The organism is Burkholderia sp. AU45251, assembly GCF_030482905.1.
In the GTDB taxonomy this organism is placed as follows: domain Bacteria; phylum Pseudomonadota; class Gammaproteobacteria; order Burkholderiales; family Burkholderiaceae; genus Burkholderia; species Burkholderia aenigmatica.
The window spans coordinates 57,003-114,673 of record NZ_JAUJQH010000001.1 but is presented as its reverse complement, the minus strand read 5'-3'; the positions used below and the strand labels follow the sequence as shown (position 1 = coordinate 114,673).

The 57,671-nt window shown below is 67.7% G+C and carries 49 protein-coding genes (2 of these 49 cut by a window edge); 25 read left to right on the top strand and 24 right to left on the bottom strand.

Going from position 1 to position 57,671, the window contains the following annotated elements; translation table 11 throughout:
• The 4 genes from QZM67_RS00500 to gtdA all read right to left on the bottom strand — a co-directional run.
• Positions 1–103, bottom strand: the start of a protein-coding gene (locus tag QZM67_RS00500) for a 3-hydroxybenzoate 6-monooxygenase (RefSeq protein WP_175022255.1). The gene continues 1,106 nt to the left of window position 1, outside the view; 103 of the gene's 1,209 nt are visible here — the first part of the coding sequence; its start codon is at positions 101–103; the stop codon falls past the left edge of the window.
• 19 nt (positions 104–122) lie between these two features.
• The gene (gene maiA / locus QZM67_RS00495; protein ID WP_301800209.1) at positions 123–764 is read right to left on the bottom strand and encodes a maleylacetoacetate isomerase; all 642 of its coding nucleotides are present in this window, start codon (positions 762–764) and stop codon (positions 123–125) included.
• Positions 765–789: 25 nt separating this feature from the next.
• On the bottom strand, positions 790–1,488 hold the full coding sequence (locus tag QZM67_RS00490; protein WP_301800208.1) for a fumarylacetoacetate hydrolase family protein: 699 nt from the start codon (positions 1,486–1,488) through the stop codon (positions 790–792).
• Positions 1,489–1,585: 97 nt separating this feature from the next.
• A complete protein-coding gene (gtdA, locus tag QZM67_RS00485; RefSeq protein ID WP_301800207.1) occupies positions 1,586–2,629 on the bottom strand; it encodes a gentisate 1,2-dioxygenase in 1,044 nt (347 codons plus the stop codon).
• A gap of 164 nt (positions 2,630–2,793) precedes the next feature.
• Between gtdA and QZM67_RS00480 the strand changes: the two genes are divergently transcribed.
• A complete protein-coding gene (locus tag QZM67_RS00480) occupies positions 2,794–3,738 on the top strand; it encodes a LysR family transcriptional regulator (RefSeq protein ID WP_301800206.1) in 945 nt (314 codons plus the stop codon).
• A gap of 56 nt (positions 3,739–3,794) precedes the next feature.
• Here the strand turns inward: QZM67_RS00480 and QZM67_RS00475 are convergent, their stop codons facing one another.
• The 4 genes from QZM67_RS00475 to QZM67_RS00460 form a co-directional block, all read right to left on the bottom strand.
• Positions 3,795–5,063, bottom strand: a complete 1,269-nt coding sequence (locus tag QZM67_RS00475; protein ID WP_301800205.1) for an FAD/NAD(P)-binding oxidoreductase — start codon at positions 5,061–5,063, stop codon at positions 3,795–3,797.
• Complete coding sequence (locus QZM67_RS00470) at positions 5,060–5,293, bottom strand: 2Fe-2S iron-sulfur cluster-binding protein (protein ID WP_012338331.1); 234 nt, start codon at positions 5,291–5,293, stop codon at positions 5,060–5,062. Before QZM67_RS00470 ends, QZM67_RS00475 begins: the two co-directional genes overlap by 4 nt.
• 127 nt (positions 5,294–5,420) lie before the next feature.
• Complete coding sequence (locus QZM67_RS00465; protein WP_301800204.1) at positions 5,421–6,548, bottom strand: FAD-binding oxidoreductase; 1,128 nt, start codon at positions 6,546–6,548, stop codon at positions 5,421–5,423.
• Entirely contained in the window at positions 6,545–7,477 is a 933-nt protein-coding gene (locus QZM67_RS00460; RefSeq protein WP_301801385.1) for a 4-hydroxyproline epimerase, read from the bottom strand. Before QZM67_RS00460 ends, QZM67_RS00465 begins: the two co-directional genes overlap by 4 nt.
• Before the next feature lie 251 nt (positions 7,478–7,728).
• Here QZM67_RS00460 and QZM67_RS00455 point away from each other — a divergent pair, with 251 nt between their 5' ends.
• The 5 genes from QZM67_RS00455 to ilvD all read left to right on the top strand — a co-directional run bounded on the left by QZM67_RS00455 (position 7,729) and on the right by ilvD (position 15,333).
• A complete protein-coding gene (locus QZM67_RS00455; RefSeq protein WP_006484863.1) occupies positions 7,729–8,649 on the top strand; it encodes a dihydrodipicolinate synthase family protein in 921 nt (306 codons plus the stop codon).
• A 232-nt stretch (positions 8,650–8,881) separates the two neighbouring features.
• Positions 8,882–10,507 (top strand): APC family permease, encoded by a 1,626-nt coding sequence (locus QZM67_RS00450; protein ID WP_301800203.1) that lies wholly within the window; start codon positions 8,882–8,884, stop codon positions 10,505–10,507.
• Between the two features lie 75 nt (positions 10,508–10,582).
• Positions 10,583–12,166, top strand: coding sequence for an aldehyde dehydrogenase (NADP(+)) (locus QZM67_RS00445; RefSeq protein ID WP_301800202.1), 1,584 nt, complete (start codon positions 10,583–10,585; stop codon positions 12,164–12,166).
• A 1-nt stretch (position 12,167) separates the two neighbouring features.
• Positions 12,168–13,190, top strand: coding sequence for an Ldh family oxidoreductase (locus QZM67_RS00440; protein WP_301800201.1), 1,023 nt, complete (start codon positions 12,168–12,170; stop codon positions 13,188–13,190).
• Positions 13,191–13,473: 283 nt separating this feature from the next.
• Positions 13,474–15,333: a dihydroxy-acid dehydratase gene (ilvD, locus tag QZM67_RS00435; RefSeq protein ID WP_301800200.1), complete on the top strand. Its 1,860-nt coding sequence runs from the start codon at positions 13,474–13,476 to the stop codon at positions 15,331–15,333.
• A gap of 138 nt (positions 15,334–15,471) precedes the next feature.
• Here ilvD and QZM67_RS00430 read toward each other — a convergent pair whose 3' ends face one another.
• Positions 15,472–16,308, bottom strand: a complete 837-nt coding sequence (locus QZM67_RS00430; RefSeq protein ID WP_301800199.1) for an SH3 domain-containing protein — start codon at positions 16,306–16,308, stop codon at positions 15,472–15,474.
• A gap of 33 nt (positions 16,309–16,341) precedes the next feature.
• On the bottom strand, positions 16,342–16,779 hold the full coding sequence (locus QZM67_RS00425) for a hypothetical protein (protein WP_175022267.1): 438 nt from the start codon (positions 16,777–16,779) through the stop codon (positions 16,342–16,344).
• A 298-nt stretch (positions 16,780–17,077) separates the two neighbouring features.
• On the opposite strand from QZM67_RS00425, the gene QZM67_RS00420 reads away from it, so the two are divergent.
• Together QZM67_RS00420 and QZM67_RS00415 are read left to right on the top strand one after the other, a co-directional pair.
• Complete coding sequence (locus QZM67_RS00420) at positions 17,078–18,613, top strand: sigma-70 family RNA polymerase sigma factor (protein WP_301800198.1); 1,536 nt, start codon at positions 17,078–17,080, stop codon at positions 18,611–18,613.
• A 181-nt stretch (positions 18,614–18,794) separates the two neighbouring features.
• The gene (locus QZM67_RS00415) at positions 18,795–19,697 is read left to right on the top strand and encodes a helix-hairpin-helix domain-containing protein (RefSeq protein WP_301800197.1); all 903 of its coding nucleotides are present in this window, start codon (positions 18,795–18,797) and stop codon (positions 19,695–19,697) included.
• Position 19,698: 1 nt separating this feature from the next.
• Here QZM67_RS00415 and QZM67_RS00410 read toward each other — a convergent pair whose 3' ends face one another.
• Positions 19,699–20,385, bottom strand: a complete 687-nt coding sequence (locus tag QZM67_RS00410; RefSeq protein WP_301800196.1) for a hypothetical protein — start codon at positions 20,383–20,385, stop codon at positions 19,699–19,701.
• 218 nt (positions 20,386–20,603) lie between these two features.
• Positions 20,604–21,029 carry a helix-turn-helix domain-containing protein gene (locus tag QZM67_RS00405; RefSeq protein ID WP_175022271.1) on the bottom strand — a complete coding sequence of 142 codons (426 nt, stop codon included), beginning with the start codon at positions 21,027–21,029 and terminating at the stop codon, positions 20,604–20,606.
• A 140-nt stretch (positions 21,030–21,169) separates the two neighbouring features.
• Between QZM67_RS00405 and QZM67_RS00400 the strand changes: the two genes are divergently transcribed.
• A complete protein-coding gene (locus QZM67_RS00400) occupies positions 21,170–21,667 on the top strand; it encodes a DUF2938 domain-containing protein (RefSeq protein ID WP_301800194.1) in 498 nt (165 codons plus the stop codon).
• Between the two features lie 253 nt (positions 21,668–21,920).
• On the opposite strand, the gene QZM67_RS00395 is transcribed toward QZM67_RS00400, so the two are convergent.
• A complete protein-coding gene (locus QZM67_RS00395; RefSeq protein WP_089453207.1) occupies positions 21,921–22,361 on the bottom strand; it encodes a MarR family winged helix-turn-helix transcriptional regulator in 441 nt (146 codons plus the stop codon).
• Between the two features lie 135 nt (positions 22,362–22,496).
• Between QZM67_RS00395 and QZM67_RS00390 the strand changes: the two genes are divergently transcribed.
• A complete protein-coding gene (locus QZM67_RS00390; RefSeq protein WP_301800192.1) occupies positions 22,497–24,026 on the top strand; it encodes a DHA2 family efflux MFS transporter permease subunit in 1,530 nt (509 codons plus the stop codon).
• Between the two features lie 85 nt (positions 24,027–24,111).
• On the opposite strand, the gene QZM67_RS00385 is transcribed toward QZM67_RS00390, so the two are convergent.
• On the bottom strand, positions 24,112–25,626 hold the full coding sequence (locus tag QZM67_RS00385) for an acetyl-CoA hydrolase/transferase family protein (RefSeq protein WP_089453209.1): 1,515 nt from the start codon (positions 25,624–25,626) through the stop codon (positions 24,112–24,114).
• A 653-nt stretch (positions 25,627–26,279) separates the two neighbouring features.
• Here QZM67_RS00385 and QZM67_RS00380 point away from each other — a divergent pair.
• From QZM67_RS00380 to QZM67_RS00350, 7 genes are read left to right on the top strand one after another with little or no spacing between them, the layout of a single operon-like run.
• Positions 26,280–26,960, top strand: a complete 681-nt coding sequence (locus tag QZM67_RS00380) for a CDP-alcohol phosphatidyltransferase family protein (RefSeq protein WP_089453210.1) — start codon at positions 26,280–26,282, stop codon at positions 26,958–26,960.
• Complete coding sequence (locus tag QZM67_RS00375) at positions 26,957–27,760, top strand: 2OG-Fe(II) oxygenase (RefSeq protein ID WP_043183307.1); 804 nt, start codon at positions 26,957–26,959, stop codon at positions 27,758–27,760. Before QZM67_RS00380 ends, QZM67_RS00375 begins: the two co-directional genes overlap by 4 nt.
• Positions 27,757–28,758, top strand: coding sequence for an HpnL family protein (locus tag QZM67_RS00370; protein WP_301800191.1), 1,002 nt, complete (start codon positions 27,757–27,759; stop codon positions 28,756–28,758). The genes QZM67_RS00375 and QZM67_RS00370 overlap by 4 nt, the downstream gene beginning before the upstream one ends.
• Positions 28,759–28,794: 36 nt before the next feature.
• Positions 28,795–29,562 carry a phosphocholine cytidylyltransferase family protein gene (locus tag QZM67_RS00365; protein ID WP_301800190.1) on the top strand — a complete coding sequence of 256 codons (768 nt, stop codon included), beginning with the start codon at positions 28,795–28,797 and terminating at the stop codon, positions 29,560–29,562.
• The gene (gene aepX / locus QZM67_RS00360) at positions 29,559–31,247 is read left to right on the top strand and encodes a phosphoenolpyruvate mutase (RefSeq protein ID WP_301800189.1); all 1,689 of its coding nucleotides are present in this window, start codon (positions 29,559–29,561) and stop codon (positions 31,245–31,247) included. The genes QZM67_RS00365 and aepX overlap by 4 nt, the downstream gene beginning before the upstream one ends.
• Positions 31,244–32,425 carry a phosphonopyruvate decarboxylase gene (gene aepY, locus QZM67_RS00355; RefSeq protein ID WP_301800188.1) on the top strand — a complete coding sequence of 394 codons (1,182 nt, stop codon included), beginning with the start codon at positions 31,244–31,246 and terminating at the stop codon, positions 32,423–32,425. Before aepX ends, aepY begins: the two co-directional genes overlap by 4 nt.
• A complete protein-coding gene (locus tag QZM67_RS00350; protein ID WP_301800187.1) occupies positions 32,425–33,489 on the top strand; it encodes a 2-aminoethylphosphonate aminotransferase in 1,065 nt (354 codons plus the stop codon). Before aepY ends, QZM67_RS00350 begins: the two co-directional genes overlap by 1 nt.
• A 127-nt stretch (positions 33,490–33,616) precedes the next feature.
• Here QZM67_RS00350 and QZM67_RS00345 read toward each other — a convergent pair whose 3' ends face one another.
• The gene (locus tag QZM67_RS00345; protein ID WP_301800186.1) at positions 33,617–34,372 is read right to left on the bottom strand and encodes a carbon-nitrogen hydrolase family protein; all 756 of its coding nucleotides are present in this window, start codon (positions 34,370–34,372) and stop codon (positions 33,617–33,619) included.
• Between the two features lie 98 nt (positions 34,373–34,470).
• Between QZM67_RS00345 and QZM67_RS00340 the strand changes: the two genes are divergently transcribed.
• Entirely contained in the window at positions 34,471–35,409 is a 939-nt protein-coding gene (locus QZM67_RS00340) for a LysR substrate-binding domain-containing protein (protein ID WP_301800185.1), read from the top strand.
• Between the two features lie 84 nt (positions 35,410–35,493).
• Complete coding sequence (locus tag QZM67_RS00335) at positions 35,494–36,288, top strand: multidrug ABC transporter ATPase (RefSeq protein ID WP_301800184.1); 795 nt, start codon at positions 35,494–35,496, stop codon at positions 36,286–36,288.
• A gap of 9 nt (positions 36,289–36,297) precedes the next feature.
• Here QZM67_RS00335 and QZM67_RS00330 read toward each other — a convergent pair whose 3' ends face one another.
• Complete coding sequence (locus QZM67_RS00330; protein ID WP_041490973.1) at positions 36,298–36,642, bottom strand: carboxymuconolactone decarboxylase family protein; 345 nt, start codon at positions 36,640–36,642, stop codon at positions 36,298–36,300.
• A gap of 151 nt (positions 36,643–36,793) precedes the next feature.
• The gene (locus QZM67_RS00325; protein WP_301800183.1) at positions 36,794–37,948 is read right to left on the bottom strand and encodes an acyltransferase; all 1,155 of its coding nucleotides are present in this window, start codon (positions 37,946–37,948) and stop codon (positions 36,794–36,796) included.
• A 324-nt stretch (positions 37,949–38,272) separates the two neighbouring features.
• Between QZM67_RS00325 and pip the strand changes: the two genes are divergently transcribed.
• Both pip and QZM67_RS00315 read left to right on the top strand, forming a co-directional pair.
• Complete coding sequence (gene pip / locus QZM67_RS00320; protein ID WP_301766663.1) at positions 38,273–39,211, top strand: prolyl aminopeptidase; 939 nt, start codon at positions 38,273–38,275, stop codon at positions 39,209–39,211.
• 138 nt (positions 39,212–39,349) lie between these two features.
• The gene (locus QZM67_RS00315) at positions 39,350–40,282 is read left to right on the top strand and encodes an alpha/beta fold hydrolase (protein WP_301800182.1); all 933 of its coding nucleotides are present in this window, start codon (positions 39,350–39,352) and stop codon (positions 40,280–40,282) included.
• A 129-nt stretch (positions 40,283–40,411) separates the two neighbouring features.
• Here the strand turns inward: QZM67_RS00315 and QZM67_RS00310 are convergent, their stop codons facing one another.
• The 7 genes from QZM67_RS00310 to QZM67_RS00280 all read right to left on the bottom strand — a co-directional run bounded on the left by QZM67_RS00310 (position 40,412) and on the right by QZM67_RS00280 (position 51,655).
• Positions 40,412–40,684, bottom strand: coding sequence for a hypothetical protein (locus QZM67_RS00310; protein ID WP_205823210.1), 273 nt, complete (start codon positions 40,682–40,684; stop codon positions 40,412–40,414).
• Positions 40,685–40,869: 185 nt separating this feature from the next.
• A complete protein-coding gene (locus tag QZM67_RS00305) occupies positions 40,870–41,907 on the bottom strand; it encodes a transglutaminase family protein (protein WP_301800181.1) in 1,038 nt (345 codons plus the stop codon).
• A complete protein-coding gene (locus QZM67_RS00300; RefSeq protein ID WP_301801382.1) occupies positions 41,901–44,507 on the bottom strand; it encodes a circularly permuted type 2 ATP-grasp protein in 2,607 nt (868 codons plus the stop codon). The genes QZM67_RS00305 and QZM67_RS00300 overlap by 7 nt, the downstream gene beginning before the upstream one ends.
• Before the next feature lie 221 nt (positions 44,508–44,728).
• Entirely contained in the window at positions 44,729–48,142 is a 3,414-nt protein-coding gene (locus tag QZM67_RS00295) for a DUF2126 domain-containing protein (protein WP_301800179.1), read from the bottom strand.
• A gap of 96 nt (positions 48,143–48,238) precedes the next feature.
• Positions 48,239–49,225, bottom strand: coding sequence for a transglutaminase family protein (locus QZM67_RS00290; protein WP_301800178.1), 987 nt, complete (start codon positions 49,223–49,225; stop codon positions 48,239–48,241).
• An 8-nt stretch (positions 49,226–49,233) separates the two neighbouring features.
• The gene (locus QZM67_RS00285; protein WP_301800177.1) at positions 49,234–50,175 is read right to left on the bottom strand and encodes an alpha-E domain-containing protein; all 942 of its coding nucleotides are present in this window, start codon (positions 50,173–50,175) and stop codon (positions 49,234–49,236) included.
• 64 nt (positions 50,176–50,239) lie between these two features.
• On the bottom strand, positions 50,240–51,655 hold the full coding sequence (locus QZM67_RS00280; protein WP_043183281.1) for a circularly permuted type 2 ATP-grasp protein: 1,416 nt from the start codon (positions 51,653–51,655) through the stop codon (positions 50,240–50,242).
• Positions 51,656–52,256: 601 nt separating this feature from the next.
• On the opposite strand from QZM67_RS00280, the gene QZM67_RS00275 reads away from it, so the two are divergent.
• The 4 genes from QZM67_RS00275 to pgaA form a co-directional block, all read left to right on the top strand.
• Positions 52,257–53,255, top strand: coding sequence for a LysR substrate-binding domain-containing protein (locus QZM67_RS00275; protein WP_301800176.1), 999 nt, complete (start codon positions 52,257–52,259; stop codon positions 53,253–53,255).
• A gap of 713 nt (positions 53,256–53,968) precedes the next feature.
• The gene (locus QZM67_RS00270; RefSeq protein WP_301800175.1) at positions 53,969–54,412 is read left to right on the top strand and encodes a hypothetical protein; all 444 of its coding nucleotides are present in this window, start codon (positions 53,969–53,971) and stop codon (positions 54,410–54,412) included.
• Positions 54,413–54,475: 63 nt separating this feature from the next.
• Entirely contained in the window at positions 54,476–55,288 is an 813-nt protein-coding gene (locus QZM67_RS00265; RefSeq protein WP_301800174.1) for a hypothetical protein, read from the top strand.
• 94 nt (positions 55,289–55,382) lie between these two features.
• Positions 55,383–57,671, top strand: the 5' portion of a protein-coding gene (gene pgaA, locus QZM67_RS00260; protein ID WP_301800173.1) for a poly-beta-1,6 N-acetyl-D-glucosamine export porin PgaA. The gene runs 411 nt beyond the window's last position; only the first 2,289 of its 2,700 coding nucleotides appear in the window; its start codon is at positions 55,383–55,385; its stop codon lies beyond the right edge, outside the window.

Genomic DNA, 57,671 nt, shown 5'->3' with positions numbered 1-57,671 from the left:
TCACGCGAATGCCCTGGCGCGCGAGCGCGAGCGCCGTCGCGAGCCCGCCGATGCCGCCGCCGATCACCAGCACGCGCCGGCCGTTGTGTTGTGTCTCGCCCATGTCTGTCTCCTGCTTCGTGTTACGCGACGTAATCCGGTTGCCGCCGCGGCTGTGCGGCCTCGAAAGCCGGCTCGCGCCGCGCGTGCTCGAAAACCGCGAGGCTGCGCGGATACGCGCTCAAGTCGCAATCCATCCGCAACGCGTTCGCGACCTGCGGCACGAGGCACACGTCGGCCAGCGTCGGCGTGTCGCCGAAGCACCACGGGCCCGTATCCGCGCGGGCGAGCAGCCGCTCCACGCCGGCCATCCCTTCCGCGATCCAGTGCCGGTACCACGCGGTCTTCTGCTGCGGCGTGACCTTCAGTTCGGTGTCGAGATAGCGCAGCACGCGCAGGTTGTTGAGCGGATGGATGTCGCAAGCGATCAGCGTCGCGAGCTCCAGCACGCGGGCGCGGTGCTGCGGTTCCAGCGGAATCAGCCGGGGTTCCGGATGCAACTGGTCGAGGTAATCGAGGATCGCGAGCGACTGCCCGAGCCGGAAATCCCCATCGACCAGCGCCGGCACCGCCGCCGACGGGTTCACGTCCGCGACGTAGGCCGCGTCGCGATGCTCGCCGGTGCGGATGTTCACCGGCAGCGTGTCGTACGGCAGCCCTTTCAGCGCGAGCGCGATACGCACCCGGTAGGATGTCGAACTGTTGAAGAAGCTATGCAGTTGCACGATGTCGCCTTTCGAGGAAGATGCGTCAGACCACGCGCACGGTCAGTTCGCCGAGCCGTTCGACGCCGACCTTCATCACGTCGCCCGCGACCACCGCGCCGACGCCTTCGGGCGTGCCGGTGAAGATCACGTCGCCCGGTTCCAGGCGGAAGAACTTCGACAGGTCGGCCACCGTTTCCGCGACCGACCAGATCAGGTGCGACACGTCGCTCTTCTGCTTCGTCGCGCCGTTGACGGTCAGCCACAGGCCGCCCTGCTCGAAATGACCGACGTCGCTTGCCGGATGCACGGGCCCGATCGGTGCCGAGCGGTCGAACGCCTTGCCGATTTCCCACGGCCGGCCCATTTCGCGCATCTTCATCTGCAGGTCGCGGCGCGTCATGTCGAGGCCGACCGCGTAGCCCCACACGTGTTCGAGCGCGCGCTCGAGCGGAATGTCGGAACCGCCCTTGCCGATCACCGCGACGAGTTCGGCTTCGTAGTGATAGTTCTGCGTCTGCGACGGGTACGCGAGATCGAGCGTTTCGTCGTATGCGACCGGCACGATCGAATCGGCCGGCTTGCAGAAGAAGAACGGCGGCTCGCGATCGGGATCGAAGCCCATTTCGCGTGCATGGGCCGCGTAGTTGCGGCCGACGCAATAGACGCGGCGAACCGCGAACTGCGCATCGCTGCCGGCTACGGGGAGCGCCACGGGCGCTTCGGGCGGGAAAACGAAAGTCATGAATGGCTCCAGCGTAAATACGAATGAAGGGAGCGCGACGCCGCAGCGACGCACAGGAAACAGGAATCGGGAAACGAATCGTCGAAACCGACCGGCGTCAGTCGCGCGCTTCGCGCAGCAGGTTCAGCGCGGACAGCACGGGCCGGTCGGAGTAGCTGAACAGCACGCTGTCGGACGACGCCGACAGCCGCACGGGCGCCCACGACGGCGCGACGAAGATGTCGCGCGGCTCGAATTCGAATGCGTTGCCGCCGATGTGCGCGGCGCCGCTGCCTTCGACGACGCAGTAGATCGTCGCGTCGGTGCTGCGATACGTGCGGCCGTCGAAACCGGCGGGCAGGAACTGCATGAAGGTGGCGATCGTCGGCATCGGCCAGCCGCCCGTCGCGGGGTTCACATAGCGCAGCTTCACGCCGTCCCACGCGTCGAGCTCGCCGTTCCGGTACAGCGCGTCGAGCGCCTCGCGGGTGCGCGCATACGGATAGCTGAAGATCGGCGACGTCGGATCGCTCGCGCGATGCCGCACCGGCACCATGTTGTGACCGAAGCGCGCGAAGCTGTCGCCTTCCGGGCGGCTGATCGGCTGCACGGCTTCCGGGTAGTTCTCCGCGAAGCCCGCGTCGAGGTTTGCGAGCAGCGGAATGTCGAGCCCGTCGAGCCATACGACCGGTTCGCCGCCCGCTTCCTCCGACGGGTTGCCGTGGTCGTGCCACGCCCACGACGGCGTGATGATGAAGTCGCCCGGATGCATCGTCGTGCGTTCGCCGTTCACGGCCGTCCATGCGCCGCGCCCTTCGACGATGAAACGCAGCGCCGACTGCGTATGCCGGTGGCTCGGCGCGATCTCGCCCGGCAAGATCAGCTGCAGCCCCGCGTACAGGGTCGGCGTCATGCTCGACTTGCCGGGCAGCCCCGGGTTCTCCAGCACCAGCACGCGGCGCACGGCCTCCTCCGCGCTGATCACGCTGCCGGCCTGCATCACGAGGTCACGCACCTGCGCGTACTTCCAGATCGCGGCCTGCGCGGCCGGCTGCGGGGATTTCGGCACGAGGTTGTGCAGCGATTCCCACAGCGGCGCCAGGCGCTGCTCGGCGATCCGTGCGTAGTAGGCGGCGCGCGACGCGTCCGGATGAGTCGTCATGATGTCTCCTTGGAGTCGGCCGATCGGCGTCGGCGCTATGTCGGGGCGGGGACCGTGCTGCAGTCCGTTAGCAGAGTTATATTCGACCCAGACATACCCGGTAAAATGGTCAAATCATCTGATCCATATACTTTCGGATATACCTACTCGCGACGAGGCATGCGATGGACTGGACCCACCGGCTGCGACTGCGGCATCTGCAGGTACTGTTGAGCCTTGCCGGCACCGGCAATCTGAGCCAGTCGGCGGTGGCGCTCGCGACCACGCAGCCCGCGCTGTCGAAATGGCTGAAGGAACTGGAAGAGGATGTCGGGCTGCCGCTGTTCGAGCGGCATGCGCGCGGCCTGCGGCCGACGCCCTACGGCGAAGCGCTGATCGAGCATGCGCGCCGCGTCGAGGCGCAGCTCGACGTCGCGCGCGACGACATGGCCGCGCTGCGGGAAGGCGGCAGCGGTCTCGTGACGATCGGCACGTCGGGCGTCGCGGCGGCCGATACGGTGCCGCTCGCGGTATCGCAACTGCTGAAACGCATGCCGCGCGCACAGGTTCGGATGACCGAAAGCACGATGAACCAGCTGATGCCGCAGCTCGCGCGCAGCGAACTGGATATCGTCGTGGGCCGTTCGGGGTCGACATCCGTCGATCCGCTGCTTCACGCCGAAGCGCTGTATGTCGATCCTGTCGTGTTCGTCGCACGGCCCGACCATGCGCTCACCGGCGCGGCGTCGGTCGGCTGGGACGACGTGCTCGCCTATTCGTGGATCGTGTGGCCGTCGGGCACGCCGGTGCACAACGCGCTGGAGGCCGCGCTGACGGCCGCCGGCCGCGTGCGGCCGCCGCACTGCGTCGAATCGAATTCGTCGATCCTCAACCTCACGCTGCTGAACAACACCGACCTGCTCGGTGTGGCGTCGCATCGTGCCGCGCAGCGCTTCGCGCAATTGAACGCGATCCGGATCCTGCCGATGCAGCTCGAAGGCCAGGGCGCGGTGTCGATGTACTGGCACCCCGATAGTGCGAATCGCGCGGCCGTGGCCGCGACGATCGAGTGCCTGCGCGCCTGCGCGGCGCCGCAGGTCGGTGGGTGGGAAAAAGTGAAGGTGGAATGAATGGCGCGGCCCGGCGTCACCCGGGCCGCGTTGCCGCGACGACGCGAAGCGTCACGTCACGCGCCGTCGCAGGATGCCGTGCCGTCCAGCATCAGCGTGCCAACCCGCGCGGGCACGAGCGGCGTGCGCGGCACCGGCGGGGTCCAGCCGAACAGTGCCTGCGCGGCCGCGCCGCACACGCGGCCCTGACACGCGCCCATCCCGCAACGGGACTGCAGTTTCGCCGCCGTCCAGCCCGGCGCTTGCGCGACCGCATCGAAACGCACGTCTTCGCAGCGACACAGCAGCGTATCGGGCCGCGCAAGCCGGCGGATCGGCTCGCGGATCGCAAAGCGCTCGCGCACGGCATCGGCAAACGCCTGCCAGTGTGCTCGCTGCGTCACCAGCGCAGCCAACGGCGCCGTCTGCCCGGTCGCCGCCAAACCGGCGATTTCGCCTTCGACCATCGCCAGTTCGCTGCCGCCGACGCCCGTACACTCACCAGCCGCGAAAACCCCGTCGCGGCTCGTGCGCTGATGCGCATCGACCGCCACCGCGCCATTGTCGATCCGGCAGCCGAGATGGCTCGGCAGCACGGTATTCGGCACGAGGCCGAAGCCGCACGCGAGCCGGTCGCAATCGACGTCGAACTCGCGATCGCCCTGACGAATCCGCACGCGTTCGAGCCGCTTGTCGCCGAACGCTTCGACGACGTGCGCATCCGGCCGATAAGCGGCCGTGACGAGCTTCGCCGCCTGCGCGAGCTTCGACGGCCAGCGCCACAGCCCCGCCCCGAAACCGGCAACGCTGCCCCATGCGGCCTGTTCGAGCACATGCGACACGCGCGCGCCGGCCTGACGGGCCGTCGCGGCGCTCGCCAGCAGCAGCGGCCCGCTGCCCGCGATCACCGTGCGCTGCCCGCGCACGTCGAGGCCATACTTGATCAGCGCCTGCAAGCCGCCCGCACCGGTGACACCCGGCAACGTCCAGCCCGGAAACGGCAGCAGCAGCTCGCGTGCGCCGCAGCAGAGAATCAGCGTCCGGAAATCGAGCAGCAGCCCGCGCTCGTCGTCTTCGAGCAGCAGCGTGCCCGGCTGCGTTTCGGCGACGATGCGCGTTGCCGCGAGATGCGTGACGTTCGGCTGCCGCAATACGGCGAGCCGCTCGGCGGCCGCCGGCGCCGGCGTCGCCGCTGCGCCTTGCCGCCAGATCTGCCCACCCGCGCGCGGGTTATCGTCGACGATCGCAACCGTCGCACCGCTTCGCGCGGCGGCCCGTGCAGCCGACAGCCCGGCCGGGCCGGCGCCGACGATCGCGACGTCGACGCTCAGTCGTTCCTGTTTCATCGGGTGCGCTCCACCTGCATTCCGTCGCGGCACAGCGTCTGGCAAGCCAGCCGGCGGCGGCCGTCGATCGTCATCCTGCACTCCTGGCAGATGCCCATCCCGCAAAACGGCGCACGCGCCGCACCCGTGCACGACACGCGCGTCGTGTCGTCGCCGCTCGCCGCGACGGCGGCCGCGACGGTCGCGCCGTCGGCCACCGTCAGTGCGCGACCGTCCAGATGAATGATCATGTCAGCCTCCGCCGGGCCGCCCCAAGGAGGCTGACTGCCCCCGCGGGGGGCACCGTGCATGGGACCGGAGTAAGCACGGAAGCGCCAACGCCGGTCGCCAGCGTACGAAGTGAGCGAGGGGGTCGTTTCATGTCAGCGCTCCAGCTACGAGGGACGCGCTCAGGAAGCGTCCCGGCCAATACGGTTCGATATCGATGGGCGGCCGTTCGCCGGCCATCAGCGCAGCGACGAGCCGCGCGCTGCCCGGCGCGGTCGTCACGCCGAGCCCTTCATGCCCGACCGCGAGCCACACACCCGGCCGCGCCGGATGCTCGCCGAGCAGCGGCAGCCCGTCGGGGCTCGCGGAACGGAACCCCGTCCATGAGCGGATGCCGTTCAGGTCGGCCAGGTCGGGCAGATAGCCCGCCGCTCGGCGCAGCATGCGCGCCAGCACGGGCGGCTCGACTTGCGCGTCCTCGGTGTCGAACTGGCGCGACGAACCGATCAGCAACTGGCCGGTCGGCCGCGGCTGCACGTTGAACGCGACCGACGTGCCGTCGCTCGCGTGTGCGCTCGCCGCATAGCCCAGCTCGACGAGCTGGTGCGACACCTGGCCCGGATAGCGGTCGGTAATCAGCAGATGGCCCTTTTTCGGGCGCAGCGGCAGCTCGGGCAGCAGCAAGCGCGCGGCAACGCCGTTCGCGACAAGCACCCGCTCCGCGCGCAGCGTGTCGCCGCTCGCGAGCGTCACGCTCGGGCCATCGACCGCGACGGCCCTGTCGCGCCGCAACGTGATGCGCGGCGCGCGCTGCAGCAGCCAGTTCGCGGTGACGGGCGCATAGAGGATCGCGTCGCCGGGAATCTTCAACGCCCCGCCAAGGCCCGGGCGCAGCATCGGCTCCAGTTGCGCGAGCGTCGCCGCGTCGATCAGTTCACCCGCCACACCATGCGCGGCGAGCGTCGCCTGCTTCGCGCGCGCCAGATCCATTTCGTGCGCATCGGCCGCGAGCCACAGCGTGCCGCAGTTGCGGTACGCGCATCCGTCGGGCATCTCGCCGCTCAACGCGCGCCACAGTTCGATCGAGTAATGGCTGAGCGCGAGTTCGGCCGCGTTGTCGTCCATCGCGACGAGGTGCCCCATGCCCGCGCCGGTTGCACCGCCGCTCGCGTCGTCGACGACGAGCACGCTCAGCCCGCGCTGCGCGAGTTCGTGCGCACACGCCGCGCCGACGATACCGGCGCCGATCACGACGACATCCGTCCTCGCATCGCTCACGGCGCAATGCCCCAGCCAAACGGATCGTCTTCCTCGATCAGCAGCGTCGCTTCCGCACTCAGGTGCGCGCTGCCGCGGATCGTCGGCACGATACCGCCTTCGACCTGCTCGTAGCTCGCGTGGAACACGCTGCCGATCACGCTCGCCTGCCGCCATACAGCGCCCGGCGCGAGCTTGCCGTCGGCCGCGAGGCACGCGAGCTTCGCACTCGTGCCGGTGCCGCACGGCGAACGGTCGTACGCGAGGCCCGGGCACAGCACGAAGCTGCGGCTGTCGTGTTCGGGATCGTCGGCGAACAGCTCGATATGGTCGATCTCGCCGCCGTTCGCGCCGGTGATGCCCGCGCGTTCGAGCCCTTCGCGCACGGCCGACGCATACGCGGTGAGCGCCGCGACGTTGTCGCCGGCGACGCGCTGCCCGTGGTCGCTGATCAGGAAGAACCAGTTGCCGCCCCACGCGATGTCGCCCTTCACGGGGCCGTAACCCGGCACGTCGAGCGCGACGCCCTTCGCATGGCGATACGCGGGCACGTTGCGCACGCTGACCGACAGGTCGTCGTGCAGCGTCGCCTCGACGGTGCCGACGGGCGTTTCGATCCGGTGCATGCCGGGCGCGATGCGCCCCATATGGTGCAGCGTGCGCACGACGCCGATCGTGCCGTGTCCGCACATCCCGAGATAGCCGCTATTGTTGAAGAAGATCACGCCGGCCGCCGCATCGGGCGACACGGGTTCGCACAGCAGCGCGCCGACCAGCACGTCGCTGCCGCGCGGTTCGAGAATGCATGCGGCGCGGTAGCGGTCGTGCTCGCGCGCGAGCACGTCGCGGCGCTCGGCCATCGTGCCGCTGCCGAGCGCGGGGAAACCGGACACGACGAGCCGAGTGGGTTCGCCGCCCGTGTGCGAATCGATGATCTGGATGCGCTTCATCATGAGCCGTCCGAAGTGGGGAAAGGAGCATAGCTTCCTCCGTCGCGCGTCCGTCCGCTTGTGGCTTTTCGATGAGGACGACGACGAAATCGGCATAGTGCGAAGCGCCCTTCCCGCACCGTCCGGCCGCTGTGCCGATTTCGTCATTTTGCTCCGCGATACGACTCAAGCGTGATGGGCATTTGCGCGGCGATACTGGTTGCACACCGACACCACGTCGGCCGACCGATACAAACACGTAGGAGATTGAAGTGAGCCGAAACGCCATTCAGTGGACCGGGGTTTTCCCGGCCGTCAGCACCCAGTTCAAGCCGGACTTTTCCCTCGACATCGACGCCACGCACCGCGTGGTCAAGAACCTGGTGAACGACGGCGTGTCGGGCCTCGTGGTCTGCGGCACGGTCGGCGAAAACACGTCGCTGTCCACGAGCGAGAAGCTCCAGGTGATCGAGGCCGCACGCGACGCAGCCGGCGGCAAGATCCCGGTGATCGCCGGCATCGCCGAATTCACGACCGAATTCGCACGCAACACCGTGCGTGAAGCCCAGCGCGTCGGCGTCGACGGCGTGATGGTGATGCCCGCGCTGGTCTACTCGGCGAAGCCGCATGAAACCGCCGCGCACTTCCGCGCGGTCGCGACGAGCACCGACCTGCCGGTGATGGTCTACAACAACCCGCCGATCTACAAGAACGACGTGACGCCCGACGTGCTGATCGCGCTGCAGGATTGCGAGAACATCGTCTGCTTCAAGGATTCGTCGGGTGATACGCGTCGCTTCATCGACCTGCGCAACGCGGTCGGCGATCGCTTCGTGCTGTTCGCGGGCCTCGACGACGTCGTGGTCGAGAGCATTGCCGTCGGTGCCGAAGGCTGGGTGTCGGGCATGTCGAACGCGTTCCCGAAGGAAGGCGAGACGCTGTTCCGCCTCGCGAAGCAGAAGCGTTTCGACGAAGCGCTCGCGCTGTATCGCTGGTTCATGCCGCTGCTGCACCTCGACGCACGCCCCGACCTCGTGCAGTGCATCAAGCTGTGCGAAGAGCTGGTCGGCCGCGGCAGCGCAATCACGCGTCCGCCGCGCCTCGCGCTGCAGGGCGACACGCTCGCGGAAGTGAAGGCCATCGTCGCGAAGGCGCTCGAAACGCGCCCGGCGCTGCCCGACGTCGGTCTCTGATCGACTCCCCCTGCGGCGGTGCGCGGGCTTTCCGCCTGCGCGCCGCCGTCTCCGGTCCGGCATGGCCCGCGGGCCCGTTCGCACCGGCGCCAGCCCGCGCCGCGCATGAACGCCCCGCAGCCCGCCCCGGTCGTTCGAACCGGGCGATGCCGGCCGGCAGGCAGGCGCCGCTGCTCCGTCGGAGCGCGGCGCACCTCAAGCCGGTGCCGATATTCCCCTAGGAGACAAGCCCATGCCAGGTCAAGGCAACGCTCAACCGTCTGTCCCGCTTTCCCGTTCCGCGCACCCCGACGCGGGTCACGGCAAGTTCAAGAAACAGCTGTCGCTGACCGATCTCACGTTCATCGGTCTCGGCGCCATTTTCGGTTCGGGGTGGCTGTTCGCCGCGAGTCACGTTTCGACGATCGCGGGCCCGGCCGGCATCTTCTCGTGGCTGCTCGGCGGCTTCGCGGTGCTGCTGCTCGGCATCGTCTACTGCGAACTCGGCGCCGCGCTGCCGCGCGCGGGCGGCGTGGTCCGCTACCCGGTGTTCTCGCACGGCCCGCTGCTCGGCTACCTGATGGGCTTCATCACGCTGATCGCCTTTTCGAGCCTGATCGCGATCGAAGTCGTCGCCGCGCGCCAGTATGCGGCCGCGTGGTTTCCCGGCCTGACCGTCGAAGGATCGAGCGACCCGACCACGCTCGGCTGGCTCGTGCAGGCCGCGCTGCTCTGCTTCTTCTTTTACCTGAACTATTCGAGCGTGAAGACGTTCGCGAAGGCGAACAACATCATCAGCATCTTCAAGTTCATCGTGCCGCTGTCGGTGATCGCGGTGCTGTTCACGTTCTTCAAGCCCGCGAACCTGACCCTGCACGGCTTCGCGCCGTTCGGCATGCCGGGCATCGAGATGGCGGTGTCGGCGGGCGGCATCATCTTCGCGTATCTCGGGCTCACGCCGATCGTGTCGGTCGCGAGCGAAGTACGCAATCCGCAGCGCACGATCCCGATCGCGCTGATCCTGTCGATCCTGCTGTCGACGCTGATCTACGTGCTGCTGCAACTCGCGTTCATCGGCAGCATCCCCACCGACATGCTCGCCGCCGGCTGGCACGACGTGAGCAAGGCGTTCTCGCTGCCGTACCGCGACATCGCGCTGGCGCTCGGCGTCGGCTGGCTCGCGGTGATGGTCGTCGCCGACGCGATGATCTCGCCGAGCGGCTGCGGCAACATCTACATGAACGCGACGCCGCGCGTCGTCTACGGCTGGGCGAAGACGGGCACCTTCTTCAAGGTGTTCACGCGCGTCGACGAAGCGTCGGGCATCCCGCGCGCGGGCCTGTGGCTCACGTTCGGCCTCTCGATCTTCTGGACGCTGCCGTTCCCGTCGTGGGAAGCGCTGATCAACATCGTGTCGGCCGCGCTGGTGCTCAGCTACGCGGTCGCGCCGGTGTCGGTCGCCGCGCTGCGCCGCACCGCGCCCGACCTGCCGCGGCCGTTCCGCGCGGTCGCGTTCGGCGTCACCGGCCCCGCGTCGTTCGCGATCGCCGCGCTGATCGTCTACTGGTCGGGCTGGAGCACGGTGTCCTGGCTGCTCGGCCTGCAGATCGTGATGTTCGTGATCTATCTCGCGTGCCGCCGCTGGGTGCCGACCGCGCACCTGAGCCTCGCCGAACAAGTGCGCTCGTCCGCGTGGCTGATCGCGTTCTATGCCGCGATGATCGTGCTGTCGTATCTCGGCGGCTTCGGCGGCACCGGCCAGCTTGCGCATCCGTACGACACGGTCGTCGTCGCGGCCGTCGCGCTCGTCATCTACTACTGGGGTGCGAATACCGGCGTGCGCGCCGACAAGCTGCAACTCGACGACGACGAGGACTGACGCATCCGCGCCCTTTCCCATGATCCCTTCGGCCGGGCGCCCTACGCCCGGCCCCTGCTTTTTCCGAGGAAAACCATGCAACTCACAGGTCAACTCCTGATCGGCCAGTCCGCCGTTGCCGGACAGAACGGCACCCTTCACGCGATCGCCGCCGCAACCGGCGAACGGCTCGAACCCGCCTTCGGCGGCGCGAGCCTGCACGACCTGGAGACGGCCTGCGCGCTCGCCGACGACGCATTCGACACGTATCGCGAAACGTCGCTCGAAGCCCGCGCCGCGTTTCTCGACGCGATCGGCCGCCACATCATGGCGCTCGGCGACGACCTGATCGAGCGCTGCGTGATCGAAACGGGCCTGCCGCGCGCCCGTATCGAAGGCGAGCGCGGCCGCACGGTCGGCCAGCTCGCGCTGTTCGCGTCGCTCGTGCGCGACGGCGGCTTTCTCGACGCGCGGATCGACCCTGCGCGCCCCGAGCGCAAGCCGCTGCCGCGCGTCGACCTGCGCCTGCGCAATGTCGCGGTCGGGCCCGTCGCCGTGTTCGGCGCGTCGAACTTCCCGCTCGCGTTCTCGGTCGCCGGCGGCGATACGGCTTCGGCGCTCGCGGCCGGCTGCCCGGTGATCGTCAAGGCGCATTCGGCGCACCCGGGCACGTCGGAACTCGTCGGCCGCGCGATCCAGCAGGCCGCGCGCGAATGCGGGATGCCGGCCGGCGTGTTCTCGCTGCTGTTCGACGCGTCGCGCGAGATCGGCCAGGCACTCGTCGCCGATCCACGCATCAAGGCCGTCGGCTTCACCGGCTCGCGCCGTGGCGGCGTCGCGCTGATGCACATCGCGGCCGCGCGCCCCGAGCCGATTCCCGTCTATGCGGAAATGAGCTCGATCAATCCGGTACTGCTGTTTCCCGCCGCGCTCGACGCGCGGCACGACGCGATCGCCCCGCAGTTCGTTGCATCGCTCACGCTCGGCGCCGGCCAGTTCTGCACGAACCCGGGCCTCGTGCTCGCGGTCGACGGCCCCGCGCTGCGCGCATTCGAGGAAACGGCCGCCACCGCGGTTCGCGCAGCACCCGCGCAAACCATGCTGACGCCGCACATCCACGCCAGCTACGAACAAGGCGTCGCGACGCTGCGCGATCACGCGGCCGTCGAGCTGCTCGCACAAGGCGCCGAAGGCAACCGCCTGCAGGCCCGCGCGGCACTGCTCGCAACCTCGGCCGACGCTTTCATCGCGCATCCCGAGTTGCGCGACGAAGTGTTCGGCCCCGCGTCGCTGATCGTGCGTTGCCCGGACGCCGACACGCTGCATCGCGTGCTGAAGTCGCTCGAAGGCCAGCTGACGATCGCCGCGCATCTCGCCGACGGCGACGCACCGCTGTTCGCCGCGCTGCGACCGACGCTCGAGCGCAAGGCCGGCCGCATTCTCGTCAACGGCTTCGGCACGGGCGTCGAGGTCGGTCATGCGATGGTGCACGGCGGCCCGTTCCCGGCCACCTCCGACACGCGCACGACGTCGGTCGGCGCGCGCGCGATCGAACGCTTCCTGCGCCCCGTGTCGTATCAGGACCTGCCGGACGCGCTGCTGCCGGACGCGATCCGCAACGGCAATCCGCTGAACGTGCCGCAACGCATCGACGGCGTGCCCGCGCCGCGGGAGGCGTGACATGTCCACATCCCCCGACGAAATCGTCCTGTCGCTCGATGAAGTCCACGCGCTCGCGCTGCGCGTGCTGACGCACAACGGCATGTCCGACGCGCATGCGCGGGCCATCGCCAACGTGATTACCCAGGGCCAGCGCGACGAATGCCATTCGCACGGCGTGTACCGGCTGCTCGTCTGCGTGCGTTCGTTGAAGAAGGGCAAGGTCGATCCGCAGGCCGTGCCGACGCTGCGGCGGCTGTCGTCGTCGATCGTCGCGGTCGACGCGCATCGCGGCTTCTCGCTGCTGAGCTTCGAAACGGGCCTGCCCGTGCTCGTCGAGATGGCGAAGCAGCACGGCATCGCCGCGATGATGATCAACCACTGCTATCACTTCTCCGCGCTGTGGCCCGAGGTCGAGGCGATCGCGGCCGAAGGGCTGGTCGGCATCGCGATGAACCCGAGCCACAGCTGGGTCGCGTCGGAAGGCGGCAAGGAACCGGTGTTCGGCACCAACCCGATCGCGTTTGCGTGGCCGCGGCCGGGCGGCGTGCCGTTCGTGTTCGATTTCGCGACGAGCGCGATCGCGCGCGGCGACATCGAGCTGCACGCGAAGCAAGGCAAGGCGATTCCGCCAGAATGGGCGATCGACGCCGACGGCCGGCCCACCACCGACCCGAAGGCCGCGCTGCAGGGCGCGATGCGCACGTTCGGCGGCCACAAGGGTTCAGCGCTCGCGGCGATGGTCGAACTGCTCGGCGGTGCGCTGATCGGCGACATGACGAGCCGCGAGTCGATGGACTTCGACGAAGGCGTCGGCGCGACGCCGTGCCACGGCGAACTCGTGATCGCGTTCGACCCGAAGGTGTTCCTCGGCGATGACCTCGACACGGGGCTCGCGCGCGGCGAACGGATGTTCGAGTCGATCGTCGCGCAGGGCGCGCGGCTGCCGTCGCAACGACGCTTCGACGCCCGCGCGCGCAGCATCGCGAACGGCGTGCGGATTCCGAAGCCGCTGTACGACGAGATCCTGACGCTGCTCGACTGATCGCCAGGCGCGGGGCCGGATCGCGCATTCATTGGCGTGCAACGTGCGATCCGGCCTTCTCCCGGGCCGCTCGCACGGGTGTACCGTAACCGCCCGGACGTTCCGCACCGGGCACGCCGCCCGCGCGGGTTGCCGGCCCCACGAGCGCCACGCCCGCGGCGGCTGTGGGATAATCGTCCGGTTTGCCCAGGGCGCAGCTCAAGAGGTTGTTCGCACGGGCGCGAGAGAGGCCTTTATTCCCGTGCCTCCACCCTTTTCCCGCGATATTTCTTCAGCAACGACAATGCCCATCTACCGTTCCAAAACCTCCACCGCCGGCCGCAACATGGCAGGTGCGCGCTCGCTCTGGCGTGCCACCGGCATGAAAGACGACGATTTCTCGAAGCCGATCATCGCGGTCGTCAACTCGTTCACCCAGTTCGTACCCGGGCACGTGCACCTGAAGGATCTCGGCCAGCTCGTCGCGCGCGAGATCGAGGCTGCCGGCGGCGTTGCGAAGGAATTCAACACGATCGCGGTCGACGACGGCATCGCGATGGGCCACGACGGCATGCTGTATTCGCTGCCGAGCCGCGACATCATCGCCGACTCGGTCGAATACATGGTGAACGCGCACTGCGCGGACGCAATGGTGTGCATCTCGAACTGCGACAAGATCACGCCCGGGATGCTGATGGCCGCGATGCGCCTCAACATCCCGGTGATCTTCGTGTCGGGCGGCCCGATGGAAGCGGGCAAGACGCGCCTCGCGAACCCGGTCACCAAGGCGATCGAAGTGAAGAAGCTCGACCTCGTCGACGCGATGGTGATCGCGGTCGACCCGTCGTATTCCGACGCCGAAGTCGCCGAAGTCGAGCGCTCGGCCTGCCCGACCTGCGGTTCGTGCTCGGGCATGTTCACCGCGAACTCGATGAACTGCCTGACCGAAGCGCTCGGCCTGTCGCTGCCCGGCAACGGCACGGTGGTGGCCACGCACGCCGATCGCGAGCAACTGTTCAAGCGCGCCGGCCACCGCATCGTCGAACTGGCCCGCCAGTACTACGAGCAGGACGACGAACGCGTGCTGCCGCGCTCGGTGGGCTTCAAGGCGTTCGAGAACGCGATGACGCTCGACATCGCGATGGGCGGTTCGACCAACACGATCCTGCACCTGCTCGCGATCGCGCAGGAAGCCGGCATCGACTTCACGATGACGGACATCGACCGCCTGTCGCGCGTCGTGCCGCAGCTGTGCAAGGTCGCGCCGAACACGAACAAGTACCACATCGAGGACGTGCACCGCGCAGGCGGCATCATGGCGATCCTCGGTGAGCTCGAGCGCGCCGGCAAGCTGCACACCGACGTGCCGACCGTGCACGCGCCGTCGCTGAAGGATGCGCTCGACCAGTGGGATATCGTCCGCACGCAGGACGAAGCGGTCCGCACGTTCTACCTGGCCGGCCCGGCCGGCGTCCCGACGCAGGTCGCGTTCAGCCAGGACACGCGCTGGCCGAGCCTCGACGTCGATCGCGCCGAAGGCTGCATCCGCTCGTACGAGCATGCGTTCTCGAAGGAAGGCGGCCTCGCCGTGCTGACGGGAAACATCGCGGTCGACGGCTGCGTGGTGAAGACGGCTGGCGTCGACGAAAGCATCCTCGTGTTCGAAGGCACGGCGCACGTGACCGAATCGCAGGATGAAGCGGTCGAAAACATCCTGAACGACAAGGTCAAGGCCGGCGACGTGGTGATCGTGCGCTACGAAGGCCCGAAGGGCGGCCCCGGCATGCAGGAAATGCTCTACCCGACCAGCTACATCAAGTCGAAGGGGCTCGGCAAGGCATGCGCGCTGCTGACGGACGGCCGTTTCTCGGGCGGTACGTCGGGGCTGTCGATTGGCCACTGCTCGCCGGAAGCGGCAGCGGGTGGTGCGATCGGCCTCGTGCGCGACGGCGACAAGATCCGCATCGACATCCCGAACCGCACGATCGACGTGCTGGTGTCGGACGAGGAACTGGCGCGCCGCCGCGAAGAGCAGAACGCGAAGGGCTGGAAGCCGGCGCAGCCGCGTCCGCGCAAGGTGTCCGCTGCGCTGAAGGCCTACGCGAAGCTGGTCATGTCGGCCGACAAGGGTGCCGTGCGTGACCTGTCGCTGCTCGACGACTGACAGGGGTAGCACGGCCGGCTGCTTGTAACACGTAGCCGGTCAGGCCGCGGGCCGTACGACCGTCCGCTTGCCCGACCCAGAAGCCGCTCTCCGGAGCGGCTTTTTTTCGTTCTGCTTCGGCAGAAAGCGCCGGCAACGTCAGTGACGGAATTCTTCCGGGCCGCCGCCTCCGCCGCCACCGCCCCCACCGTGGCTTCCGCCTCCGTTCCCGCCGCCTTGCGGCCGCGCGCCGCCGTAACCACCGCCACCACCACCCGGGTGCACCGGTGCCGGCATCGAGCGGCCCTCACCTCCCGGCGCGGGCGGCGGACGCATGACAGCGGCCGGTGGCGGACGCATCACGGCGGCCGGCGGCGGCGCTGCCGGTCGTTCACGGACGGCAGCACCCGGCATCGGCGCAGGCGCAGCCGGTGGCGGCGTGCGGATCGCGCCATTCCAGCCGCCACGCGCAGCCGACGGCCGTGTGTCATGCACGGGCGGCGGACCGCCCGGTGCGACCTGCATCGCGCCGCCCGGTTGCGGGCGTCCCTGTCCCGGCGGTACGCCGCCCGGGCCGAGCCGCGGTTCCGCGCGGTGTTCCCACCGATCGCGGTCATGGAACCACGGCCGGTGACGGTAGTAGCGATCCCAGTACGCGCCGATCGCGAACCCCGTGATCGGCACGCCGATGATCGCGCCATATTCGAGCAGCGGCGCGTAACCGCCCTGGTACGGATAGTCGATCAGTTGCGCGTCGATCCAGCCGCGCACGCCCGGCAGCGCGACGTCGCACCACGAGTAGTCGCTCAGGCAGCCGAACACGTCCAGCGCGGTGCCCGGCGGAATCTGCGCGACGACCGGATAGTCGGGCGCCGGCCCGGCGAACAGTTCGGCCGGCGCGTTCGTGTAGCCGGTGCTCTGCGCCTGCGCCATGCCCGGCGCGACCGCGAGGCCAAGCAGGACGACGCACAGACTTCGGACAATCGTGTTCCTCATGATGCTCTCCCGCGCGGTGCCGCCGCGCGCCGGTCAATGCCGATGCCCGCCCCAGCCGCCACCCCAGTGGCCGCCGCCCCACGGACGATGCCCGTACCCGCCGCGGCCACGCCAGCCGCCGCCCCAGCCGCCCCAGAAGCCGACCGAGATGGCCGGCGCGCCCCAGCCATACCAGCCCGGGTAATACGCGGGTGCATAGTATGGATAAGGATAGGGATACGGCGGCGGATAGGCCGGCGCGACGTAGACAGGCGCCGAATCGGCCTCGGGCGGCGCAACCGCCGCCGACGTCGGGCCCGGTGGAGCGGTGCCCGGCGCAGCCGGCGTGACGGGTAGCTCGCGCTGCGTCAGCGTGGCCGGTGCCGGCGCGTAATACGGAGCATAGCCATACGGGCTCGTGTAATAACAGCCGCCGAGGGTCAGCGTCGTCAATGCGAATACCGCACACCTCGCGGCAGGAATCGGGGTCATGTCTTGCTCCGGCAGAATCCACGCGCCGCCGCCGGGCGCGCGCCTGACTCTAGCTTACGTCCCCTGCAGATTTCCGCTCGGTATGATCGGTTACTTTTTGTTTCCTGTGCCGGACGATCGCGTGGGCATGCCGCGTGCTGGCACGTCTGCCGCGCCCGCGTTGAAGTTCGCGCAAATGCCCTCAACTTGAACGATGTCAGGCTGGCCGGCGCGGACAGGGGTTCGCGAGCAACCGGCGGCCCGAAACCGGCGGACTTCGGCCCGCCCAGACAGGAACGCGGCTCACGCCGCCATCGACATGACTACGCCACGCCCCACTCCCCGGGCGGACACGCCGCTCGATCCGATCATCCAGTTGCTGGCGCTCGCCGGCGAACAGGGTTATCTGACCCACGCCGACCTCGTCGACGCGCTGCCGCCCGAAAGCGACAGCCCCGACGCGCTCGACGTCGTGCGCGCCGCGCTCGCCGACATCGGCATCGCAGTGCTCGACGGGCCGGCCGCGCCCGCGCCGTTCGCCGGCACGGTGCCTGTCGACGTCGATCGCGATGCGCTCGACGAAGGCCGCGCGATGCTCGGCGACCTCGCACGCGGCACGAGCGCGTCGACCGATCCGCTCGCGCTCTACCTGCGGCGCATGCAGGCCGTGCCGCTGCTCACGCGCGAAGGCGAGATCGTACTTGCTCGCGAGATCGAAACGGGCCGCCACCAGATCCTGCACGCGCTCGCCGGCTGTCCGGCCGCCGTCGACGCGCTGCTGGCGCGTCACCGCGCAACGGCGACGACCGGCGCAGCCGGATCGTCCGATGACGACCCCGCAGACACGCCCGCGCCCGTCAGCGACGACGCGCTGCAGGCGGCCGTCGCGGCCTTGCGCGGCGCGTTGCACGCGCATGGCTTCCGTTCGGACGAATACCGTGACGCGCGCAACCGCGTGGCCGCCCTGCTCGGCGCGATCCCGTGGGTCGCACCGGCCGTCGACGACGCGAGCCGCGTCGTACGCACGCTCGCGTCTGCGCCGCGTGGCACCGCCGCGGGCGACGCCGCCTGCTTCGACACGGTCGCGCGACGGGCACTCGCAGCCGCGCTCACCGACGGCCAGCAGAAAGTGCGCGACGCCACGCGCGCGATGCTCGAAGCGAACCTGCGGCTCGTGCTGTCGATCGCGCGCAAGTACATGAACCGCGGTGTCGACCTGCCCGATCTCGTGCAGGACGGCAGCCTGGGCCTGATGCGCGCGATCGAGAAATTCGAATACCGGCGCGGGTTCAAGTTCTCGACCTATGCGACCTGGTGGATCCGCCAGGCGATCGCGCGCGCGGTCGCGGATCGCGCACGCACGATCCGCGTGCCCGTGCACGTCGGCGACCAGTACCAGCGTGTGCAGCGGCATGCGCTGCGGTTTCGTCAGCGCACGGGCCGTCGCGCGACGCCGGCCGAACTCGCGGCCGAAACCGGCCTCGACGAGGACAAGCTGCGCGCGGTGCTCGCGCTGCCAGCCGAGCCCGTATCGCTCGACGCGCCGCTGCCCGACGCGGACACCGGCCTGGTGGAGCTGATCGAGGACCAGGCGTCGGCCAGCCCGTTCGAGCAACTGGCCGACACGCGCATGCGCGAGTGCGTGAGGTCGCTGCTCCGGTCGGTCACGCCGGCCGAGGCCGACGTGCTGCGCCGGCGGTTCGGCCTCGGCGGCGCCGAGCCCGATACCTACGACGCGATCGCGCAGGACGCGGGTATGTCGCGCGAACGCGTGCGGCAGATCGAGAAACGGGCGCTCGCCGCGTTGCGCACGGCCGCCGAGGCCGAGAACGCGCAATCGTTCCTCGACGCGTGACCGCGTCACGCGACGCACGGTCGTGCCGCTATCCGGCACGACCGTGTGCTTCGCACCTGTGCTACGTTTGCCATTGACGTGCGTCAAGTTTTCTTCATCGCGTATCGCGACAATGGTAAAAAGCCGACCGGCGCACCGCTAGCCGTGTCCATTCCGTTTGTGCTTCCCCGGGTCCCTCGCCATGCAGACGACCGCCAGCCAAACGTACGAGGAAAACCGCCATATCGCGATCTGCCTGCGCGAGGCGGCGCAGCGGCTGGCTGACCAGGGCGCGAATCCGTATCGGGTCGCCGCGTACCGCGCGTCGGCCGAGACGGTCGATGCGCTCGACCTCGATATCCGCGCAGTGTTCGAGTCCGGCGGCGTCGATGCGCTCGGCACGCTGCCCGAGATCGGCACGGGCGTCGCGCAGGCGATTGCCGAGCTGCTGGTGACGGGGCGCTGGCGCCAGCTCGACCGGCTGTGCGGCGACGCCGAACGCACGTCCGCGTTCGAGGCGGTGCCGGGTATCGGCCACGCGCTCGCGCTGCGCATTCACGACCTGCTGCATATCGATACGCTCGAGGAGCTCGAACGCGCGGCCCGCAACGGCCAGCTCGAGACGATCTCGGGCGTCGGCCCGCGGCGCGCGGCCGGCATCCGCACCGCGCTCGACGACGTGCTGAGCCGCCGCCGGCGCTGGCAGGGCCGCGTGCAGGACGCCGGCCCCGGCACAGAGCCGCCTGTCGAACTGCTGCTCTACATCGACCGTCTGTATCGCAACAAGGCCGCCGCCGGCGCGTTGCCGACGCCTGGCGTTGTGCAACGCGCAACCGTGCATCGGCGCCTGAACGCGGACGGCTACGTGCCGTTGCCCGTGATGCACATGACCAAGGGCGGCTGGCATTTCACCGCGCTGTGCCTCCATGCCGCGATGCGCACGCCGGAGGCCTCCCGCCCGACCGACTGGGTCTCGCTCTATTTCTACGACGCCCTGCAATGCGAGCATCAGCGCACCGTCTTCACCGAAACGTACGGCTCGCTCGTCGGCAAGCGCATCGTGCGCGGGCGCGAGCAGGAATGTCGTGTGTATTACGCGGGATGACTCAGTCGTCGCCAACCTCGTCGACGTCGAACGCGACGTCGAGCACCGACGCGATTTCACGACAGGCATGGGTGAGCGTGCGTGAACGGTGGCCGGCACGGTCCACCCCGATATCGAACCCGGTCAAATACGCGTTGTAATCGGTAGTGCGCTCCCGCTTCGGCACGTCGAACCAGAACGTCACCATGTAGTCGCCATTCCAGCGAACCGGCATCACATGCGTGAACCGCAATCTCGTGATTGCGCCGTGGCGGAACCGGAAGCTGTCGTCGCCGACGCGGAACCCCGACCACGCGCCGTCGTTCGACACGAATACCGTCAGCGTTTCGTCCGGTGGTGCGGCGGGCAGGCTGTCTTCCGTGGCCAGATCGGCCGTCGATACCATCGCCGCCCCCGAACCGTCGCGCCCCGCCTCGACTTCCACGTACGCTTCGATCGCCCGCTTCGCCTTATCGTAGAAACGGCGCGTAACCTCGGGCCGTGCGGCGTCGGCAATCAGGACCAGTTGCTTGAATCGGGCATGCTCGCCATATCGAAGCGGCACATCGGGCGTGTCGTCGGGCTCATCGGCCGGTTCGTCATCCAGACTATCGGCCGGTACGGGCGTTGCGCTCGTCTCAGGCGGCCCAACGGACCCACGCCGCCGTTTCAACAGGGCAGTCCCCCACGTCAGCAACGCGGTCTGCATCGCCAGCACGGCGGCCAGTGTCGCGCACCCGGCGAGAAACCCGTAATGCGGCCCGACCTTCGATGCCGCATACGCGGCAGGAAGCACGTAAAGCACAAGTAAAAACCACACGCGGCAACCCCGTTGTTCCTGTTTGCAATGTCCGTCGGCCATGAATGGCGACGTGCCGCCGAATCGCCACTGCCCCCCAATGCCTGCGCATCGCGCGGGCCGAGCGCCTACGCGGCTTCCGTCTTCGTGCGGCGCGCCGGATGGCGATGCGCGGCGATCCGAAGCAGCTTCTGGAACGACGGGCATTCGAGATGGTTCGATGCCGGGCACACGGCCGCATGCCGCAACGCGTCGCGCACGGCGCCGAGACGGCGGATCGTGCGGTCGAGTTCGTCGGCCTTGCCGTCGAGCTTCGCGCGATCGATCGCAGGCAGGCCGTCCGTGCCGACCATCGCGAGGATGTCGTCGAGCGAAAAACCGGCCTCGCGGCCCAGTGCGATCAGCGCCAGGCGCTCCAGCACCGACTCGTCGTATTGCCGCCGCAGCCCGTGGCGGCCGGTCGGGACGATCAGCCCCTTTTCCTCGTAGTAACGCAGCGTCGACGCGGGCAATCCCGAGCGTCGCGCCACATCTGCAATGTCCAGCCGGCTCATGCTTGACCTCAAGTGAACTTGAAGTTGCAAGATAGTCGCTCGACTCCATAAAGACAAGCCCGGACTGCCATGAAACCGCTGAAACCACGCTGTATTCCGCTGCACCGCGCAGCCTTTTCCGTTCTTCGCGGAGGGTCGCGATGAGCGCGCCCGACGTCCTGCTCAACCTGTTGCTGATCGGCGCGGGCGCGACGCTCGTGATGGATCTGTGGACGCTGTTCCGGCGGCGAGCCTTCGGCATTCCGTCGCTCGACTATGCGCTGGTCGGCCGCTGGATCGGTCACATGATGCAAGGCCGGTTCCGGCACGTGTCGATCGGCGCCGCGGCGCCCGTGCCGGGCGAACGCGCGCTCGGCTGGATCGCGCATTACGCGATCGGCATCGCGTTCGCGGCGCTGCCCGTCGCGATCGCGGGCACCGAATGGATCGGCACGCCGACCCCGCTCCCCGCGCTCCTCGCCGGCCTCGCCAGCGTGATCGCGCCGTTCTTCGTGATGCAGCCCGCGTTCGGCTTCGGCGTCGCCGCGTCGCGCACGCCGAACCCGGGCGTCGCGCGCCGGCGCAGTCTCATCACGCATCTGTCGTACGGTGTGGGGCTTTATCTGGCGGCGGTTACGCTCGCGGCGCTGGCCCGTTGAGCACACGGCCTTCGTCAAAGCGATAACAGGTAGCGTCGCCGACGCCCACGCTCCCCTCTGTCGAGCGTGACTAGCGCATCACCCTGCGCGCGCCGGACGAAGGCCGCGCCGGGTATCGGCACCGGCACCGGCGCCACGGCGATGAGGATGCCCACGCCGGAATTCGGGCCGGCTCGGCGTGCTTGCGCGCCGCCTTCCGGTGTTCCCGCTGTTTTCAAGCCGTTCATCCGGCCTGCCCGGATCGCGGCACCCATCACTCCCCGCCGCAGTCGATCAGGTTGTGACGCATGCGCCCGAGCAACCGCACCAGCGTATCGCGCTCGTCGGGCGTGAAGCCGCGCAGCCCGTCGTCGGCGACGGTGTCACCCACTTCGAGCATCTGCGGAAAGATCTCGCGCGACTTGTCGGTCAGCCGGATCACGAATGCGCGGCGATCGTCGTCGTTCGCGACGCGCTCGATCCAGCCATAGCTTTCCATCCGGTCGAGCAGCCGCGTCAGCGTGATCGGCGCGATCTCGAGCCATTCGGCCAGCCGCGCCTGATTCATCTCGCCCTTCCATGTCAGGTACGCGAGCACGCGGCTTTGCGCGCGCGTCAGCCCGATGCGCTTCGCGCGCCGGTCGAAGAGACGCCCGTTCAGGCGCGCCACATCGGCGATCAGGTAACCGATCCGGTTCTCGTAGGTCTTGTCCATGCGGCGATTATAGGGTCGAGCCGGCAACTGCCTCCCGCTCGAGACGCAGCCATAAGCGGAGATATAATACGCATGCTTATAATTTGCGTCATACCGGATCGCCGCCCACGGCGACCGCTCCACGGAGACACCCGCTTGAACCCCGCCGCCGACGCCCCCGCCTCGCCCGCCCTGAACCGGCCGATGCTGACCCTGTCGATCATGCTCGCCACGCTGATCCAGACCCTCGACAGCACCATCGCGAACGTCGCGCTGCCGCACATGCAGGGCACGCTGTCCGCGTCGCAGGACGAGATCACGTGGGTGCTGACCTCCTATATCGTCGCCGCGGCGATCGCGACGCCGCTCACCGGTTGGTTGTCCGACCGGCTCAGCGTGAAGCGGCTGCTGATCGTGTCGATCGCCGGCTTCACGGTCGCGTCGGCGCTGTGCGGGCTGTCCGAGACGCTCGTGCAGATCGTCGGCGCGCGTCTGCTGCAGGGCGTGTTCGGCGCCGCGCTGGTGCCGCTGTCGCAGTCGATCCTGCTCGACATCAACCCGCGCGAGAAACAAGGCCAGGCGATGGCGATCTGGGGAATGGGCGTGATGGTCGGCCCGATCCTCGGCCCGACGCTCGGCGGCTGGCTCACCGACAGCTACAACTGGCGCTGGGTGTTCTTCATCAACGTGCCGATCGGCGCGTTCGCGCTCGCCGGCGTGATGACCTTCCTGCCCGCGCGCGCGCCGCGCCCGCACGTGAAGTTCGACGCATTCGGCTTCGCGACGCTGGCGCTCGCGATCGGCGCATTCCAGGCGATGCTCGACCGCGGCGAACAGCTCGACTGGTTCGGCTCATACGAGATCCGCATCGAGGCGCTCGTCGCGGCGCTCAGCTTCGCGTTCTTTCTCGCACATACCGCGACCGTCGGCAAGGCGTCGTTCTTCAAGTCGGAACTGTTGCGCGACCCCAACTTCGCGACGGGCACGCTGTTCATCTTCGTGGTCGGCGCGGTGCTGTACGCGACACGCGCGCTGCTGCCGCCGATGCTGCAGAACCTGATGGGCTACCCGGTCGCGACGACGGGCCTCGTCACTGCGCCAAGCGGCGCCGGCACGATGATCGCGATGCTGTTCGTCGGAAGACTGCTGAAATACGTGGATGCGCGGATGCTGCTGCTCGCGGGGCTGTCGATTTCCGCGCTCGCGCTATGGCAGATGATGCAGTACACGATCGTGCTGTCCGAAGCGGACATCGTGTGGCCCGGCGTGGTGCAGGGCTTCGGGCTGGGGCTCGTGTTCGTGCCGCTGAGCGCGCTGTCGTTCTCGACGCTGCCGCCCGACCTGCGCGCGGACGGCACGGCCACCTACAGCCTGATGCGCAACATCGGCAGCAGTATCGGCATCTCGATCGTCCAGACGCTGATGACGCGCAACACGCAAGTCGCGCATGCCGACCTCGCGACCCACATCACGCCGTTCAACCCGGCCGTGCAGGCCATGGCCGGCAGCCGCCTCGACATTGCGCTGCTCGACCGCACGATCAACCAGCAGGCGTCGATGATCGCGTACCTGAACGACTTCAAGCTGATGTTCGTCGCGACGCTGCTGATGATCCCGCTGTTGCTGCTGATCCGCCCGCCGCAGAAGGCGGCGAGCGTCGACGTCGCGCATGCGGCGATGGACTGACGATCCGGCCGATCGACGGACGGATACGCGCACCGCATCGCGCGCCGCCTGCCCCGCGATTCTCACGCGCGGCAGGCGTGCAGCGTCAGGCCTTCATCGTGCCCGTGCGGACGTAACGCTCGTGCCACGACAGCGCCTCGGCGAGCAGGTGCGGCGTGTGCTTGCCGAAGCTTTCGCGCGACGCGCGCTCGAAGTAATCCTCGAGCATCGGCCGATAGTCCGGATGCGCGCAGGTCGCGATGACCTTGCGGGCACGCTGCTTCGGCGACAGGCCGCGCAGGTCCGCGAGGCCCTGCTCGGTGACGACCACCGCGACGTCGTGCTCGGTATGGTCGACGTGGCTCGCCATCGGCACGATCCGCGAGATCGCGCCGCCCTTCGCGGTACTCGCCGACATGAAGCACGACAGGTAGCCGTTGCGCGCGAAGTCGCCCGAGCCGCCGATGCCGTTCTGGATCTTCGTGCCCATCACGTGGGTCGAGTTCACGTTGCCGTAGATGTCGGCCTCGATCATCCCGTTCATCGCGATGCAGCCGAGACGGCGCACGAGCTCCGGATGGTTGCTGATCTCCTGCGGGCGCAGCACGATCTTCTCGCGGAACGTCGCGATTTCATCGGCGAAGCGCTGCACGGCAGCCGGGCTCAGCGACAGCGCGGTGGCCGACGCGAAGCCCAGCGTGCCGTCCTGGAGCAGGTCGAGCATGCCGTCCTGGATCACTTCGGTGTACGCGGTCAGGTTCGAGAAGCCGGCCGAGCTGAGCTCCGCGAGCACCGCGTTCGTGATGTTGCCGACGCCCGACTGCAGCGGCAGCAGGTTTTCCGGCAGGCGGCCACGCTTCACTTCATGGCGCAGGAAGTCGATCAGTTGCAGCGCGATCTGCTTCGACGTCGCGTCCGGTGCGGAGAACGCATTGCTGCGGTCCGGCGCATCGGTCTCGACGATCGCGACGATCTTGTCGGCCGGGCAACGCAGGTACGGCTCGCCGATCCGGTCGTCGCTCTTCGTCAGCGGAATCGGCTTGCGGTGCGGCGGCAGCGCGGTGCCGTAATAAACGTCGTGCATCCCGTCGAGGCCGAGCGGCTGGCGCGAGTTAACCTCGAGGATCACGTGCTTCGCGCGTTCGAGCCAGGTCTTGTTGTTGCCGATCGACGCGGACGGAATCAGCAGCCCGTCCTCGCGGATGCCCGCGACTTCGACGATCGCGACATCGAGATCGCCGTACAGGCCGAACCATGCGTACTGCGCGACGTGGCTCAGGTGGACGTCCTGGTAATCGACTTCGCCGCCGTTGATCTTGTCGCGCAGCGTCGGGTCGGACTGATACGGCAAGCGCATCGAGATGCCGTTGGTGCGGGCGAGCGCGCCGTCGAGTTCCGGCGCGGTCGACGCGCCCGTCAGCACGTTGATCCGGAAGTCCTCGCCGCGCGAGTGCGCCGCGTCGATGTGGGCGGCAAGCGCGGCCGGCACGGCCTTCGGATAGCCCGAGCCCGTGAAGCCGCTCATGGCGACGGTCATGCCGGGACGGATCAGCGCGGCGGCTTCGTCGGCGGTGCGGACGAGCGAACGCAGGGCGGGAGCGAGGATGCGTGAAGATGACATGGCTGGTTTCTGACGCTTTGGTCTGTCGTTGACGTCGCGGGGGGTGTCTCCTGAGCGACATGAAGCCCTTGGGGCCGCGAGGGGCGGCCGGCACCACAGGCACGGTCGGAGTATCGCAGAGGCAATCGCCGCGAAATGTCCGCTGAATGAAAAAGATCCTTGTCGAATTTGCCGGGTATCGAACGACCGTTCTGTGACAGGCGCTCCGTTTGAAGCGGATGCACGCGTAAGGTGCACGAAAGTATCGGGCAGGAAAACGCGTCGCCGATCGCCCACTCTCGCGCGTCAATCGGCGGATTTTGACGGCCATTTACCGCCTTTCCATCGACAATGAACGACGCCCGTCCGGCGCGGCCAATTGTCACCCGATGCGGCTCATTCCGACCTGACGCATATCAAGCTCGCACGCACCGCGCGACGCGCGCGGCAAAGCGCGAAAAGTACCGCCGCACCGGCCTGAGAGGCCCGTCCGTCCTTGACAGCCGCCCGATGCGAACCACACTGGAATCTGGATCGCGCGGCCCCGTTTGGCCGCCCTTTCGCGCACGCGCTTTTCGGCCGGCCAATCGCCGCAAGACGCGGTAACACTCCCTCATGTCAGGACATTGATCGAATAAAAAGCACCAAATTACAATTCCGTATATATTTCGCCGATGGACCAAAGAAAAACCGCCACACGTTCCGAACCGCCCCTGCCACGCACCTGGGATGCGCGGCTGGCGCGCTCGCTTGTCCGACCGCTCGTCGACACGCCTGTCACCCCGAATCACCTCACCACCGTTCGTCTGCTGATCGGCCTCGCCGGCGCCTGGTGCCTCGCGCACGGCGGCTTCGGCTGGAGCAATGCGGGCGCGTTCCTGATCGTACTGTCGAACTTCGTCGACCACACCGATGGCGAGCTCGCGCGCATCAGCGGCAAGACGAGCAAGATCGGTCATTTTTACGACCTCGCGGCAGACGCCCTCGTCACGGTCGCGCTGTTCGTCAGCATGGGCCTCGGCATCGTCGCCCAGGGCGGCCAGATGGCCGCATCGCCGGTGCTGCTCGGCGCGGTGGCCGGCGCCGCCGTTGCGCTGATCTTCTTCCTGCGCATGCGCATCGAATCGTTCGCCGGCAAGGCCGGCACCAAGCAGGCATTCGCCGGCGGCTTCGAAACCGAAGACGTGCTGTACCTGCTGCCGCTCGTGACGCTGTTCGACGGCGTCGAGCCGTTCCTGCTCGCGGCGTCGATCGGCGCCCCGCTGTTCGCCGCGTGGGTCGTGATCGACTGGTGGCGCATCGTCCGGCGCGGCAATGTTCCGCAGAATTCCACTGAAATCCAGGCTTCCAAATGACTAGCACGCGCGACGACTCCGTGCTGAGCCCGGCACGCCCCGCGCCCGTGCGCGCCGCGTCCGACCCCGATCGCACCGTGGCCGACTGCGTCGGCCATCTCGACCTCGAGCAAGTGCGCAACGACTACACGCGCCAGGGCTCGTTCCTGTACCTCGACGCATTCCTGCCGGCCGACGCGCACGCGAAGCTGGCCGACGCCGCCCGCGCGATGCAGGCCGGCCTGAACCGCAATTACCTGCCCGGCCACAAGCAGGGCGGCAGCGTGAGCCGTCATACGATCGACGAGCAGGCGCCGTACATCGCCGAACTGTATCGATCGAAGGCACTCATCTCCTTCCTCGAGAAGGTCACGGGCGACAAGCTGATGCTGTCGCCGGACGACGATCCGCACGCGTACGCGCTGTATTACTACACGAAGCCCGGCGACCACATCGGCTGGCACTACGACACGTCGTACTACGACGGCCGCCGCTACACGCTGCTGATCGGCGTGATCGACGAATCGTCGTGCCGGCTCGACTACGAGCTGCACACGCGCAATCCGGACGTCGCCGACGAACCGGGCTCCGTGCAGATCGCCGACGGCGGCATCGTGCTGTTCGATGGCGACAAGCTGCGCCACCGCATCACGCCGCTCGGCCAGAACGAGATGCGCGTGTCGCTCACCTTCGAATACGTGACGAACCCCGGCATGCGGCCGTGGAAGCGCTTCATCTCGAACATGAAGGACGCGATCGCGTATTTCGGTTTCCGCCAGGTGTTCAAGCAACTGGCAACGCGACGCACGACCGGGTCATGACACGCGCCGGCCTCATCCTGCTGTCCCTCGGGACCGCACTCTTCGTCGCACTCCTGGCATGGCAAGGCGTCGGCGCGGTCGCGTCCACGTTCCTCGCAGCCGGCTGGGGGCTCGCGCTCGTCGCGGCGTTCCACGTCGTGCCGCTCGTGATCGACGCGATGGCGATCTCCGTGATGTTCCGCCCCGGCCAGCCGGGCGCCGAGCTCGGCAACGCGCTGCGCGCGCGCTGGGTCGGCGAATCGGTGAACAGCCTGCTGCCCGCCGGGCAGATCGGCGGCCCCGTGCTGATGGTGCGCCACCTCGCGCAGCGCGGCACGCGGATGGCCGACGCGGCGGCGGCCGTCACCGTCAGCACGACGATGCAGGCGCTCGCGCAGATGGCGTTCGCGCTGATCGGCATCGCCGCGTTCAGCCTGTATGCAACGCACGAATCGGTCGCGCACCTGCGCACGCCCGCGCTGATCGCCACCGGCGTGCTCGGCGCCCTCGCCGCGCTGTTCTACATGGCGCAGCGGCGCGGGCTGTTCGGCCGCGGCCTGCGCCTCGCGTCGAAGCTGCTCGGCCCGCGCGACTGGTCGTCGCTGGCCACCCGCGCCGACGCGATCGACGACGCGGTCGGCGCGCTGTATCGCGATCGCGCGAAGGTCGCGAAGACGTTCGCATTGAGTCTCGTCGGCTGGATCGTCGGCACCGCGGAAGTGTGGCTCGCGCTGCATTTCCTCGGGCATCCGGTGAGCTGGCTCGACGCGCTGCTGCTCGAGAGCGTCGGCCAGGCCATTCGTGGCGCGGCCTTCGCGATCCCGGGCTCGCTCGGCGCGCAGGAAGGCGGCTACCTGCTGCTCGCGCCGCTGGTCGGACTGCCGCCCGACGCGGCGCTCGCGCTGTCGCTTGCGAAGCGCGCGCGCGAACTCGCGCTCGGCCTGCCCGGCCTGCTCTATCTGCATTTCAGTGAAAGAAACTGGCAGCGGCGCCGTGCGCCGCAGCCGCTCGCCGACTGATCGTTCAGATCCGCCGGCTTTTTGGTTGGAGAACCCATGCGAGCCATCATTCTTGCGGCAGGCCTCGGCTTGCGCCTGCAACAACCGCCCGAGGCGCAGTTCCCGAAGTGCCTGCTGCGCTTCGACGACGTTTCGCTGCTCGAGCGGCATCTGCGCGTGCTCGATGCCGCGGGCGTCGACGAGATCGTGCTCGGGCTGGGCTTCCAGCACGAGAAGGTCGAGCAGGAATTGAAGCGCCTCGGCCGCCAGGCCGAGATCGTGATCAACGACCGCTACGACCTCGGCAGCGTGTTGACCGTGCATACCGTCGCCGATGCGATGACGCGCGGCGGCGACGTGCTGCTGATGGACGCCGACGTGCTGTATGACGAGAACATCCTGCATGCGCTGGTGGCCGATTCCGACAAGGCGGTCGACCGCCTGCTGATCGATCGCGACTTCGAGGCCGGCGACGAACCCGTCAAGCTGTGCCTGAAGAACGGCGTGCCGGTCGAGTTGCGCAAGCAGCTCGCGGTCGACCTCGAATACGACACGATCGGCGAATCGGTCGGCTTCTTCCGCTTCACGGAAGGCACCGCGCGCCGCCTCGCGACGATCGTCGCGGGCTACGTCGACAGCGGCCGCGCGAACATGCCGCACGAGGAAGCCGTGCGCGACCTGCTGCTCGAAGGCGGTCATTCGTTCGACGTCGCCGACGTCACCGGCTCGCCGTGGATCGAGATCGACTTCCCGAACGACGTCGCGCGCGCCACGCAAGACATTCTCCCCCTGATTCAACGTACTACCGCAGGAGCTGCACGATGAATGCACGCGAACCCAACTTCTCCGAATCGCGCAGCGCACGCCTGCGCCGCATGCTCGTCAGCAACGAACTCGAATTCCTGATGGAAGCGCACAACGGCCTGTCCGCGCGGATCGTCCGCGAGGCCGGCTTCAAGGGGATCTGGGCATCGGGCCTCGCGATCTCCGCGCAGTTCGGCGTGCGCGACAACAACGAGGCGAGCTGGACCCAGGTCGTCGACGTGCTCGAATTCATGGCCGACGCGAGCGACCTGCCGATCCTGCTCGACGGCGACACCGGCTACGGCAACTTCAACAACGTGCGCCGCCTCGTGAAGAAGCTCGAGCAGCGCGGCATCGCGGGCGTCTGTATCGAGGACAAGCAGTTCCCGAAGACCAACAGCTTCATCGGCGGCGAGCGCCAGCCGCTCGCGGAAATCGACGAGTTCTGCGGCAAGATCAAGGCCGGCAAGGATTCGCAGAGCGATCCCGACTTCTCGATCGTCGCGCGTGTCGAAGCGCTGATCGCGGGCTGGGGGATGGACGAGGCGCTGCGCCGCGCGAACGCGTATGCGGAAGCCGGCGCGGACGCGATCCTGATCCACAGCAAGCTGTCGCGCCCGGACGAGATCCTGCAGTTCGCGCGCGAATGGAGCGGCAAGGCGCCGCTCGTGATCGTGCCGACCAAGTACTACAGCACGCCGACCGACGTGTTCCGCCAGGCCGGCATCAGCACCGTGATCTGGGCGAACCACCTGATCCGTGCGTCGGCATCCGCGATGCAGGCGACCGCACGCGAGATCCACGAGAGCGAAACGCTGATCAACGTCGAAGACCGCGTTGCATCGGTCAACGAAATCTTCCGCCTGCAGGACGCCGACGAATACTCGGCGGCCGAGCGCATCTACCTGTCGTCGTCGTCGCGCGCGTCGAACGCCGCGATCGTGCTGGCGGCCAGCCGCGGCAAGGGCCTCGAGGCCGTGACCGAAGACAAGCCGAAGGTCATGCTGCCGGTCGCCGGCAAGCCGCTGCTGCGCTGGCTCGTCGACGGCTTCAAGACGCACGGCGTGAACGACATCACCGTGGTCGGCGGCTATCGCGCCGACGCGATCGACACGTCGGGCATCAAGCTCGTCGTCAACGAGCGCCATGCGCAGACGGGCGAACTCGCGTCGCTCGCATGCGCGGCCGAACGCCTGACCGGCGACACCGTGATCTCGTACGGCGACCTGCTGTTCCGCAGCTACATCGTGCGCGACCTCGCGGAAAGCGAAGCCGAGTTCAGCGTGGTGGTCGATTCGTCGCTGACCGAGCCGACCAACCAGAGCGTGCGTGACTTCGCGCTCTGCTCGGCGGCCGACGATCGCGGCCTGTTCGGCCAGAAGACCTACCTGCAACGCGTGTCGAGCGACGTCGCCGCAGGCACGCCGCATGGCCGCTGGATCGGCCTGCTGAACGTGCGTGGCGCCGGTGTCGACCGCCTGAAGGCGATGCTCGCGACGCTGCAGGCGCGCGACGATTTCGACACGCTCGACATCCCGACGCTGCTCAACGAACTGATCGCCGCCGGCGAGAAGATCGAGGTGCAGTACGTGCACGGCCACTGGCGCGGTGTGAACGATCTCGAAGACTTCCGCCGCGCGGGCGACTTCGCGCACGGCCAGACGCCGCTGTCGCAACCGGGCGCCCGTAACGGGGGCGCGCAATGATCGAAGCGGCCCAGTTCGTCGAGGCCGCGCGCGAGCGCGGTTTCGACTGGTACGCGGGCGTGCCCTGCTCGTACCTGACGCCGTTCATCAATTACGTGCTGCAGGACCCGACGCTGCATTACGCGTCGGCCGCGAACGAAGGCGACGCGGTCGCGCTGATCGCGGGCGCGACGCTCGGCGGCAAGCGCGGCATTGCGATGATGCAGAACTCGGGGCTCGGCAACGCGGTGAGCCCGCTCACGTCGCTGACCTGGACGTTCCGCCTGCCGCAGCTCCTGATCGTCACGTGGCGCGGCCAGCCGGGCGTGGCCGACGAGCCGCAGCACGCGCTGATGGGGCCGATCACGCCCGCGATGCTCGACACGATGGAGATCCCGTGGGAGACGTTCCCGACCGACCCCGAACAGGTCGGCCCGGCACTCGACCGCGCGATCGCGCACATGGACGCGACGGGCCGCCCGTACGCGCTCGTGATGCAGAAAGGCAGTGTCGCGCCGTATGAACTGAAGGCCAACCCGGCCGCGACGCCGCGCGCGCATGTCGCCGCGCAAGCGTCGTCGCGCGCCGCGTCGGCCGACACCTGGCCGACCCGCCAGGACGCGCTGCAGCGCGTGATCGCGCACACGCCGGTCGATTCGACCGTCGTGCTCGCGTCGACCGGCTTCTGCGGCCGCGAACTCTACGCCATCGACGATCGCCCGAACCAGCTGTACATGGTCGGCTCGATGGGCTGCGTGACGCCGCTCGCGCTTGGCCTCGCGCTCGCGCGCCCCGACCTGCGCGTGGTCGCGGTCGACGGCGACGGCGCCGCGCTGATGCGCATGGGCGTGTTCGCGACGCTCGGCACCTACGGCCCGGCCAACCTCACGCACGTGCTGCTCGACAACGGCGCGCACGAATCGACGGGCGGCCAGGCGACGGTGTCGCAACATGTTTCGTTCGCGGGCGTTGCTGCCGCGTGCGGGTATGCGTCGGCGGTCGAAGGCGACACGCTCGACGTGCTCGATACGGCGCTGGCCGAGTCGCACGACGGGGCGCAGTTCGTGCGCCTGGCGATCCGCACCGGCGTGCCCGACGGCCTGCCCCGCCCGACCGTCACGCCGGTCGAGGTCAAGACCCGTCTGATGCGGCACATCGGCGCCGCGCAGACCGAAGCCCACGTTGAAGGAGCCCATTGATGCTGCTGCTGAACCCCGGCCCGGTCACGCTCACCGAACGCGTGCGCCGCAGCCTGCTGCAACCCGACCTGTGCCATCGCGAAAGCGAATTCTTCGATCTGCAGGATGAAGCGCGTCAGCGTCTCGTCGCCGCGTACGAACTCGATCCGGCTGAGTGGACGGCCGTGCTGATGACCGGTTCGGGTACGGCCGCTGTCGAAAGCATGATCGCGGCGCTCGTGCCGAAGGACGGCAAGCTGCTCGTGATCGAGAACGGTGTGTATGGCGAGCGGATCACGCAGATCGCGACGCAGTACGGGATCGCGCACGATGTGCTCAAGCATGAGTGGATGCACGCGCCCGACCTCACGCAGATCGGTGCGAAGCTCGATGCGGGCGGTTACTCGCACGTCGCCGTGATTCATCATGAAACGACGACGGGCCGACTGAACGATCTCGGGGCGATCGCCGAGGTGTGCCGTGCGCGCGGCGTGAAAATGCTCGTCGACGGCGTCAGCAGCTTTGGCGCGGAAGCGATCGACTTCGCCGGCGGCGACATCGACGCGGTCGCCGCGACCGCGAACAAGTGCCTGCACGGCGTGCCGGGGGCAGCGTTCGTGATCGTGCGCCGCAGCGCGCTCGCGAAGGCGGCGAGCCGTACCTACTACCTCGATCTCGGCCGTCTCGCGAAGCTGCAGGATCAACGGAATACGCCGTTTACGCCTTCCGTGCACGCGTATTACGCGCTCGTCGAGGCGCTGCGCGAGTTCGATGAGGCCGGTGGCTGGCGTGCGCGGCATGCGCATTACAAGGCGCTCGCCGATCAGGCACAGGCCGGGCTCGCGGCGCGCGGGATGCCGCTGGTGCTGCCGGAAGGTGAATCGTCGGTGGTGCTTCGTGCTTATCGGTTGCCGCAGGGTGTGACGTACGAAACGCTGCACGACGGGTTGAAGGCACGAGGCTTCGTGATCTACGCGGGGCAAGGCGGCTTGTCGAAGGAGCTGTTCCGCATCTCGACGATGGGCGCGATCCAGGCGGCCGATGTCGATCGGTTGCTGGAGGGGTTTACGGCGCTGACGCGGTAAGTGCCTGACTCCTTCGTCTACGAAAGGCCCGCAAGGGCCTTTTTTTATTGTTCGCGGATTTCGCGGCCATTGAAACCGGGCAACGCGCGAGCACAACGAGCGCCTCGGCAACCGTCGAAGGCACGCGCTACTCCACCTCGATCGCCACCACGGATCCGGTCCAGCCATTCGCTCCTTCGGTGGCGATAACGAGCAGGTCGCCAGTGCCTGGCGCGACAACAACGCGCTCACCGCCCTCTGCCCAGATCGCACTACGACCGGCCGGCTCCCAACCACCGGTGATGCCGCCATGATTGGCCATCAGTACGACCATATTGTGTTTGGCCGCATAGCCGGCCAACAGCCCGGTATCGTACGGGTACCCGTTGTCGGTAATGAGCGCGCTCGCCGCGTAGACACGCGCCCCCGAATCTGCCGCGTTCGCCGCGTGGGAGGCATGCGCGAAATCGGCGCATATGGCCAACGCGATCGGATTCCCGTCAACGATCACCTCCGGGCCGCCGTTTCCGGCTGCAAACACCATGTCTTCGCCTGGATGCAAATGCTGTTTGGTGTGCGCGTGTATGCCATGAGCGCCAAGCGTGAACGCGCCGATGAACACCTCCGGTTGGCCTTCATGCATCAGGGGCGCCCCGACGACGATGGACATGCCCAGTCGCTGCACCTCGGCCAACAACGGCAGGAGCCGTGGGTCCTCGCATCCCATGGCGAGTTGACGGCCAAGCTGCTGCTCGTATCCCGTCAAGGACAGTTCGGGAAAGACCAGATACTTGACGCCGTGTTTCGCAGCAGCATGGACGAAGGTCAAATGCCGAGCCACGTTGGTTTCGATGTCTCCTGCTTTGGCGCTGAACTGCGCAGCGGCGATCGTGAATGTGTCCATGAGAGATAGAGTCGGTGGTTCGCGTAGGCGTCTCGCAGTATCAAGGTCTTGTTTCGAACCGACTACAATGGATACTTATTGATCTATTGAATATTGTTATGTCTCCGCGGGATATCGAAATCTTTCGAGCCCTGATGACCGCCGGTACGACAGCGCGCGCCGCCGAGTTGCTGGGGATCAGCCAGCCTGCGGTCAGCCAAGCCATTCAGCGGGTCGAGTCGTTTGCCGCCGTGCGATTGTTTGAGCGCATTCGCGGACGCATGATCCCGACGAACGAGGCGAATGTCCTGATGACCTCGATCGAGCGATACTTCGTGGGCTTTGAAACCGTTGAACACGTCATTCGCAGTCTGGGCTCGTACAAGCAGGGGCGACTCGTGATTGCCTGCTTCCCCGCCCTGGGGAACTGTTTTCTGCCGCGCGCCATCGCCGGATTTCATCGCGACTCGCCCGGCATTCAGTTGTCGTTGCAAGTCATGAGCTCCCGAGAGGTGCATCAGCAAGTTCAATCCGGCGTGGCCGATATCGGCTTGATGGCTAGCGAGATGCCGACTTCTGGCCTCGAGCATTCGGTATTCAGCGCACTGCCTGGCGTCATCGCCATGGCGCCCGATCATCCGCTGGCTCAACGGGCGGTCGTTACACCGGCGGATCTGCAATCCGATCACTTCATTTCACTGAACGCGGAGGATGTCACACGACGCGCGCTGGAAGCAGCACTGGCACACGAAGGGATCACGCTACGAACGGTCGTCGAAACGCCCTACTCGATCAGTGCCTGCGAGTTCGCACGCAGTGGCGTCGGACTTGCGTTCGTCCATCCCGTCGCGGCCATCGACTTCATTCCTCGTGGACTTGTCATCAAGCGCTTTTCGCTGGATGTGCCGTTCCAGGATCGGATCATTTTCCGCCCGGGCAAGCCCTTGTCCGAGCATACGAAATCGATTCTGAAACTGCTTCGGCTGCAACTGGACAAGGACTGCAAGCAACTGCAGCTTGCATTGAAGGGCAGGAAAAGTACGGGTCGTCACGCATGACCTGTGCATCGCGCGTTGGCCGGCCGCTCCGGATCGGCAAGCGACATCCACGGCATCCATGAAGAGCCTTCTTTCATCGTGAACATGAGAATCCTCCGCTTCGCCCCGCTGCTGGCGCTCGCCGCCGCCTCCGCTGTCCAGGCTGCCGACAACCAGGCGTGTGATGACGCAACCGTCGTTGCGGTCGCCCGCTGGGCCGGCGTCGCGAGCGCACGCCTCGCCGCGCGCGACACGAACCGGCTCGTTGTGGCATCGGCGTGCAAGGTCATGCCGAACGCGCCGGAAACGACGATCGCGGCTGTCGCGTTCGATTCGCTGCCAAAGAGCAAGAACCCGGACGAAAGCAACAAGCTGCAGGTCGTCGCGCTTGTCGAAGGCGGCAAGGTCGTGGCGGCCGAACGGTCGGTGGTTCAGGAGGATGCCGTCACGGAAGTCGATGCAAACAGCTATCGCATTGATACCGCACCCTACCGACTGGCCCCCGACGTGCGCGCGTTCGGCGTCGTGTTCACGAGCAGCGCGCGCGGGCCAAGCTGCCCCGATGCCAACACCAGCGACGAGCTGACGCTGTGGGTACGCGAAGGCAATCGCTTGCGTACGGTCTTCGGCACCAACCTCGCCGGTTGGGTCAACACCGACGACAAGCATGCGGTCTGCAGCCCCGGCATCGCCGACGACGCGATCGTATCGGCCACCATGACGATCGGCGTCGAAAAGACTACAAGCCACGGATTCGCCGACCTGTCGATCACCGCGCGTGTCGACCCGCCGCAGCGCAAGGACAAGCGCCCGGTCCGCACGACCGTCCGCTACGACGGCAAGTCGTACGGGATCAACATGTACCGGAACTTCTGGTATCCGCCTTCGGTCATGAAATAACGCGCTGCGTCAGCGCGCGTCCGACAGGTCGTTGTACGCATCCATCACGCGCCCGGAAAACGCCAGCGCCGCGCCGGCGTTCATCGCCACGGCGACACCCAGCGCTTCGGTCAGCTCGGCCTTCGATACGCCGAGTTCGATCGCCTTCTTCACGTGATTCGCGATGCAACTGTCGCATCGCGTCGTGACGGCCACGGCCAGCGCAATCAGTTCGCGCGTCTTCGCGTCCAGGTTGCCGGTTTCGGCGCCGGCCTGATGCAGCATCCGGTAACCATCGATCGTCAAAGGACTCAGTTCCTTGATGTCCTTCATACTTTGTCCGATCTTCGGCAGGAACTGCCGCCAGTTTTTCAGCATGAAACGTGTCTCCGCAAGTGGATCGATCCAGTCGATTGCCGGGAGCGCCATGCAACCCACGGCATCCGGCGATGCTCAAAAATAGCATCGGGATCGTAGCAAATCCACGCAGCAATGTTGGTCCGATCGGACAATCGCAGCACTGCCCTTATTTGACGACCGCATTCGTCTCGATGCACTCCGGCGGCGCCGGTCTGAGCAGCGCATCGTCGCGCACACGTCGCGCCTCGCGCGCCGAATAGCGATCCTTCAACCGCAGGAACGGTTTCTCGACCAGGAAGTAACTGGCCGTCGCGGCCATCAGCGCCCATACGATCCCGAGCGGAAACGCGTGCGGCACCGCCAGATCCGGATTCGCGAACGGCTGCTGCCACAGATAGAGGCTGAACGAAATCGTGCCGACGAACACGACCGGCCGCGTGCGCAACCATCGCGCACACCAGAACTCACTGCGGAAATTCAGCACGACGATCACGATCGCGATCAATGCGGCTTCGAGCGTCACGCCATACGTCGCATTCCAGAACCCGCCGAGCCGATGTTCGGCGAGCGGCATTCCGAACAGCACGATCAAGACGATCGCCGTCACGATGCGCGTCTCGCCACGCCACGTGCGAATCCACGCTTCGAGCCGTTCGCGGTTGAGCGACGCATAGCAGCCGATCAGGATCGGATCGACGCCCGTGTGAAGCATCATCCCGAGTTGCCCGCGCAGCGCGGGCGCAACGAAATAAGTGACCGCGCGCACGAGCGGCACGATCAGGATCAGCGCGGCCAGCCAGCGCGTGCCGCGGCGGCGCATGCCATACATGAACAGCAGCGGCCAGAACCAGTAGAACTGTTCCTCGAGCGCAAGCGACCAGAAATGGCCGAGATACCACGCGCCGTCCGGATGCAGCGTGTTGTCGCCAGTCAGCCCGAACCACGCCGAGTAGTTCCACAGGTGCAGCGCCGCATACAGCCACTGCCGGCGGTCGACGTCGAACCAGCCGGCGAAGGCCACGATCGCGACCGCCGCGAGATAGACGTAGCAGGCCGGCCAGATCCGCAGCGCGCGGCGCACGTAGAACGACGTCAGCGCGATGCCGCCCGTGCGTGCGAACTCGGCGCGCAATACGTTGGTGATCAGGAAACCGCTGAGGACGAAGAAGATCAGCACGCCGAGCCGGCCGTCGGCGATCAGCCGCAACGGCGCGTACCAGCCGGTGTAGCCGCCGGGCAGCACGTGTTCGGCGTGTCCGACTACAACCATCGCCACCGCGACGGCGCGCAACCCGGTCAACTGCGTGACGCGATGGTTCATCGGCTGGTTTCCGTTGGCACGGTGGATGGGCAGCAGACCGGCGCCCCCCGCTACGGCACGCCGATATGCCGCCGGGATTTTGTATGAAAAATATCGGAATGAAATTGCTTCAAAAATCCCCAGGGCAAACACCGGTGGCAACGCCGCGCCAGAGCAAGCCGGCATCAGGCGCGGCGAATGGGCATAATGACAAGCCTTGTCCGGCGGCGGCCGGTCCGATGCCAACACAACGATTTTTGCGGCGGCGCAATATCCGTAGCCTTCCGCCCGCTCACCGGCCCGCGCCTCGTCCGCCCCCTGTCGCCCCTTACCCGGAGCCTGCCTGTGTACCCACCGATCGAACCTTACGCCCACGGCCACCTCGACACCGGCGACGGCCACCGCATTTACTGGGAGCGCTGCGGCAACCCGGCCGGCAAGCCCGCCGTGTTCCTGCACGGCGGCCCCGGCGCCGGTTGCAGCCCCGACCATCGCCGCCTGTTCGATCCCGAGCGCTACGACATCCTGCTGTTCGACCAGCGCGGCTGCGGACGCTCGACGCCGCATGCCAGCCTCGAGAACAACACGACGTGGCATCTGGTCGCCGATATCGAACGCCTGCGCGAGATGGTCGGCGCGGAAAAGTGGCTCGTGTTCGGCGGCTCGTGGGGCAGCGCGCTGTCGATCGCGTACGCGGAAACGCACCCCGAGCGCGTGAGCGCGCTGGTCGTGCGCGGCATCTTCACGATGCGTCGCGCGGAATTGCTGTGGTACTACCAGGAAGGCGCATCGTGGCTGTTCCCCGACCTGTGGGAAGCCTTCCTTGCACCGATTCCGGAAGCCGAGCGCGGCGACCTGATGGCCGCCTACCATCGCCGGCTGACCGGTGACGACGAAGCCGCGAAGCTCGAAGCCGCGCGCGCGTGGAGCATCTGGGAAGGCCGCACGATCACGCTGCTGCCCGACCCCGCACTGGCCGCGCACTTCGCGGACGGTCACTACGCACTTGCGTTCGCGCGGATCGAGAATCACTACTTCGTGAACAAGGGCTTCGTCGAAGAAGGCCAGCTGCTGCGCGACGCGCATCGCCTCGCCGGCATTCCGGGGGTGATCGTGCAAGGTCGCTATGACGTCGCGACACCCGCGCGTACCGCATGGGAGCTGTCGAAGGCATGGCCGGACGCGACGTTCGAGATCGTGCCCGGCGCCGGGCATGCGTACAACGAGCCGGGGATCCTGGAAGCGCTGATCGCCGCAACGGACCGGTTCGCGAACCAGGACTAGGACACGCCCTCAGGCAACGCCGCTGGCGAGCACGTTGACCTGACACGAGCCCTCCAACCATTGCGCCGGCCGGATGTGCCGCGCCATGAAGTTGGAGGCCGTGCCGTCATCGCGCGTCGCGGCGCATTGTCGGATCGCATGCTCACCGAGCAATCTTTCCTTACCAAAGGCCGATTCATGGCAATGAGCTTGACGGAACCCCGTCGCGAGAATCTCGAACACCCTGCTGTCAAATCGCTTGCCGTGCGGGTGAACGGCCTGCGCATTCATACGAAAGTGGCCGGAGCCGGCCGTGCCGTCGTGCTGCTGCACGGCTGGCCGCAAACGTCGTACGCATGGCGCAAGCTCATGCCGTTGCTTGCGCCTCACTGCAGGGTCATCGCGCCCGATCTGCGCGGATTCGGTGACTCCAGCAAGCCCGCGGCTGGCTATGACAAGAAAACCGTCGCAGGCGACATCGCCGCATTGCTGCATGCGCTGCAGATCGACCAGGCGTGCATCGTCGGACACGATATGGGCGGCCAGGTAGGCTACGCGTTCGCCGCACTGTATCCGCAACTCACGGAGCGGTTCGTGTTCATCGAGAGCGGCCTGCCAGGCTTCGGCCAGGAAAAGGCGATGAACGTGGCCACAGGCGGCAGCTGGCACTTCGGCTTCAATATGGCAGGCGACATTTCCGAAGAGCTGGTCCGCGGCCGTGAAGCGCTGTTTGTCCGTCACTTTGTCCGACGCGACACGGTCGGCACCGTCGATCCCGAATCCATCACGGAAGCCGATATCGACGTCTACGCGACGGCGCTCACGCAGCCCGGCGCCCTGCGTGCGAGCTTCAGCTACTACCGCACGCTCCTCGTGGATCTCGGCGACAACAAGACGCTCGGAGAAAAGAAACTCGACATGCCAGTCCTCGCCATAGGATGCGAATTCGGGTACGGCGAAGGGTCGAAGGCCACCATGGAGAAGGTTGCGTCCAACGTGCGCGGGGTCGTGCTGCGCGACTCCGGCCACTATCCCGCCGAAGAGCAGCCGGAACAGCTTGCGTCCGCCCTGCTCGATTTTCTCGGGCAATGATCGACCGGGCGCGAATCACGCGGGGCCTCGTGCCCGCCCTCGTCCGATGATGCCCGTCCATCGCCGGGCGTCGCGGAGCTGTGCCGTCAATCCGCGCCACGAGTGCGCGGATTGATCCGACTCAGGCGCTCATAGCGCGGTTTCGACGATCGTCCTGCCGCTGATTGCCCGCTCGACGAGCTGTTCGTCGCCGACCTTGCGGATCGCATCGTCGAGCAGTCCTTCCGGCGCCTCGGTCGCCACCTTCAGCAAGCCCGACAGGCCGCGCGCATCGAGCACCACCAGCGTCTCCATCGAATCCGCACGGCTCACCAGCACGCGGCGCCACGCCGGCCCCGCACCGAAGCTCGCGCAGAGCGCAATCGTGTCGCTGCCGAGCGTGTAGTCGAAGTTCTTGATCATGATCCGCCGCCGTTGCAAGGGGATGGCGATGCGCGACGGTGCGGTGCCGTGACGTCGACGCACCCGCGCGTGCCGCCGGTGCCCCGGATCGAGTCCGATCCGTTCGCCGGCGTGACCATGCTAGGCGTGCAGTATTAACGAAGACTTAAACGGCATTCGCGCGGGCACGCGGCATGCCGCATACGTCAGGGCGCGTCGAGCGGCTCCACCGTCACGCCGACCTTCAGCTCCTGATCCGCGCCGCCACCGCGGATCACGCCCCGCAGCGGTGTCACGTCCGCATAGTCGCGACCGATCGACAGCATCACGTAGTCGTCGCCCGGCGCGCGATCGTTGGTCGGGTCGAGCTGCAGCCAGCCGTTGTCCTCGGGCCACGCCGGGTCGTACACCTCGACCCACGCATGCGACGCGTCGGCGCCGATCAGCCGCGGCTGCCCGGGTGGCGGCTGCGTGAGCAGATAGCCGCTCACGTAACGCGCGGCGAGCCCGAGCGAGCGCAGCGCGCCGATCATCACGTGCGCGAAATCCTGGCACACGCCCTTGCGCAAGCGCAGCGCATCGAGCGCCGACGTCGTGATGTCGGTGCTGTTCGGCGTATACGCAAAATCGGCATGCACGCGCCGCATCAGCTCCCACGCGGCCTGCACGAGCGGCCGTTGCGGCGTGAAGCTCGCGGCCGCATACGCGGCGAGCTCGGGATCGCACGCGACATGCGGCGACGTGAACACGAATTCGCTCGCCGCGTCGTAAGGCTGCCCCGCGCGGAACCGCAAGCGGTCGCGCACGGCTTCCCACGGCGTCGCCTGTTTCGCGTCGGGTTTCGCGATGGCGGGCGGCGGCTCGCCGCGCGCACCGAGCGACCACACGGGCGGCGTCACGCGTACCGTGCTGCGGCTGCGCACGAGCAGCGCGTCGTGCGGCTGGTTCAACGCAAACGATGCGCGCGCGTTGCCGAATGCATCGATCTCGGTCCCGACCGATTCCGGCGCGGGATCGATGTCGAGCGCGAACGACAGCACCTGCTGGCGCGGCGTGACGAGCGGTTGCAGGCGCGCCTGGTGCTGCGCCGATTCGACGCGCGCCGCGTAACGGTATTCGGTATCGTGCGTGACCCGCAGCAACCGGCCGCGCGTCACGTCGGCCATCGCGGATGCCGGTGCCGATGCGTTCCGCGCATTCCCGGAACCGGGTGGCGCTTTCGCCGCGCCTTTCGTCGTCACCATAACGTCCTGCCCGCCTCGCGCACGTGGCTGAAATAGCGCTCGCCGATCCGGTTCGACAGTTCCCAGACCGCCTTCGCCGTCGTATCGAGTGCATCGAGCAGCTTGTCGTGCCGGCCGCCGTCGCCGGTCTCGCACAGCTCGTGCAGCGACCAAGCGGGGACGTCGGGAATCGTCTCGGCCAGCTCGGACAGCGCATAGCCTTCGCTGCGCTCGACCTTCGTCAACCGGCCGCGCAGCGCCTGCACGACCCAGCCGAGCGAACGCGGGTTGTCGGTATCGAGCACGACGAGCGACAGCAGCGGCGCGACGTCGAAGCCGCGCTGGAACCGCGAACGGAACGTGATCGTGCTGTCGAACAGTTCCAGCACGAGCTCGAAGCCATCCTGCCGGTGCACGGCGCCTTCGTCGAACGCAAACTTCAGCACGCTGCACAGGAAATCCAGCCGGTCGATCTGCCGGCCGATCGACAGCAGCCGCCAGCCGTCGTCGCGCGTCATGTTGTCGGTCTGCGCGCCGGTGATCGCGCCAAGCAGCAGGCCGAGGCGCGCCAGCAGTTGCAGCGCCTCGTTGCCGATCTGCTCCTCGGCTTCCGGCTGGCCCGCACTGTCCGCAAACAGTTGGGTCGCGTCGTCGATCAGCCGCCACTGGTCGCTCGACAGCCGTTCGCGAATCGCGGCGGCCGCGCCACGCATCCCGAACAGGCACGACGCGATGCCCGACGTGCGATCCGCGCCGCGCGTCAGCGACGTCGCGAGCGCGTGCTGGAACGCACGCGGCGCATCGACGGCGTTCGGCGCATCGGCCGCGATCAGGCCCGTGTCGCGGCACAGCGTGTCGAGCAGTTCCAGGTGCGCGGGGCTGTCGACGTCGTCCTCTCCGCGCAGCCGTTCGAGCGCCGCCCGCGCGAGCCGCATCAGGTTGGTCGCACGCTCGGTGTAACGGCCGAGCCAGAACAGGTTCTCGGCCGCCCGGCTCGCGATCGCGCGCGGCCGCTCGACGAGATCGTCGGGGCCGAGGTGCGTCTGCAGCAGCGTCGTCGAATCGACGATGCCTTCGGTCATCACCCATGTATCGACGGTGCTGCCGCCGCGCGGCATCGGCGCGTTGAACAGCGTATCGCGCGTACCGACCCGCGACAGCCCGCCCGGCAGGAGCCGCCAGCGCTGCGCGCCGTCGGCGAGCGCGAACACGCGCAGCAGCAGCGGCTTCGGCACGATGCGCGCGCCGCCGTTGCCATCGGGTGCGTCCTGGCGCGGCCACGTCGGCGCCTGCGACAGCGGCAGGTCGGCCTGCACCGTGTAGTGCTCGGGCCGCGCGAGGATCCGCGCGCGCCACTCGGCCAGTTGCGCCTGCGTGAGCCGCGCGCCGATCACCGGCTCGAACGGGCCGCCGGCCTGGACGTCGGGTGGATAGGATGCCTTGACGATGCCGCGCGCGAGCTGCGGCAGCGCGTCGTCGCACGCGGCCGCCTCACCGCACCACCACGAATGCACGGCCGGCAGGGCCAGCGTTTCGCCGAGCAACCCTTCCGCGAGACGCGGCATGAAGCCGAGCATCGCCGGCGATTCGAGGAAGCCCGAACCCGGCGCGTTCGCGAGCAGCACGTTGCCCGCGCGCACGGCCTGCAGCAGACCCGGCACGCCGAGCATCGAATCGGGCCGCAGTTCGAGCGGATCGAGCCACGCGTCGTCGACGCGTCGCAGGATGCCGTGCACGGGTTCGAGCCCGCGCAGCGTCTTCAGGAAGACGCGGTTGTCGCGCGCGGTCAGGTCGCCGCCTTCGACGAGCGTGAGGCCGAGGTAGCGCGCGAGATACGCGTGCTCGAAATACGTCGCGCTGTGCGGCCCCGGTGTGAGCAGCACGATCCGCGAATTCTTGCGGGCCGGGCTGAGCGCCTGCATGCTCTGCAGCAGCGCGCGGTACGCGGACGCGAGCCGCTGCACGCGCAGCCCGCGAAACCCGCGCGGAAAGAGCCGCGACACGATCAGCCGGTTTTCGAGCAGGTAGCCCAGGCCGGCCGCGCCCTGCGTGTGCTGCGCGACGATCCGCCACTGCCCGTCCGGGCCGCGCGCGAGATCGAACGCGACGACGTGCAGCCAGGTATCGCCCGGCACGCGCGCGCCGCGCATCGCGCGCAGGTAGCCGGGATGCCCGGTGACGAGCGCGGGCGGCAGCAGCCCGCGCTCGAGGATCGTCTGCGGCCCGTACAGGTCGGCCAGCGTCGCGTTGAGCAGCCGCACGCGCTGCAGCACGCCGCGCTCGATCGCGACCCAGTCCTCGGGCGTGACGATCAGCGGCAGCAGGTCGAGCGACCACGGGCCGGCCGCGCCGTCGCCGGCGCGCTGCTCGTGCAGTTGATAGAACAGGCCGTTCTCGCGCATGCGCCGGTACAGCGCGTCGGCGCGGCGATCGAGATCGGCCACACCGTCGCTGCCGATCGACGTGAAGAAGCTGCGCCACGCGGGCGCGAGCGCAGGCGCGTTCAGGCCGGCCGCGCTGCCGCGCAGCTCGTCGTAACGGCCGGCGGCGGCCGGCGCCGCGAGCGCGGCGGCCAGTTCGGCGGCGTCCGGCTGCGCGCCGGTATCGAAAAGCGTGGGCATCGCGTCGGGGGCGGCGAGATGATCGGTGTCAGTGGGCGGCACGGTGTCGTTCCGTCGTCAGGGCGCGGCCGCGCACGCGCGCCGCCACCCGGGCGGCGGGCGGCGGGCCGCGGCGCGCGGCCGCAATCTGCCCGCATCCTAGCATTCCGGCGGGGCCGCCAGCGACCGCCGCACCCGGGTGTCGCGAACCGCGCATCGTCGCCCGTCCTGTCATCGTCCGGTCACGGCCGCCGCAGGTCGAGCGTGAACGGGAATTCGCGGCTCGGCGCGGCAGCCGCGACATCCATCCGCCCCGGCGTATGCCCCATCTCGACGAAGCGTGCGAGCCGGCGGCTTTCGGCCTCGTACGCATTGACCGGGAACGTCGCGTAGTTGCGCCCGCCCGGATGCGCGACGTGATAGCGGCAGCCGCCGAGCGAGCGCTGCAGCCACGTATCGACGATGTCGAACGTGAGCGGCGCGTGCACGCCGAGGGTCGGATGCAGCGCGGACGGCGGCGACCACGCCTTGTAGCGCACGCCCGCGACGTATTCGCCGACGGTGCCGGTCGGCTGCAGCGGCAGTGCGCGGCCGTTGACCGTCACGACGTGCCGGTTGTCGTTCAACCCCGTCACGCGCACTTCGAGCCGTTCGACCGACGAATCGACGTAGCGCACCGTGCCGCCGGGCGCGCCCTCCTCGCCCATCACGTGCCACGGTTCCAGCGCGCCGCGCAGCGACAGCTGCATGCCGTTCACCGCGATCTGGCCGAACAGCGGGAAGCGGAATTCGAAGTGTGGCGCGAACCATGCCGGATCGAACGCGAAGCCGGCGTCGCGCAGTTCGGCCAGCACGTCGTCGAAATCCATCTGAAGAAACGCGGGCAACATGAAGCGGTCATGCAGCGCGGTGCCCCAGCGCGTGAGCGGCGTCGTGTACGGCGTGGCCCAGAAACGCGCGACCAGCGCGCGCAGCAGCAGTTGCTGCACGATGCTCATCCGGGCATGCGGCGGCATCTCGAACGCGCGCAGTTCGAGCAGGCCGAGCCGGCCGGTCGACGAATCGGGCGAATACAGCTTGTCGATACAGAACTCGCTGCGGTGCGTGTTGCCGGTCACGTCGATCAGCAGGTTGCGCAGCACGCGGTCGACGAGCCACGGCGGCATGTCCTGCCCGAACAGCAGCTTGTTGCGCTGGATCTCCGCGAACGCGATGTCGAGCTCGTAGAGCTGGTCGTTGCGCGCCTCGTCGACGCGCGGCGCCTGGCTCGTCGGCCCGATGAAGAGCCCCGAGAACAGGTACGACAGCGACGGATGGTTGTGCCAGTACGCGATCAGGCTCGCCAGGAGATCCGGGCGGCGCAGGAACGGGCTGTCGGCCGGCGTCGCGCCGCCGAGCACGAAGTGATTGCCGCCGCCCGTGCCGACGTGACGGCCGTCGACCATGAACTTCTCGCTGCACAGCCGCGACTGCCACGCGGCGTCGTACAGGAATTCGGTGTGATCGACCAGCTCGTCGAAATTCGCGGCCGGATGGATGTTCACCTCGATCACGCCGGGATCGGGCGTCACCTGCAGCAGCTTCAGCCGCGCATCGCGCGGCGGCGGATAGCCTTCGAGCACGAGCTTCACGCCGAGCGCGTGCGCGGTCAGCTCGATCGCGCCGAGCAGGTCGAGATAATCCTCGAGCGCGGCAAGCGGCGGCATGAACAGGTACAGGATGCCGTTGCGTACTTCGACACACAGCGCGGTGCGCGTGATCCACGCAGCCGATTCGAAACGCTCGGGGAGGCGACTCGGGTCGCGCGCGGCCGGCCGCCCTTTTCCGGCCGTGCCGTCGTCGCGCCACTGCATCACGGCCTGTGCGGCCGCCTCGCGATGCACGCCGGACAGGTAGCGCGGCGCATCGGCCGGGCCCGCGTAGCGCGCGCGGATCGCGGCGGCGTCCGGCAGCCCGTCGCGCGGCGCGAACGGATCGCGCTCGACGAGGTACGGATAGTCGGCACGGCTCGCCCACGGCAGCGAATCGAGCGGCAGCCGATAGCCCATCGGCGAATCGCCGGGCATGAGGTACATCCGCTCGTCGCGGAAGAACCACGGGCCCGTCTGCCAGCGCGGGCCGTCGAGGCCCGGTGCATCGTCTGCACGCTTGACCGGCAGCACATAGCCGACCACGCTGTCGAGCTGCTGCTCGAACACCTTGCGCAACCGCGCGCGCTCGAGCTCGTCGTCGAGACGCGAGTCGAACGGGTCGACGTTGACCGGCAGCCGGCGCTCGCGCCACAGGTAGTACCAGACGTCCTCGTAGCCGGGCCGGATGAATTCGCCGGTCAGGTTCAGCCTCGCGGCCAGCGCGTCGATGAAGCGCTTCGCGTCGTCGGTCGTATAAGCGGACGGCTCGCGCTCGTCGGCGAACAGCGACGGATCGTGCCACACCGGCTGGCCATCGGCACGCCAGAAGATCGACAGCGCCCAGCGCGGCAGTTGCTCGCCCGGATACCACTTGCCCTGCCCGAAATGCAGGAAGCCGCCGTCGCCGTATTCGGCGCGCAGCCGCTGCACGAGCTCGGTTGCGTAGCCGCGCTTGGTCGGGCCGAGCGCGTCGGTGTTCCACTCGGCGCCGTCGCGATCGTCGATCGACACGAAGGTCGGCTCGCCGCCCTGCGTGAGCCGCACGTCACCGGCCGCCAGCGCGCCGTCGACCTGCGTGCCGAGCGCCAGCACCGCATCCCATTGCGAGTCCGTATACGGCTTCGTCACGCGCGGCGATTCATACACGCGCGTCACGCTCATCTCGTGCTCGAACGACACCTCGCACTCGTCGATCAGCCCCTCGACCGGCGCCGCGCTGGTCGGCTGCGGTGTGCAGGCCAGCGGAATGTGGCCCTCGCCGGCGAGCAGGCCCGAGGTCGGGTCGAAGCCGATCCAGCCGGCGCCCGGCAGATAGACCTCGCACCACGCGTGCAGGTCGGTGAAGTCGACCGACGTGCCGCTCGGGCCGTCGAGCGACTTCACGTCGGGCGTGAGCTGGATCAGGTAGCCCGACACGAAACGCGCGGCGATGCCTAGGTGGCGGCACAGCTGCACGAGCAGCCATGCGCTGTCGCGGCACGAGCCGGAGGCCAGCTCGAGCGTCTCCTCGGGCGTCTGCACGCCCGGCTCCATCCGCACGAGATAGCCGATGTCGCGCTGCAGTTGCTGGTTCAGCGCAACGAGGAAATTCACGGTGCCGGCCGGCGTGCGGTCGACGCCGTCGAGATACGTGCGGAACAGTTGCGACGCGCTCGTCTGCGGGTCGCACACGAGATACGGCGCGAGCTCGGTCTTCAACGCGTCGTCATAGCTGAACGGGTATTGCTCCGCGCTCGCTTCGAGGAAGAAGTCGAACGGGTTGTACACCGACATCTCGGCGACGAGATCGATCGTGATCTCGAAGTGCTCGGTGCGCTCCGGAAACACGAGCCGTCCAAGATAGTTCGAGAACGGATCCTGCTGCCAGTTGATGAAGTGCTGCGCGGGCTCGACCGTCATCGAATACGCGAGGATCGGCGTCCGGCAGTGCGGCGCGGGCCGCAGCCGCACGACCTGCGGGCCGAGGTTGACGAGCCGGTCGTAGCGATAGCGGGTGGTGTGATGCAGCGCGACGTGGATGGACATGGGAGCTCGGTTCGGGTTGGGCCCGCCGCGCGCCGCGTCGCGCTCGATGCGACGCGGTGGCCCGGCCTGGCGGATTCGGCGAAAGCGTGCGTCGGGTCAGACGAGTTCCGGCGTCTGCACGACGCTGATCTCGACGCCGACGGCCGTCGCGCCGAGCCCCGTCACCGGCTGCGCGTCGCGATAGTCGAGGCCGACCGCGATGCGCACGTAGCGCTCGTCCGGGCAGCGATTCATGAACGGATCGAACCCGACCCAGCCGAGCCCTTCGACATAGGCCTCGGCCCACGCATGGCCGGCCGGCTGCTGCATCAGCCCGGCCGCTTGCGGCTGCGCACCGTGCGCCGGCTGCGGCATCCCTTGCGACTGCGATTGCGCGGCATGCGACGCGCCGAGCACCTGCTGCATGCCCTCGCCGCTCTGCAGCGCGAGCGCTTCTTCCTCCTCCTCGCTGTCGCCCGTGTTCTGCTTCGCGTCGGCGATGCGCTGCATCGCGCTGTCTGCCAGCACGTAGCCCGAGATATAGCGCGCGGGAATCTTCAGCACGCGCGCGGCTGCGATGAACGCATGCGCATGATCGCGGCTCGTGCCCTCGCCGCTTTGCAGCGCGGTTTCCGCATCGACGGGCGCTTCGGCGGCCAGGTTCGGCGCATACGCGATGCGGTCGTGCACTTCCGTCATCAGCCAGTGCAGTGCATCGAGGCTGTGCGGCTCGATCGGCAGCGCTTGCGCGAGTGCGCGAACGGTGTCGCCCGCCTTCGTGAGCGCCGTTTCGCGCTCGAAGATCCACGGCGGCGCATAGCCTTCAGGATTACCGAGTATGCCCGCGCGGTCCTGCGTCTCGACGACGCCGGCCGCGATGACGACGATTTCGGCCTTCGCGCCGCGGTCGTGCCGCACGAGGTCGATCCGGTTGCCGAGCCCGTCGGCATAGGACAGCGTCGGCTCGACACCGTCGATCGTGACCTGCCACGCGCGCACCGTCTGCCCGGGGCCCGACTGCGGACGCAGCCGCAGCCGTTGCAGGGCATGGGTGGCTTGATCGTCGAACTGATAACGCGAGATGTGTCGGATGGCGAGTCGCATGGCAAGTCTCAGTCGAAGTTGTAAGCCTGGGCAATTTCGAGCCCGAGGCTGTTGTTGCGGCCGATGAAGTCGGTCAGGAACTCGTGCAGGCCGCTCTTGAAAATCCGCTCGACCGAGGTGTCGGACAGCATCTGCAGGATCTTCGCGGCCGTGTCGTGACACGGATGTGTCACGCCGTAATCCTTCGCGAGCAGGTTCAGGCTCGACACGACACGCCCGTAGCAATAGCGCAGCGAGCGCGGCATGCGGCCGTTCAGGATCAGGTAGTCGGCGATGTTCATCGGCTTGTACTGCACGTCATACACCCAGCGGTACGAACGGTGCGCGGCGACGCAGCGCAGGATCGTCTCCCACTGGTAGTTGTCGAGGATCGTGCCGACGTGCGACACCGACGGCAGCAGCAGGTGGTATTTGACGTCGATGATCCGTGCGGTGTTGTCCGCGCGCTCGACGAACGCGCCGATCTGCGCGAAATCGAAGATCTCGTTGCGCAGCATCGTGCTGTAGAAGCTGCCGAGGATCAGCGCGGTCTCGCGCTTCACCTCGTCGAGCACGGCCGGCAGTTCGCTCTCCGGCACCGGCTGCGCGAGCGCGCGGCGCAGCGCGAGCCACGCGCCGTTCACGCTCTCCCACGCCTCGCGCGTGAGCGCCGTGCGCACCATCCGCGCATTCGAGCGCGCGGCCTCGATGCACGACAGCACGCTCGACGGGTTGTCGCGGTCGCGCAGCAGGTAGTCGGTCACGGTATCGGCCGCATACGCATCGTATTTCTGCCGGTAGCCCTCATCCGTGCCCGAGCTGACGAGCACCGACGACCATTCGGCCGGCGCGTCGGACGTGCGCGTGAGCGCCATCCGCAGCCCGGCATCGACGATGCGCGCGATGTTCTCCGCGCGCTCGATATAGCGGTACATCCAGTAGAGACCGCTTGCAGTACGTCCCAGAAGCATCTCGTGTCCACTCCGTCTTCGTTCGGTTGGCGCGCCGGTTCCGGCGCGCGCGGTCGCGTCCGGCTCAGTCGGCCAGCACCCAGGTGTCCTTGGTGCCGCCGCCCTGGCTCGAGTTGACGACGAGCGATCCCTCCTTCAGCGCGACGCGCGTGAGCCCGCCCGGCGTGATGCGGATCCGGTCCGACACCAGCACGAACGGCCGCAGGTCGACGTGGCGCGGCGCAAGGCCGGCTTCGGTCAGGATCGGCGTCGTGGACAGCGCAAGCGTCGGCTGCGCGATGTAGTTCGCGGGGCGCGCGCGCAGCTTCGCGGCAAAGGCTTCGAGCTCGGCCTTCGACGCGCACGGCCCGACCAGCATCCCGTAGCCGCCCGAACCGTGCACTTCCTTCACGACCAGTTCGTCGAGATGGTCGAGCACGTACTTCAGGCTGTCGGCCTCGCCGCAGCGCCAGGTCGGCACGTTCTCCAGCAGCGCCTTGCGCCCCGTGTAGAACTCGACGATCTCCGGCATGTACGAGTAGATCGCCTTGTCGTCGGCGATGCCGGTGCCCGGCGCGTTCGCGATCGTGATGTTGCCCGCGCGGTAGACGTCCATGATCCCCGCGACGCCGAGCACCGAATCGGGACGGAACGTGAGCGGATCGAGGAACGCGTCGTCGACGCGGCGGTACAGCACGTCGATCGGGCGGAAACCCTCGGTCGTGCGCATCGCGACACGGCCGTCGATCACCTGCAGGTCGCTGCCCTCGACGAGATGCACGCCCATCTGGTCGGCGAGGAACGAATGTTCGTAGTACGCGGAATTGTGGATGCCGGGCGTGAGCACGGCGACGGTCGGGTTATCGGCGTTGCCGCCCGGCGGGCACACGGCCGCGAGCGACTGGCGCAGCATCTGCGGATAGGTTTCGACCGGGCGCACCTTCACCTGCTGGAACAGCTCCGGGAAGAGCTGCATCATCGTCTCGCGGTTTTCCAGCATGTACGACACGCCGGACGGGGTGCGCGCGTTGTCTTCCAGCACGTAGAACTCGTTCTCGCCGGTGCGCACGATGTCCACGCCGATGATGTGCGTGTAAACGTTTCCGGGCGGCCGGAAGTCGATCATCTCCGGAATGAACGCTTCGTTGTGCGCAATCAGGTGCTTCGGCACGATGCCCGCGCGCACGATTTCCTGGCGATGGTAGATGTCGTCGAGGAACGCATTGAGCGCCATCACGCGCTGCTCGATGCCGAGCGACAGCCGGCTCCATTCGGCGCCCGAGATGATGCGCGGGACGATGTCGAACGGAATCAGCCGCTCGGCGGCCTCCGCGTCGCCGTAGACGGCGAACGTGATGCCCGTCTTGCGGAACACGCCTTCCGCGTCGTGGGCTTTCTGGGCGAGGCTCGCGGGATTCTGCGTGTCGAGCCACTGCTTCAGGCGCGCGTAGGGCGCCCTTACCATGTCGCCGGATTGCAGCATTTCATCGAATGGCTTCATCGATCTTTTCTCCATCGATCGTTTTCCCCGGCATTGCGCATGCCGGACCGGCGTAACGACTGCGTCGCAAGGAACGTGCCTTGCGCGATCCCCTCGATAATCCCCCCTTTTTGCGCCGCGCCAGGCACGCCTGCGCGGCATGACGCACCACGGCGGTGCAGCGCCCGACGCGACGGGCGACGACGGTGCGTCGCAGGCGCGCGTGCCCCATGCTGCGCTGCGACTTTCAAACATAGTTCCCCCGCGTGTCACGAATGTGCAATCTGCACTGCACAAAAAACGGCCCGCCCGGGCGCGGGAACGCGCCGCAACGAAAGGATGGGAAGGCGGGCCGGTACGCGCACGGCGCAACCGGCCCTAGGGGGAAGTACCGTCTGCGGCCGCGCCGGCAGTTCGACGCGATGAACTGTCCGGTTAGCCGGGTCCGGCACCTCAACGCTATGCAGCCGTAATCCCGCCGACAACGCCCATGCATATTTCGACTGACACCCATCGAAAAAAAACATCGGGTCGCCGCACGCGAGGCGCGGTACGCTAGAACGTTCGTGCAGCGAAGCGGCGCCGCCCTTCAGGCGCCCGACTATAAAAAGCGAAGATCGAAATGGAAGCAAAGTGGCTGGAAGATTTCCTGAGCCTTGCGGATACCAAGAGCTTTTCCCGGGCCGCGCGTAATCGGCACCTCACGCAATCGGCATTCAGCAGACGAATTGCCGCACTCGAAACCTGGATGGACGCGAAGCTGGTCGACCGGAGCATCAACCCGATCACGCTGACGCCGGCCGGCCAGATGTTCCGCGGGCTCGCCGCGGACATCCTGCGCAGCATGTATGCGGCGCGCAATCTCGTGAACGGCTACGACCAGTTCGCGGCCAGCGATCAGGTCGTGCGTTTCGCGGTCGCTCATACGCTCGTCTTCACGCTGTTTCCGGAATGGCTCAAGCAGCTCAACGGCGAGGTCGGCCACGTGACCGCGCGCGTCAACGCGGTGAACGTGCCGGAAGGCGTGCAGCAACTCGTCGAAGGTGAATGCGACCTGCTGCTCGGCTATCACCATCCGCAGTTGCCGATCGTGCTCGACCCGAACCACTTCCCGTTCGTCAGCCTCGGCGTTGAACGGATCCTGCCCGTGTCGACGCCCGACGCGCGCGGCAAACCCGTGTTCCAGTTGCCGGGCACCGCCGATGCACCGCTGCCGCTGCTCGCGTATTCGTCGGGCGCGTTTCTCGGCAACATCGTCGAGATGCTGCTGCTGAATGCGACCGAGCCGTACGTGCTGCACCGATGCTTCGAGACGCACATGTCCGAGGCGTTGAAGGGCATGGTCGTGGCCGGGCACGGGATCGGCTGGCTGCCGGAAAGCTGCGTCGCGAAGGAGCTCGCGGAAGGCACGCTCGTGTGCGCGGGGGCCGGCGACTGGATCACCGAGCTCGAAATCCGCCTGTACCGGTCGGCGCGCAAGCGCGGGCTCGCGGCCGAGCAACTGTGGACCTACATCATGAACCGGCCGCGCACGGCGGTCGAAGGTGCGGTCGGCGCGACCGAATCAGCGGCCGCGCCGGCGATGCGCATCGCGCGGCGCAGCGCGGGCGGCAGCCGCTGATCTTCGCGTTCGCGTCGCGCCCGTCGGCGACGCGAATGCGGGTACGATTTGCAGTGATCCGACATGCGCATGCATCGACGTCGCGTCGTCTCTCAGCGAATGCGCCCCGCTCTCCGGTAGCAAACCGCGATCCCGCTATCGCCTGAAAAATTACCGCGCCAGACCCGAAGTCGTTATCAGACGAATCGCAAACGTTTGCACTACCGAGATGAATTCTTTACGCCCGCGACAGTGTCCCTGCATTTTCCGCCTGATTATCAGGACGGAAATACCCTGTTACAGAACAAATTAAAAGTTTCGATTTACCTGTAACAATCTAAAATACCAAAAACACCGCTCCCTCATTTCACATCGCGTGACCTGTATCCGGGACGATATCAATTCGCCTGAAACACAGCCGCAAAAATTCCTTTTTTCAGTCGTTATTTTTCGGCATGAATGTCGATACCTCCGACATGATTCAATACGTGCTGGATCATCGCTACCGAATAGCAATATTCATATTCGGCAATAACGACTTTCTTCTGCGTTAAGAGAGTCATACGAATCCGTCGTTATCCTATTTAAATAGGATATTTCACCGACGTGCCATTCCGGCCACACGCGGTTGTTGGTTCAAAAACCATCGTGTATCAATAGCGTGTCTCAAAAAGAACGCTGGCAAATCTGACTCGGAATAAATGCTCGCCATTGATTCCGGACGGGAGGTTGCAATGTCTTCCTCGTTTCGACAGCATGCTCGCCCTTACCTGAGCGTCTTCATCTCCGCGCTCTGCATGAATGCGATGGCCCAGACGCTCGCGTCCCAGCCACCTGCCCCCGCCCCTGCCCCGGCATCCGACCCGGGTGCGGGCCGCTACGTCATTTCGTATATCTGCGGCGACGCACGGATCGACGGTACGGCACCGCTGCCCCCCGACGGCCGGCCGTACAACCTGGGCGTGTCGTTTGCTTCCGCCAAGACGGGGCAGCCGCTCGCCAACGTCCAGGTGCGCCTGCGACGACATGGTCGCGTACTCGTCGAATTCAATGCATCGGGGTCGCGCTGCCTGTTCAGCGTGCCCGATGCGAGCTACCGGGTCGAAGGCACCTATCAGGGCGCGACCCAGTTCGCGATCGTCGAAACGGGTGCGCTGACCACGCAGTTGCGATGGTGAACGCCACCTGACCCCGCCCGAATCGCGACTTTCACCGCAACGTATCGAATCGAGGAGCTTTGCATGACTCGTGGAGAACGACCGGACGGTTCGCCCGCCCACCCGCCGAAACCCTCCTGGGGGCCTGGAAAAAACGCGGCGCTCAGCTTCGTCGCATTCGCCGCGATCTTCGGCATCTTCGCCTATGTCGAACGGGACACGACGGTCAGCCATGCAAGCGTGACGCACGACATCTCCGGTGTGATCAGAACCGCCGTCGGGAAAACCCGCAACGCAATCGTAGCCGTCACGGCGCGCGCGACCAGCGCGTCAGGCGCGCCCGGAACGTCGACCGCCTCCGACCCCGCCCCCATGCCGACGCCGGCGCTCGCACCGGCCACGCCCCCCGTCACACCGCAGCCGTCCGCGCCGGAAGCGCTCGCGGTATCGACGGTGCGCCCCGTCACGCTCGCGGTCGAGCCGGAGGTGGCACCACGGGCACGGACCCACGTCGTCGCGAAACACCGGCAATCGTCGCATGCGCCGCCCGTGACGCTGGCGGCCAACACGCATGCCGCGCCGGCCCACAGCCGCGCCGCCATACGGCCCGGCGCCGCGCATCGCGCACCGCGAACCGAAACGCTGGCCGGCACGAGAAAGCGCATGGACCTCGCGCCGAAACCGCAGTCGTACGGACCCGATTCGGCCCGCATGCAGACGGCAAGCGTCACGCGCTCGGATCTGGAAAGTGCACGTGCGCTGGCGAAGGCGCGCTCGTGCGCGGTGATCGACGAATGGAACTGTGTGGAACAAAACGCGAGCCGGGTGCTCGCGATCGACCCGAAGAACAGCGAATCGCGCGCGTTGCTTGGGCAAGCGATCCGCAACCGGCTGTAAGCCGGACCCGCATCGCCGGGCACTCGCAGCCCGGCCACGCGACGCGCGTCGTCAGGCGTGCACCGATGTGATCGTTTCGAAAGGAGGACACCTCGTGGACAACAATCGTAAACAACAATGCACCACCGACGCTCCGTCCAACCGGCGGATCCTCCTGCATGCGCCGCTGGTGTTGCTGCTCGTCGCGTCCGGCCCCTGCTTCTCCGCCGACGGCGATACGGAAGCGGGCGGCGTCAACGCAATCGCCGGGACCCACGGCGCGCCGGATGCGTCACCGCGCGCCATGCAGCCCACGGTCGTGTCGATCCAGATTGCCGACGCGGGGGGCGCCCCGCCCCCTCATGCGCCGACGCCGATCGCGCAGGCTTCCGATGCGTCGATGCAGATCGCGCAGGCGTCGAACCCGCAGCAGCCGACCACGGTCGTGGTCGAACCGGAGGCACCGAAATCGAGCGACCCGGTGCCGGTCGCGCGATCGCCGGATACGCCGACGACGCCGAATACGCCGGCACCGGTCGCGCAGACACCGGGCACGCCGATGCTGCTTGCGCAGGCCACGACCGCCCGACCGCCCGATGCGCCGACGCTTCCTGCCGCGACGACGTCCGACACGCCGGCATCCCCTTCGCCAGCACCGATCGCGCCCACGCCGGACGCCCCGCCGACAGTCGCACAACCTGCGCCCGCCGTACCGTCGAATACGCCGACGCAAACCGCGCAGGCCTCCGGCACCCCGATGCCGAACTCGCCTGCCCCCGTTCCCCAGATGCCGGGTGCGCCACCGCCGTCGTCCCCGGCGCCGAACTCGCAGACGCCCGGCGCGCAGCTACCCGGCGAAGGGACACAACGATCGCAAGGGCCCGACGTCGAGACCCCGAATGCCCAGGCACCTAATCTGAGCACCGCCGACGTCGCGACCGTACGCAACGACGTGTTCGGCCTCGCGGCGAGCGGCGGCGCGATCAAGGCACTCGACGAAGCGAAGGCACGGCCCGATGCGTTCTCCGCCGTCGACATCGCGCAACTCGAAGAACTGGCGATTCGCCAGCAGGTGCGCGGCGGACGCGACAAGTCGCGCTCGATGACGAGTTCCGACCGCTTCGACGGGATCGACAACGCGCTGCGCGCGGCCGACGACCTCGACAAGCGGATGCCGGCCACGCCGGAGTACACGCCGGTCAGGACGGCGCTCGCGGGCGACCGCACGGTCGCCTACGCTGCGCGCGGCGACATGAAGCAGGCCGTCTCGACGTTCGAAACCATTCCGTCCAACGCGGAGATTTCGATCGATGCGCTGTCGGCCGTCGGCGATGCCTACCTGTACCTGAGCGAGCCGGGCAAGGCCAACGTCGTGTACCAGCGCGCGCTGAAGCAGGCAACCGCATCGCCGACGGATCGCGCGACCCGCGGCTTCCAGTACGGTGCACGCACGCGCCCGATCGAACTGCGCGAAGGGCTGTTCTGGTCGTACGTCGACCAGGGCCGCGCGGCGGACGCGAAACAGGCGCTCGATGACATGGGCGCATCGCTGCCGCCGGCCAAGGAGGTTCAAACCGTCGGCCCAGGGGAAAGCGACTATCTGCGCTACTACCGGCTGCGCGCGCAATACCTGATTTTCACGGGCCAAGTCGATCAAGGGATCGCCGCGCTCGAGGCGCTCGAGAAGCAGGTGCCGTTCAACGCAGAGATCCGTGCCGCGCACGCCGACGCGGTGTCCGGCCAGTCGCATCCCCGCCAGGCGATCGCGATGTATCACGCGTCGCTGACCGACCACCCGGACAGCGTCGAAATGCTCGCGGGCCTCGGCCGCGCATCGCTCGCGGCGGACGACTACGCGACCGCGAAGAACGTCGACCAGACCCTGGACAACACGTTCCCGGACAGCGGTGCCGTGCGCAGCTTCAAGCGCGACTACAACGCATACCGCAGCCCCGTGTTCACGACCGACCTGAGCTACGAGCACGGCAACAGCGCACTGGCCGACAACAGCTTCACGTCGGACAGCTATGTGTATTCGCAACCGTTCGGCGACAACTGGCGCGTCTTCTCGCACACGTTCTTCGGCTATGCGCAGACCGACGCCGGCAACCTCAGCCGCACGCGTACGGGCATCGGCGGCGACTACCGTCACGGGCCGCTCACGGTCCAGGGCGAAGTCACGCGTTCGCTCGGCTCGGACGGCCGAACCGGTGGCCGCGGGTCGATCGCGTACGCGCTGAACGACTACTGGACCGTCAGCGGCTCGCTCGACACCAACGACAACTCGCTGCCGTGGAAAGCGTATGCCGCGCACATCTGGGGCCGCTCGGCGAACGTCTCGGTGGTGTATCGCCAGAACGACCGGCGCGAGGTCAAGCTGAGCTACGGCGTGAGCCGCTACAGC

Excerpts from the sequence above, each read along its gene's own strand:
- QZM67_RS00490 (WP_301800208.1), bottom strand. The coding sequence starts at position 1,488 with ATGACTTTCGTTTTCCCGCCCGAAGCGCCCGTGGCGCTCCCCGTAGCC.
- gtdA (WP_301800207.1), bottom strand. The coding sequence starts at position 2,629 with ATGACGACTCATCCGGACGCGTCGCGCGCCGCCTACTACGCACGGATC.
- QZM67_RS00480 (WP_301800206.1), top strand. The coding sequence starts at position 2,794 with ATGGACTGGACCCACCGGCTGCGACTGCGGCATCTGCAGGTACTGTTG.
- QZM67_RS00475 (WP_301800205.1), bottom strand. The coding sequence starts at position 5,063 with ATGAAACAGGAACGACTGAGCGTCGACGTCGCGATCGTCGGCGCCGGC.
- QZM67_RS00470 (WP_012338331.1), bottom strand. The coding sequence starts at position 5,293 with ATGATCATTCATCTGGACGGTCGCGCACTGACGGTGGCCGACGGCGCG.
- QZM67_RS00460 (WP_301801385.1), bottom strand. The coding sequence starts at position 7,477 with ATGAAGCGCATCCAGATCATCGATTCGCACACGGGCGGCGAACCCACT.
- QZM67_RS00450 (WP_301800203.1), top strand. The coding sequence starts at position 8,882 with ATGCCAGGTCAAGGCAACGCTCAACCGTCTGTCCCGCTTTCCCGTTCC.
- QZM67_RS00445 (WP_301800202.1), top strand. The coding sequence starts at position 10,583 with ATGCAACTCACAGGTCAACTCCTGATCGGCCAGTCCGCCGTTGCCGGA.
- QZM67_RS00440 (WP_301800201.1), top strand. The coding sequence starts at position 12,168 with ATGTCCACATCCCCCGACGAAATCGTCCTGTCGCTCGATGAAGTCCAC.
- ilvD (WP_301800200.1), top strand. The coding sequence starts at position 13,474 with ATGCCCATCTACCGTTCCAAAACCTCCACCGCCGGCCGCAACATGGCA.
- QZM67_RS00430 (WP_301800199.1), bottom strand. The coding sequence starts at position 16,308 with ATGAGGAACACGATTGTCCGAAGTCTGTGCGTCGTCCTGCTTGGCCTC.
- QZM67_RS00425 (WP_175022267.1), bottom strand. The coding sequence starts at position 16,779 with ATGACCCCGATTCCTGCCGCGAGGTGTGCGGTATTCGCATTGACGACG.
- QZM67_RS00420 (WP_301800198.1), top strand. The coding sequence starts at position 17,078 with ATGACTACGCCACGCCCCACTCCCCGGGCGGACACGCCGCTCGATCCG.
- QZM67_RS00415 (WP_301800197.1), top strand. The coding sequence starts at position 18,795 with ATGCAGACGACCGCCAGCCAAACGTACGAGGAAAACCGCCATATCGCG.
- QZM67_RS00410 (WP_301800196.1), bottom strand. The coding sequence starts at position 20,385 with ATGCAGACCGCGTTGCTGACGTGGGGGACTGCCCTGTTGAAACGGCGG.
- QZM67_RS00405 (WP_175022271.1), bottom strand. The coding sequence starts at position 21,029 with ATGAGCCGGCTGGACATTGCAGATGTGGCGCGACGCTCGGGATTGCCC.
- QZM67_RS00400 (WP_301800194.1), top strand. The coding sequence starts at position 21,170 with ATGAGCGCGCCCGACGTCCTGCTCAACCTGTTGCTGATCGGCGCGGGC.
- QZM67_RS00395 (WP_089453207.1), bottom strand. The coding sequence starts at position 22,361 with ATGGACAAGACCTACGAGAACCGGATCGGTTACCTGATCGCCGATGTG.
- QZM67_RS00385 (WP_089453209.1), bottom strand. The coding sequence starts at position 25,626 with ATGTCATCTTCACGCATCCTCGCTCCCGCCCTGCGTTCGCTCGTCCGC.
- QZM67_RS00380 (WP_089453210.1), top strand. The coding sequence starts at position 26,280 with ATGGACCAAAGAAAAACCGCCACACGTTCCGAACCGCCCCTGCCACGC.
- QZM67_RS00375 (WP_043183307.1), top strand. The coding sequence starts at position 26,957 with ATGACTAGCACGCGCGACGACTCCGTGCTGAGCCCGGCACGCCCCGCG.
- QZM67_RS00370 (WP_301800191.1), top strand. The coding sequence starts at position 27,757 with ATGACACGCGCCGGCCTCATCCTGCTGTCCCTCGGGACCGCACTCTTC.
- QZM67_RS00365 (WP_301800190.1), top strand. The coding sequence starts at position 28,795 with ATGCGAGCCATCATTCTTGCGGCAGGCCTCGGCTTGCGCCTGCAACAA.
- aepX (WP_301800189.1), top strand. The coding sequence starts at position 29,559 with ATGAATGCACGCGAACCCAACTTCTCCGAATCGCGCAGCGCACGCCTG.
- aepY (WP_301800188.1), top strand. The coding sequence starts at position 31,244 with ATGATCGAAGCGGCCCAGTTCGTCGAGGCCGCGCGCGAGCGCGGTTTC.
- QZM67_RS00350 (WP_301800187.1), top strand. The coding sequence starts at position 32,425 with ATGCTGCTGCTGAACCCCGGCCCGGTCACGCTCACCGAACGCGTGCGC.
- QZM67_RS00345 (WP_301800186.1), bottom strand. The coding sequence starts at position 34,372 with ATGGACACATTCACGATCGCCGCTGCGCAGTTCAGCGCCAAAGCAGGA.
- QZM67_RS00340 (WP_301800185.1), top strand. The coding sequence starts at position 34,471 with ATGTCTCCGCGGGATATCGAAATCTTTCGAGCCCTGATGACCGCCGGT.
- QZM67_RS00335 (WP_301800184.1), top strand. The coding sequence starts at position 35,494 with ATGAGAATCCTCCGCTTCGCCCCGCTGCTGGCGCTCGCCGCCGCCTCC.
- QZM67_RS00325 (WP_301800183.1), bottom strand. The coding sequence starts at position 37,948 with ATGAACCATCGCGTCACGCAGTTGACCGGGTTGCGCGCCGTCGCGGTG.
- QZM67_RS00315 (WP_301800182.1), top strand. The coding sequence starts at position 39,350 with ATGCTCACCGAGCAATCTTTCCTTACCAAAGGCCGATTCATGGCAATG.
- QZM67_RS00310 (WP_205823210.1), bottom strand. The coding sequence starts at position 40,684 with ATGATCAAGAACTTCGACTACACGCTCGGCAGCGACACGATTGCGCTC.
- QZM67_RS00305 (WP_301800181.1), bottom strand. The coding sequence starts at position 41,907 with ATGGTGACGACGAAAGGCGCGGCGAAAGCGCCACCCGGTTCCGGGAAT.
- QZM67_RS00300 (WP_301801382.1), bottom strand. The coding sequence starts at position 44,507 with ATGCCCACGCTTTTCGATACCGGCGCGCAGCCGGACGCCGCCGAACTG.
- QZM67_RS00295 (WP_301800179.1), bottom strand. The coding sequence starts at position 48,142 with ATGTCCATCCACGTCGCGCTGCATCACACCACCCGCTATCGCTACGAC.
- QZM67_RS00290 (WP_301800178.1), bottom strand. The coding sequence starts at position 49,225 with ATGCGACTCGCCATCCGACACATCTCGCGTTATCAGTTCGACGATCAA.
- QZM67_RS00285 (WP_301800177.1), bottom strand. The coding sequence starts at position 50,175 with ATGCTTCTGGGACGTACTGCAAGCGGTCTCTACTGGATGTACCGCTAT.
- QZM67_RS00280 (WP_043183281.1), bottom strand. The coding sequence starts at position 51,655 with ATGAAGCCATTCGATGAAATGCTGCAATCCGGCGACATGGTAAGGGCG.
- QZM67_RS00275 (WP_301800176.1), top strand. The coding sequence starts at position 52,257 with ATGGAAGCAAAGTGGCTGGAAGATTTCCTGAGCCTTGCGGATACCAAG.
- QZM67_RS00270 (WP_301800175.1), top strand. The coding sequence starts at position 53,969 with ATGTCTTCCTCGTTTCGACAGCATGCTCGCCCTTACCTGAGCGTCTTC.
- QZM67_RS00265 (WP_301800174.1), top strand. The coding sequence starts at position 54,476 with ATGACTCGTGGAGAACGACCGGACGGTTCGCCCGCCCACCCGCCGAAA.